The organism is Cellulomonas sp. ACRRI, assembly GCF_022346185.1.
Lineage (GTDB): Bacteria > Actinomycetota > Actinomycetes > Actinomycetales > Cellulomonadaceae > Cellulomonas.
Window position 1 is genome coordinate 1 of record NZ_JAKRMS010000018.1, and the last position, 46855, is coordinate 46855.

Genomic DNA, 46855 nt, shown 5'->3' on the forward strand with positions numbered 1-46855 from the left:
CGTGCGGAGAACCGCGCGGTGGGGGCGCGCCCCGCGCGGGCCGCCCCGGGGAACCGGGGGGCCCGGCCCGTGCTGGTGGGGGGGTGGGGGGGTGCTCAGGCGACGACCATCGCCCCCCGCACCCGCTCGACCAGCTCGGCCGGGACCTCCGTGAGCCCGTGGTCGGCCTGCGCGTGCCGCGCCACCTCGGCGAGGATCTCGTCCTCGGTGCCGGTGAACGCGCGGGCGCAGCCCGGGACGACGTCGCCGCAGCGGAAGGCCTTCATGGTGGTGTCCTCTTCCTGGGTTCTGGGGACCCCGGCGGGGCCCCTCGTCCACCGGCGCCGGTCAGGCGCCGGGTGAGTCGCAGACCGCGAGCACGAGCGCGTCGAGCGGCACGGTCCCGACGACCGCGCCGTTGACGTCGGTGCAGACCAGCGGGTGCCAGCGCCGCGGCTCGGGCCGGAGCATGGCGCGGCGCGCGGCCTCCGCGAGGGACGCGCTCGGCGCGACCGTCATCGCCGGCGCCCACCGGCCGACGCCGTCCCGGACCTCCGCGACCCGGCCGTCGTCCCGCAGCAGCACCTCGGCCCCGTCGCGGTCCCGCCCGGCGCGGGCCGGTCGCACGACGCTCGCGACGTTCCCCGTGAGCGACGCGCGCGACGCCGTGGCGCGGATGTGCGCGGCCTCCTCGGGCGGCAGCGCGGGCAGCATCTGCAGCTGCGGGCGGCCCAGCGCCCAGCCCTGCGCGAGCGGGACGCGGAGCGCGATCAGGGCGTCGAGCTCGGCGCGCGTCTCGACGCCCTCGGCGAGGATCCAGCCGTCCATCCGTCCGACCAGGTCGCCGAACACCTCGACGAGGGCCCGCTTCACCGGGTCCGCGTCGATGCCGGTGATCAGCGCGCGGTCGAGCTTCACGACGTCCGGGCGGAGCGCGAGCAGCAGCTCCAGGCCCGCGTACCCGGTGCCCGCGTCGTCCATGGCGACGAGCGCGCCGGCGCCCCGCACCCGGTCGAGCGTCGCCAGCACGCGGCCGTCCTCGTCCAGCCGGGTGTGCTCCGTCAGCTCCAGGACGAGGCGGGACAGGTCGGTGTGCCGCAGGAGCGCGCCGGCGACGGCGTCGTCCGCGAGCAGGTGCGGGTCGACGTTGACGGTGAGGAACGTGTTCGGCGGCAGGTCGGCGCGCGCGGCGACGGCCTTCTCCAGCACGCGCGCCTGGAGCGCCGGGTTCGCGCCCCAGCGGTGCGCGGCCGCGAACCAGACGTCGGGCGTGGCGCGCCACGGCCCGTCGAACCGAGACAGCAGCTCGTACCCGGCGACGAGGCCCGTGGTGAGCTCGACCACGGGCTGGGCGTGCAGGACGTGCGCGGCGGGATCCGCGAGGACGTGCCGGAGGGCGTCCCGCCAGCGCGGGTCGTCGACCGGTGGGGCCGTCGGCTCGGCGTCGATGACGGCCCTCCTTCCGGGCAGCGGGGGGGTCGGCGGCGGCCGGCCCGGGGTGCCGACGGTACGTGCCGCGGACGGGCCGCGGGGTGCCCCGGTGCACGTGGGCAGGGGTTTCACCCGGTGCGCGGCGTGGTTCACCCGGGCCGCGCGGACGAGCCGCGTGGCGCCCGTGCTCGGTCTCAGGCCGGCTGCCAGAGCTCCACGCGGTTGCCCTCGGGGTCCGTCACCCAGCCGAACCGCCCGACGCCCGCCATGTCCTGCGTCTCCGCGGCGACGTCGGCGCCGCGCTCCCGCAGCTGCGCGAGCATCGCGTCGAGGTCGCGGACCCGGAAGTTCAGCATCGTGGCCTGCTCCGGCGACCCGAAGTAGTCGGTGTCCGGCTCGAACGCGGCGAACACGGTCGGGCCGGCCTCCTGCTGCCACAGGCCGTGCTCGTCGTCCTGGACCCCGAGCAGCTCTCGGTACCAGCGCGTGAGCGCCTCCGGGTCGCGCGCCCGCAGGAAGTAGCCCCCGATGCCGAGCACGCGCTCCACTCCGCTCACCGCCCGGCCAGGACGAGGACGACGACCGCGGCGAGCAGCAGGAACGGGGCGGCCTCGGCCAGCAGCGCCCGTGTCGGCCGGGGCGCGCGGGCGGGCGCGTCGCGCACGCTGGCGCCGAACGGCGCGCCGTTCGTGGCGGGCCGCTCGCCGAGCGGCCGGCGGTCGGTCGGGTCGGGCCGGTCGTCGTCGGGCATCGCTCCCCCGTCCGGGTCGGTCGTCTGCCCCCGAGCGTGCCAGCGGGGCGGTGGCGCTGTACAGAGCGTTCGCCCGTCCACGCCGCGGGGCCGGCCGGTCAGCCCGCCTCCGGCGCGAGGGCGGCGATCTTCCGCTGCAGCACCCGCCGCTCCGCCGGGTTGGGGCACAGCGCGGCGGCGCGCGCGAGGTCGTCGCGCGCCTCGGCGTCGCGGCCGAGCCGGCGCAGCAGCTCGCCCCGCACCGACGGCAGCAGGTGCGACCCGGCGAGCACCCGCTCGGAGACGAGCCCGTCCACCACGGCGAGGCCGGCGGCGGGGCCGCGCGCCATCGCCACGGCGACGGCGCGGTTGAGGTCGACGACCGGCGACGGTGCGAGCCGGCCGAGCGCCTCGTACAGCACGAGCACCCGCTCCCAGTCGGTGGCGTCGACGGACGCCGCGACCGCGTGGCACTCGGCGATGGCGGCCTGGAGCCCGTACGCGCCGAGGCCGCGCCCCACCCGCCCCGCGGCCGCGAGCGCCGCGCGACCCCGGCGGATGGCGTCCCGGTCCCAGCGGCGGCGGTCCTGGTCCTCGAGCAGGACCGCCGACCCGTCCGCGGCGACCCGGGCCGGGAACCGCGCGGCGGTGAGCTCGAGCAGCGCGAGGAGCCCGAGCACCTCGGGCTCGTCCGGCGCCACGTGCGCCAGCACGCGGGCGAGCCGCACCGCCTCGCGCGCCAGGTCCGGGCGCAGCCAGTCCTCCCCGGAGGTCGCGGTCGACCCCTCGGTGAACACCAGGTACACGACCGCCAGCACCGAGCCCAGGCGCTCGCGGCGCTCGGCACCCTCGGGGACGGCGAACGGGACCCGGGCGGCGGTCAGGGTCTTCTTGGCCCGGGTGATCCGCGCCTGCACGGTGGCCGTGGGGACCAGGAACGCACGGGCGATCTCGTCGCTCGTCAGCCCGCCGACGACCCTCAGCGTCAGCGCGACCTGCGCCTCCCGCGAGAGCACCGGGTGGCACGCGACGAACATGAGCGCGAGCACGTCGTCGCCGATGGCGTCGGGGTCCCGGAGCAGGTCCGCGTCGGGCGACGCCCCGGGCCCGTCCGCGGCGCGGGCCAGGGCCGCGTACCGGTCGTCGAGGGCGCTCCGCCGCCGGAACGCGTCGACGGCGCGCCGGCGGGCGGTCGTGACCAGCCACCCCGCGGGGTTCGCCGGCACGCCCGTGCGCGGCCACGCGACGAGCGCCTCGGCGAGCGCCTCCTGAGCGGCGTCCTCCGCGAGGGCGAGGTCGCCGGTGGACCGCGCCAGGGTCGCGACGATCCGGGCGGCGTCCGCGCGCCAGACCGCCTCGACCGCGGCGCGGCCCTCCCCCGGCGTCGGCGTCAGAGCTGGCCCGTCGCCTCGCGCCACGCCCGCTCCCGCTGGATCCACGGGTTGTCCTGGGGGAACTCGTCGATGCTCGCGACCCGCCGCACCTCGACCTTCACCCCGGGGCCCTCGAGCGGCGCGCGCCGGGCCCACTCCACCGCCTCCGGCCGGGACGCGACGTCGAGGATCCAGTAGCCGCCGAACAGCTCCTTCGCCTCGCTGTAGGGGCCGTCGGTGACGACCGGCGGGGTCTGCGCGTAGTCGACGACGACGCTCTCGGCCGGGTCGTCGGACAGGCCCTCCATCGCGACGAGCACCCCGGCGGCGATGAGCTCCTCGTTGAACCGGCTCATCTTCTCGATCATGTCCTCGTCCTCGACGCCGGTGGCGCCCGGCGCCCACTCGTCGGTGCTCCGCATGATCAGCATGTACTTCACGGCACTGCCCCTCCCTGGTCGCGGGTCCCTCGTCCGGACCCTCTCACCCGGGTGTCGAACGGGGAACCCGCGGATCGACACGGGCGGCGGGGCGAGCGGTGCGTCACCCGCGCGCGTGCTCCGCCACGAACCGCGCCACGTCCGCCGTCTCCCGGTCGTCCATCGTGTGCCCGAGCCCCGGGTACCGCCGGGTCGTCGCGGCCGCGTGCCGCGCGGCCCACGACGCCAGGCGGGCCGCCCAGGCGTCGGGGACGACGTCGTCGCGGTCGCCGTGGCAGCACAGCACCGGGGGGCGCGCCCGGGTCACGGCGAGGTCGCGCCGGTCCCGTGCGACGGCGAGGAACGCCGACAGGGTGACCGCGTACCGGTACCGGTCGGGGGCGGCGCGCAGCAGCTGCACCGCGACGGCGCCGCCCTGCGAGAAGCCGACGAGCCCCGCCGACGACCAGCCCGGCTGCGCGTCCAGCCAGCGGGCCACCCCGGCGGCCGACTCCTCGAACCCGGTGGGATCCGCCCTGCTGACGTCCGCCCAGGCCCACCGGTCGCGCACGGGGAGCCGCCCGGCGAGGGCCACCCCCACCGCGCCGGTCGGCAGGGCGGCGAAGAACCGCGCCATGTCCTCGGGGACGCCCCCGGCGCCGTGCAGCAGCACGACCAGGTGCCGATCGCGCCCGTCCGCGGCCGACGACGCGTCGGACCACAGTGCGCCGGCGTCGACCGCCCGCGGCTCGCCGCCGCCCGTCGTCAGTCCCCCCGTCGGGCGAGCACCACGTGCTCGAGCCCGGGACGGTCCGGCGCGTCCCGCACGTCGACCACCGTCAGCCCCGCCGCGGCCAGCGACGCCCGCACCTCGGCCAGCGTCCGGAACCGCAGCGTCGACGCCGACGGCACCTCGGTGCCGTCCGGGAACCGGAACACCGACCGGAACGACACCAGCGGCAGGGTGACGGCGGTGACCGCGAACTCCTCCACGACCCGCCCGGTGCCGGGCACGTCGCGCTCGCTCCCGGCTTCGCCCTCGGCCCAGGCCTCCCACGCGCGGGCCTCCGGGCGGCGCGTCTCGAGCACCAGGTGGCCGCCCGGCGCGAGCGCGGCGCGGATGCCGCGGAGCGTGGCGGACCAGTCGGCGTCCTCCAGGAACACCTGCGCGACGTTGCCCGTCATGGTGACGAGGTCGACCGCCAGGGGCGGCAGCGTCGTGGCGTCGCCGTGCAGCCAGGTGACGCGGTCGGCACCGGGCTTGGCGCGCGCGACGTCGAGCGAGGCGGCCGCCGGGTCCACGCCCGTGACCGCCAGCCCGTCGCCCGCCAGCAGCAGGGCGAGCGTGCCGGTGCCGCAGCCGACGTCGAGCACCCGGCGCGCGCCGACCTCCCGGGCGACCGCGCGGTAGAGCTCGAGGTCCGCGCGGTCGTCGTCGAACACGTCGTAGAGCGGGGCGAGCCGCGGGTCGGCGAAGATCGGGTCCGGCACGTCGGCCACGCTACGGACCCGCGGCCGGGGCGCGCGACAGGTTTCCCCCGCCGGTACCCGGCGGTCCGGCCCGCCGGGTACCGGTGGTGGTCCCGGTCAGCCGTGCGAGGGCTGGCCGGTCCCGGTCACCGTGGTCAGCAGGATCGCCGCGTCGCTGAGCGCCTCCACGCCGTGCCGGTCGTGCGTCAGCGTGGCCAGGAAGCCCGCCGGCAGCGTGTCGACGCGGCCGGCGCTGGAGACGGCGACCGTGCCGCGCAGCACGAGGATGCTGCCCGCCGGGGGGGAGTTGTGCTCGGCGAGCGCCGTGCCCGTGCGCAGCGCGATGACGGTCTGCCGCAGCGGCCCGTCGTGCACGACGATCTGCGCGCTGCGACCGTGCGGGTCCTGGTGGGCGAGGTCGATCTGCTCCTGCGCGAGCTGGTGCACGTCCATGCGGGGTTCCTCCCGGCGTCGTCGGCGGTTGCGCGTCCTACTCAACACGGCCCGGCGCCCGGCCGCTATCACCTGGCCGGCACGTCGCCCGCGGTGGCACCCTCGTGGCCGTGACGGACGAGGACATCTGGACCGAGCGGGTCGCCGCGCGCTACGACGCCGACAGCGCCGCGATGTTCGCCCCCGGGGTGCTCGGCCCGGCCGTCGGCTTCCTGGCGGCCAGGGCGCAGGGCGGCCGGGCGCTGGAGCTGGCCGTCGGCACGGGGCGGGTCGCCCTGGCGCTGGCGGACCGCGGCGTGCCGGTCGCGGGGATCGAGCGGTCGGTCCCGATGGCGGCCAGGCTGGCCGCGAAGCCGGGCGCGGACCGGGTGCCCGTGACGATCGGCGACATGGCGACGGCGACCGCCCCGGGCCGGTTCCGCCTCGTGTACCTGGTGTTCAACGGCATCACGAACCTGCTGACGCAGGAGGCGCAGGTGGCGTGCTTCGTGAACGCCGCCCGGCACCTCGAGCCCGGCGGGGCGTTCGTGTGCGAGGTGTTCGTCCCGCAGCTGCGCCGGCTGCCCCCGGGCGAGGTGGCGCTGCCGTTCGACGTGAGCGACGCGCACCTCGGCTTCGACCGGTACGACGTGGTGGAGCAGCGCCTGGTGTCGCACCACTACACCGTCGAGCCGGACGGCTCCGTGACCACCGGTCGCTCGCCGCACCGGTACGTGTGGCCCGCGGAGCTCGACCTGATGGCGCGGATCGCCGGGATGCGGCTCACCGAGCGCTGGGCGGACTTCGCGGAGGCGCCGTTCACCGCGGAGAGCACCGCGCACGTCTCGGTGTGGCGGACCGCGGGCCGAGACCGGGTCAGCGCCCCTCGGTGACCTCGCGGCGCTTCTGCTGGGCGGGGCGGGCCGGCTCGTGCGGCCCGTTCCACACCTGGATCGCGCCCCAGATCGACGCCGCGATCGGCACGGCCAGCACGGCGCCGGTGATCCCCGCGAGCACGGTGCCCACGGTCAGGGCGACCAGGATGACCAGGGGGTGCAGGGCCAGCGACCGCGCCATGACGACGGGCTGCAGGAAGTTGCCCTCGAGCTGGTTCACCAGGACGACGATGCCGACCACCACCAGCGCCTCGACCGGTCCGAGCGCCACGAGGGTGACCAGGGCCGCCAGGACGCCCGCCAGCGTCGCCCCGACCAGCGGGATGAACGCCAGCAGGAACACGAGCACGGACAGCGGGACCGCGAGCGGGACGCCCATGATCACCAGGCCGACGCCGATGCCGATCGCGTCGACGGCCGCGACGATCGCGGTGCCGCGGACGTAGCCGCCCATCGTCGTGACCACGCGGTGCCCGACCCGCTGCCCGCGCTCGTAGTGCTGGCCCTCGAACGGCCGGAGCAGGAACTCCCAGATGGCCGGGCCGTCCTTGAGGAAGAAGAACAGCACGACGACCATCAGCACGAACCCGGTGAGGAAGTTCGCGGTGGCGGACACGCCGGCGATCGCCCCGGCGCCGAAGCTGCTCGACGTGAGGAAGTCGGTCACGGCGGCCCGGGCGTCGGCGATCTGGTCGTCGCTGATCTGGAACGGCAGCCCGGACAGCGAGTCCTGCAGCTCCCCGACGCCGGCGACCGCCTGGTCCACCAGGTCGTCCCACTGGTGGATGACCGAGTACACGACCGCGGTGATCACCCCGCCGAGCACGCCGACGATCAGCACGAGCGCGATCCAGGTCGCCGCGATCGACGGCAGCCGGTGCCGGCGCAGCCAGGACACGAGCGGGTGGATGGCCGACGCGAGCACGAGCGCGATCAGCACGGGCACCACCACCAGGGTCAGCCGGGTGATCGCGAGCACCGCGACGGTCAGCAGCGCGAGCAGCGCCAGGGTCTGCACCGAGCGCGTGCCGACGCGGCCGAAGCCGTCCGCCCACAGCGCGCCGGCGCCCGGGCCGCGGGAGGCGTCGTCCCGCGCGACCTGCGCCGCGCGCACCGCGTCCCCGCCGGTCGGAGCGGTCGCCCTCCGTCGTCCGAACCACATGTGCCCGCCCCACCCCTTCCCGGTGTCCGTCTGCCGGGGACGGTACGGGGCGGTGTGCCGCCCCGCGAGCGGGCGCGCCGCCCGGGCCGAGGACGAGGTCCGGGTCCACCGCTCGGCTCGCGACGGACCCCGCGGGGCACCTGACGCCGGACCTCGCCCGGCGGCGCTGAGGCGCGCGCCCTGCCGCGGGCCGCCTCCGGCCTGGCGGCGCCCCGCGCGCGGCTACGATCCCCGGCATGGGGCAGCGAGTGACCATCACCGACGTGGCGCGGGACGCGGGCGTCTCCGTCGCGACGGTGTCGAAGGTCATCAACGGCCGGTACGGGGTGGCGCAGGCGACCTCGAGCCGGGTCATGGAGGTCATCGACCGGCTCGGGTACGAGTCGAGCCTCGTCGCGCGCAGCCTGCGCTCGCACCGCACCCACGTGCTCGGCATCCTCGTCGCGGAGTTCGAGCCGTTCTCCGCGGAGATCCTCAAGGGCGCGGCGGCGGCGCTCGCGGACTCCGGCTCCGGCTACGAGCTGCTCGCCTACACCGGCGGCCTGCACGGCCGCGGCGCGGGCTGGGAGCGGCGGTACCTGTCCCGGCTGAGCGGCACGCTCATCGACGGCGCGGTGCTGGTGACGCCGACCGTGGTCGACGCCGACGCCGACATCCCGGTGGTCGCGATCGACCCGCACACCGGTCCGACCGGGCTCCCCACGGTCGACTCCGACAACCTCGCCGGGGCCGTGCTCGGCACGGAGCACCTGCTCGGCCTCGGGCACCGGCGGATCGCGTTCGTCGGCGGCCGCCCCGACCTGGAGTCGTCGCGGCTGCGCGAGCAGGGCTTCCGCCGGGCGATGGCCGCCGCGGGGGTCCGGGTCGACGAGGTGCTGGTCCGCGAGGGCGACTACCGCAAGGAGCAGACCCGGGAGCCGGTGCGCGGCCTGCTGACCCTGCCGGACCGGCCGACCGCGGTGTTCGCGGCCAACGACCTGTCGGCGATCGCGACCATCGAGGTCGCGCGGGAGCTGGGCCTGTCGGTGCCCCGCGACCTGTCGGTGATCGGCTTCGACGACATCCCGGAGTCCGCGCAGACCGAGCCGCCGCTGACGACGGTGCACCAGCCGATCCAGCGCATGGGCGCCGCGGCGATCGGCCTGCTGACGGCGCTGCTCGACGACGGCGGGGCTCCCGACCCGCACGTGCGGCTCCCGACGTCGCTGGTCCGGCGGGGCTCGACGGCCCCGCCCGCCTGATCCCCGCCACCCCCGCACGAAGGAGTGCAGCCCCGTGCCCGACGTCCGCGTCCCCCGCCCCGCCGACCTCGACCACCGCGGTGCGCGCGCCGTGGTCACGGTCCTCGACGCCGGGGGACGCCCGGTGCCGGACACGGAGGTCGAGGTCGCGCAGACCCGGCACGCGTTCGGGTTCGGCTGCACGGCGTTCGAGGCGATCCCGGTCGCGAACGGCGAGCAGCCCGGCCCCGGCGACCCGGCGGCGGACGTGCTGCCCGCCGTCCTCGACCGGTGGCTCGACGTGTTCGACACGGCGACGCTGCCGTTCTACTGGTCCCGGTTCGAGCCCGAGCGCGGGCGCCCGGACACCGACCGGCTGCTCGCCGCGGCGCGCTGGCTCGCCGGGCGCGGGGTCCGGGTCAAGGGCCACCCGCTCGCCTGGCACACGCTCGCCCCGGCCTGGCTGCGGGACGTCCCGGAGGACGAGGTCGCGGCCGCCGTCCGGGACCGGATCACCCGGGACGTGACCGCGTTCCGCGGTGTCGTGGACACCTGGGACGCGATCAACGAGGTCGTCATCATGCCGGTGTTCGACAAGGAGCCGAACGGGCTGACCCGGCTGTGCGCCCGCGACGGCCGGGTGGCGACGGCCCGGCTGGCGTTCGACGCCGCCCGCGCGGCGAACCCGGGGGCGACGCTGCTGCTCAACGACTTCGACCTGTCCGCCGACTACGAGCGGCTGATCGGGGACTGCCTGGACGCCGGGGTCGGGATCGACGCGATCGGGCTGCAGACCCACATGCACCAGGGGTACCGGGGCGAGGAGTGGACGCTCGGGGTGCTCGAGCGGTTCGCGCGGTTCGGGCTGCCGCTGCACCTCACCGAGACGACGCTGCTGTCCGGGGACCTGATGCCGCCGGAGATCGAGGACCTCAACGACTGGCAGGTGCCGTCCTGGCCGTCGACGCCGGAGGGCGAGGCGCGGCAGGCCGACGAGGTCGAGCGGCACTACCGCACCCTGTTCGGGCACCCGGCGGTGCAGGCGGCGACCTACTGGGGGCTGTGCGACGCGGGCGCGTGGCTCGGCGCCCCCGCCGGACTGCTGCGGGCGGACGGGACGCCCAAGCCGGCCTACGCGGCGCTGCGGGGGCTCGTGCGCGGGGCGTGGTGGCTCGGCCCGACGCCGGTCCGCACGGACGCCGGGGGCCGCTTCGTCCTCGACGCCTACCTCGGCGACTACCGCGTGACCGCGGGCGGTCGCGCGGCGGCGCTGACGCTGGCCCCCTCGACGCCCCGCACGGAGGCCCGCCTGGCCTGACGCCCGGCCGCCCGCCCGGCGCGGCCCGCCCCCGCGTCCCCGCGTCCCGGTCCGCCCGACGTGCAGACGGTGCGCGGCCCCGGAGTCAGGCGCCCGGGGTCCAGGTGTACGGGCTGCCCGCGGCGATGCGCACGTAAGCGCCCGCGCCGCCCATGCCGCCCACCAGCCGGTCCGCCAGGGCCCGGCCCGGGTCGGACAGGATCGCGTCGTGGATCGGCGCCGCCACCCGCGGCCGCACGGCCCGGACGTAGTCGATCGCCTCGGCGAGCTTCATCCACGGGCCGGCGACGGGCACGAGCAGCACGTCGACGTCGGTGCCGGCCGGCGGCGGGGTGAACGAGTCGCCGGGGTGCAGCAGCGCCCCGTCGACCAGGTAGCCGACGTTGTGCACGCGGGGGACGTCGGGGTGGATGACCGCGTGCCACTCCCCCACGGCGCGGACCGCGAACCCCGCCGCCTCGAACGTCTCGCCCCCGGCCACGGCGTGCACCCGGTCCGCCGGCGCCCCGGCCTCCGTGAGCAGTGCCGCGACGCCTGCCGGGGCCCACGCGGCGAGCCCGTCCCGCCCGCGCAGGGCGGCGGCGAGGCGGTCGACGTCGAGGTGGTCGACGTGCTCGTGCGTGACCAGGACCGCGTCGGCGTCGTCCAGGACGGCGAGGTCGCTGAACGACCCCGGGTCGAGGACGAGGCGCCGCCCGTCGCGCTCCAGGCGGACGCAGGCGTGGCCCCAGTGGGTGATCTCGGCGGTGCCGCCGGTGGTGCTCTCGGACATGGGGCCAGCATCTCCCCAGGTGGGCGCGACGTCGAGCCGTCCGCGTAGGGGGCGCGCGATTCCGCGAACCCCGGCCCGCCCGTTACCGTGTGCCCGTGCTGGTGCTGGGAGTGTGCTCGCTCAAGGGCGGCGTGGGGAAGACATCCGTGACCCTCGGGCTGGCGTCCGCCGCGCTGGAGCGCGGGCTGCGCACGCTCGTGGTCGACCTGGACCCGCAGGGCGACAGCACGCTGGCGCTGGCCACGTCGGGCGCCGCGGGGGACGTCGCCGGGGTGCTCGACCAGCCCACCGCGGAGAGCATCGCCGCCGCCACCGCGCCCAGCGCCTGGGCCGAGGCGGGCCTGGACGTGCTCGTCGGGTCGGCGGCGTCCTCGCGGCACGACGCCTACGACGGCGCGGACGCCGACGTCGACCGGCTGCGCTTCGCCCTGGCCTGGGTGCACGACTACGACCTGGTGCTGGTGGACTGCCCGCCGTCGCTGGGCGGGCTGACCCGCACCGGGCTGACGGCGTGCGACCGCGCGGTCGTCGTCACGGAGCCGGGGTTGTTCTCGGTCACCGCGGTGGGCCGGGCGATGCGGACGATCGACGACCTGCGCCGCGGGCCGGCCGGGCAGCTGCAGCCGCTGGGCGTGGTGGTGAACCGGGTCAAGGCGCGGTCGGTCGAGCAGGCGTTCCGGCTGGACGAGCTCCGCGGCCTGTACGGGCCGCTGGTGCTGACCCCGTTCGTCCCCGAGCGCGCGGCGCTGCAGCAGGCGCAGGGCGCGGCGCAGCCGGTGCACGCGTGGCCGGGCCAGGGTGCGCGCGAGGTGGCCGGGGCGTTCGACGACCTGCTCGACCGGGCCCTGCGCGCCCCGCGCACCTGACGGTCAGCCGGCCGGCGGCTCCGCGGCGACGCAGCCGCAGCTCGCGCGCGGGATGAGCCGGGTCGGCAGCGTCCGGAACTGCGACGCCGCCGCCGGGTCCGCGACCCGGTCCTGCAGCAGCCGCACGGCGGTCCGGCCCATGTGCTCGAACGGCTGCCGGACCGTGGTCAGCGCCGGGGTCGACATCCGGCCCGCGAGGATGCCGTCGAACCCGGTCACCCGCACCTGCCCCGGCACGTCGACGCCGTGCCCCGCGAGGACGTCCAGGACCACGAGCGCGGCCTGGTCGCTCTGGCAGACCAGCGCCCCGGGCAGCCGGTCCGCCGCGGCCAGGTCGGTCAGGGCGGCGAGCCACTCCGTCGACGCGAGGCCCTCGTGCCCCGGCCCCGGCCGCGGCGCGTCCGGCAGCAGCGCCGCGACCGCGTCCCGGAACCCGGCGAGCCGCTCGGCGAAGTCGTACATCGAGCCCTCGCCCACGAACGCCAGGTCCCGCACCCCGTGCACGCCCACCAGGTGCCCGACGAGCCCGGTCATCGCCGCCCGGTTGTCCACCGCGACGTGGCTGAACGACGCGTCCGACCCGGGGGTGCTGAACGCGACGAGCGGCACGGACTGCGCGATGGCGTGCACCGCGTCGAGGCTGTGCGTGCCCGGGAAGATCGCGAGCCCGTCGACCCGCCCGGCGATGTCGTACATCGCCGCCCCGCTCGGCGCCCCGGAGGCGAGCAGCAGGGCGCGCCCGTTCTCCCGGCACTCCAGCGCGAACCCGCGCTCGACCTCGTCGACGTAGAGCGGGAACACGCGGGGGTCGCCCTCCGGGACCGCCGCCGCCTCGAGCGGGACGGGCGCGGACCCGCCGTCGGCGTCCGCGAGCATCATGTCGAACGAGTACAGCCCGAACGCCCCGGTGTCCCCGCGGGCCAGGCCGCGGGCGCTGGCGGACGGCACGTAGCCCAGCTCGTGCGCGGCGTCCATGACCGCCCGGCGGGTGGCGGCGGCGACGCGGGCGGGCTGCCGGAACGCGAACGACACGGTCGTGATCGACACCCCGGCGCGCTCGGCGACGTCGTAGACGGTGGGGCGGCGTGCCACGCGGAACTCCTCGACATCGAGTGGCGGCCGACGCTCGGCCACGCCCCGGGACCGGGTTGACAGCGGCAGTCTACACGCTTAGATTCCCCATCTTGTAAAGCGCATTACACGCTTTCCGACCCGTGCTGGGGCAGGTCGGCCCGCGCACCGTGGCGCGGGCGCAGACCCCCGTTCAAGGAGGAACACATGACCCGTCGTACCGTCCGGCGTGCCCTCGTCGCCGCCACCGTCACCACCCTGGCGCTCGCGCCGCTCACGGCCTGCGGCCGGTCCGACGACACCGGCGGGGGCGGCGGCGCCGCCGAGGCCGGCACCGTCGCCGACGAGGCCACCGGCGAGATCGAGATCTGGGCCGCGGCCGGCAACGGCGACGCGCTGCGGACCCTCGGCGAGCAGTTCACCGAGGACAACCCCGAGGCGTCCATCAAGGTCACCGAGGTCCCGTGGGGCGAGATCATCACGATGAACCAGACCGCCGTCGCCTCCGGCACCGGCCCGGACATCGTGATGACCGGCGCGGACCAGACCGCCTCGGTGATCGCCATGGGCGGGCTCGCGCCCGTGCCCGACGGCGTGTTCACCGAGGACGACTTCTACCCCGCCGCGGTCGCCTCGGTGACCGGCGAGGACGGCCTGTACTCGGTGCCGTGGTACGTCGAGACCCGGTTCCTGTTCTACCGCGCCGACCTGGCCGCCGAGCTCGGGTACGACGCCCCGACCACCTGGGCCGAGCTCGAGGAGCTCAGCGGCGCGCTCGCCTCGCGCCCCGGGGGCGAGTACGGCCTGAGCCTGCCGCGTCCGATCGAGAACCCCGCGCAGGTCATCGTGCCGTTCCTGTCGCAGGCCGGCGGCTCGGTCACCGACGGCGACGCCTGGACCTTCGACACCCCGGAGTTCGTCGAGGCGCTCGACTTCTACAAGGGCTTCTTCGACCGCGGCGAGGCGCCGCTGTCCGAGACCGAGGCCACCTTCGAGAACGGCGGCTCCCCGCTGCTGATCTCGGGACCGTGGATGGTCGGCACGTACCAGGACCTGATCGACACCGGCGCGGCGCCCGAGGGCTTCACCGAGGACTCCATCGGGTACGTCCCGCTGCCGTCCGGCCCCGCCAACAACGACTCCTACATCGGCGGCGGCAACCTCGGCGTGTTCGCGTCCTCGGACAACCAGGACTCCTCCTGGGCCTTCCTGCAGTGGCTGCTCGAGGACGAGCAGCAGAAGACGCTGTTCGACCTCGCGGGCTCGTTCCCGTCGCGCGTCGAGTCGGCCGAGTACGCGCCGATCGACGACAGCCCGGTGATGTCGGTGCTCAAGGAGCAGATGCCGAACACCGTCGAGACCCCGAGCTACCCGTCGTGGTCGCAGATCGCCGAGCAGATCGGCATCTACGCCGAGCGGGTTGCCCACGGCGAGATCACGTCCGAGGACGCGGCGAAGGCGATCCAGGACCAGGCCGACCAGATCGGCTTCGGCTGGTGACCAGCACCACCACGCAGCGGCGCACGCCGCCCGCGACGTCGCGGCGGCCGGGGAAGTCCGTGTCCCTGGCCGCCCGGCGGCGCCGGACCGCCCTGATCGCCTGGCTGTTCGCGGCGCCGTTCGTGCTGTCGTTCGGCGTGTTCGGGCTCGTCCCGCTGGTGAGCTCGTTCGGGATGGCTTTCACCGACCTCCGGGTCAACGACATCCGCACCCCGTTCGCCGTCGACTTCGTCGGACTGTCGAACTTCGCGGAGGTGCTGTCCGACACGACGTTCCTGCGGGCCCTGCGCAACACGCTGGGCTTCGTGGTGGTCGGCGTGCCGCTCTCGCTGTTCTCGGCGCTGGTCCTCGCGGTCATGCTGAACGCGCTCGGCCGCCGGGCGGCGACGTTCTTCCGGGTCGGCTACTACACCCCGGTGGTGACGACCATCGTCGCCGTGGCGGTGGTGTGGCGGATCATGTACCAGCCGAACGGCCTGATCAACTCGCTGCTCGCGGACATCGGCATCGACGGGCCCAACTGGCTCGGCGACACCCGCACCGCGCTGCCCGCGCTGACCCTCATGGCGGTGTGGCGCAGCATCGGGTCGAGCATGGTCATCTTCCTCGCCGGCCTGCAGGCCATCCCCTCCGACGTCAAGGAGGCGGCGATGATGGACGGCGCGTCGACCGTCCAGCGGTTCTTCCGCATCACCATCCCGATGATGATGCCGACGATCCTGCTCAACGCGATCCTCACGACCACGGGCTTCATGCAGTTCTTCGACGAGCCGTTCGTCATGACCAACGGCGGTCCGCTGCAGTCGACGACGTCCATCGCGCTCTACGTGTTCAACCAGTTCCAGTGGGGCAACTACTCCGTGGGCGCGGCCGGCGCGTACGTGCTGTTCGCGATCATCAGCATCTTCGCCATCATCCAGTTCCGGTTCTTCCGGCAGAGGACATGACCATGAGCACCTCGACCCCCCTCGCGCCGGCGACGACCGCCGTGCCGATCGCGCCGGTCGTCCGGCGCCGCCGCCGGCGGCTCACGCCCGGCCGGATCGCCCTGTTCGCCGTCCTGACGGTCGGCCTCGCCGGGACGCTGCTGCCGTTCGTCTGGATGATCCTCGGCGCGTTCAAGACCAACGCCGAGATCATGCGCCGGCCCATCACCTGGTGGCCGCAGGCGCCGACGCTCGACAACTTCCGCGCGTGGTTCTTCGAGTTCGACATGACGCGGTACTTCCTCAACTCCGTGTTCCTGGCCGTCGTGTCGGTGGCCACCACGCTGCTGTTCTGCTCGATGGTGGGCTGGGCCCTGGCCAAGCTGGAGTTCCCGGGCAAGAAGGTGCTGATCACCGTCGTCCTCGGGACCATGTTCGTGCCGGGCATCGTGACGCTGATCCCGCAGTTCGTGCTGGTCGCCAACCTCAACATGGTCGGCACCTACTGGGGCATGATCCTGCCCGGCATGGTGGGCGCGTTCGGCGTCTTCCTCATGCGGCAGTTCATGCTCGAGATCCCCGACTCGCTGCTCGACGCGGCCCGCATCGACGGCGCCGGCGAGTTCCGGATCTTCGCCCGGATCGTCATGCCGCTGTGCCGCGCGCCGCTCGCGACGCTCGCGATCTTCACGTTCATGGGCTCGTGGAACGGCTTCCTGTGGCCGCTCATCGTGTCCCAGCGGGACTCGCTGTACACCCTGCCCGTGGCGCTGGCGCTGTACACCAGCCCGACCGGCGACAAGGGCGCCGAGTTCGGCCTCCAGATGGCCGGCTCGGTCCTCATCATCGTGCCCGTCCTCGCGGTGTTCATCGCCATGCAGAAGCACTTCGTGCAGGGCATCGCCATGACCGGCATCAAGTAGGAGCACCGTGGACTACCTGGACCCCGCCCTGCCCGTCGCCGACCGCGTCGCCGACCTGCTCGCGCGCATGACGCTCGCGGAGAAGGTCGGGCAGATGATGCAGCTGTCGGCCCCGGACGGCCTGAAGGAGCAGGTGCTGGACAAGCACGTCGGCTCGGTCCTGCACGCCTCGCCGGAGCTGATCCTCGAGGCGCACGACCTGACCGAGCAGACCCGGCTGCGCATCCCGCTGCTGATCGGCGAGGACGCCATCCACGGGCACTCGTTCTGCGACGGCGCGACCATCTTCCCGACCCAGCTCGGCATGGCGGCCACCTGGTCGCCCGACCTGGTGGAGCGGATGGCCCGGGCCACCGCGGTCGAGGCCGCGGCGACCGGCCTGCACTGGACCTTCTCCCCCGTGCTCTGCGTCGCCCGCGACCTGCGCTGGGGGCGCGTGAACGAGACGTTCGGCGAGGACCCGTTCCTCATCGGCGAGCTCGCCAGCGCGGCCGTCCGCGGGTATCAGGGGAACGGCCTGGCCGACCCCACGGCGGTGCTCGCGACCGCGAAGCACTTCGCGGGGTACTCGGAGACCCAGGGCGGCCGGGACGCGTCCGAGGCGGACCTGTCGCCGCGGAAGCTGCGGTCGTGGTTCCTCCCGCCGTTCGAGCGGGTGGCGCGCGAGGGCTGCGGCACGTTCATGCTCGGGTACCAGACCATCGACGGCGTCCCGATCACCGTCAACGACTGGCTGCTCACCGACGTGCTGCGCGGCGAGTGGGGCTACACGGGCATGCTCGTCACCGACTGGGACAACGTCGGGCGCATGGTGTGGGAGCAGCAGGTGCAGCCCGACCACGTGCACGCGTCCGCCGCGGCGGTCCGGGCCGGCAACGACATGATCATGACGACCGCCGGGTTCTTCGAGGGCGCGCAGGAGGCGGTGGCCCGCGGGCTGATCGCCGAGTCCGACCTCGACGCCGCGGTGTCCCGGATCCTGACGCTGAAGTTCCAGCTCGGGCTGTTCGAGGACCGCCGCCGGCCCGACCTCGCGACCATGGGCGCCGTCATCGGCTCGCACCAGGACCTCAACCTGGAGCTCACCCGGCGGTCGCTGGTGCTGCTGCGGAACACCGGCGTGCTGCCGCTCGACGGCGACCGCCCCCGGACGGTCGCCGTGGTGGGCCCGCTGGCCGACGACCCGCAGACCCAGCTCGGCGACTGGGCCGGCTCCTCCGGCCAGGTCGGCCACATGGCGCACGGGCAGCCGCGGGCCATGATCACCACGGTGCTGGACGGGCTCCGCGACGGGGTGCCGGACGGCTGGACCGTCACGTACTCCCCCGGTGCCGAGATCCTCACGCACGAGGACGACCCCGAGGGACCCTTCTTCCCCGACGGCCAGCCCCGTCCGCAGGTCGTCGCCGCCGCACCGGTGGACCCGGCGCAGCTCGAGGCGGCCGTCGCCGCGGCGCGGGACGCGGACGTCGTGGTGGCCGTGGTCGGCGACCGGATCGAGCTCGTGGGCGAGGGCACCTCGACCGCGACGCTCGAGCTGCTCGGCGGGCAGATCGCGCTGCTGGACGCCGTCGCGGCGACCGGCACGCCGCTGGTCGTCGTGCTCCAGGCGTCGAAGCCGATGGTGCTGCCGCCGTCCGCCCTGGGCGCCGACGCGCTCGTGTGGGCCGCCCACCCGGGGATGACCGGGGGGCGGGCGCTGGCGGACCTGCTGCTCGGGCGCGTCGAGCCGAGCGGCCGGCTGCCGATCTCGTTCGCCCGGCACGTCGGCCAGCAGCCCACCTACTACAACCAGGTGCGCGGGCAGCACGGGGTCCGGTACGCCGACCTCACGCAGGACCCGGCGTTCGCGTTCGGCGAGGGCCTGTCCTACACCACGGTCGAGTACGCCGACCTCGCCGTCGACACCCCGGAGGTCACCGCGGGCGACGTGGTGCGCGCCCACGTGACGGTCACGAACACCGGTGCGCGGCCCGTGCTGGAGACCGTGCAGGTGTACGTCCGGGACCTGGTCACGTCCGCGTCCTGGGCCGACCGGGAGCTGAAGGCCTTCACGCAGGTCGAGCTCGCGCCGGGCGGGAGCGCGCGGGTGCCGCTCGCCGTGCCGGCCGCGGACTGCACGATCGTCGACGCCGCCGGGCGGCGCGTGGTGGAGCCGGGCGGCTTCGAGCTCCTCGTGGGACCGAGCAGCCGGCCCCGGGACCTGCTGCGCGCGGGGTTCGCGGTGGTCGCCGGGGCCGGGTCGTGACCGCCGACCCGACGACGTTCCCCGTCACACCCGCCGACCGCGACCCCGCCCAGCCGGGCCGGCGCCGCGGGGACGAGGTGGGCGACGGGCCGTTCGGCCGCGCGGTCACCGCGTTCGCCTGGGGCGCGGGCCTCGCGGCGCTGCTCGCCGCGGCGAACCTGCCGCTGGTCGCGCTCGGCCTCCTGCTGCGCCCGGACCCGTCGCTCGCCTGGCTCGTCGCCCTGGCCACGATCCCCGCCGGGCCGGCGCTGTCCGCCGGTCTGTACGCGGTCCGTGAGCACTACGTCGACGTGCGGGTGCCGCTGGTCCGCGCCTTCAGGCGGGGCTACCGGCTCGGCTGGCGCGACGCGACCGCCGTCGCGGTGCCGGTGTGCCTGCTGGGTGCGCTCGTCGCGACCGTCGGCGCGGGCGCGCGCGACTCCGGCGTGCCGGCCCTCGTCGCGGGCCTCGCGCCCGGGGCCGGTGTGCTGCTGCTCGTCGTGGCGCTGCACTCCCTCGCGCTGCGCACCTTCTTCCGCCTGCCGCTCACCGCGGCTGTGCAGGCCGGCGCCTACTACCTGGTCGCGCGGTGGCGCGCCTCGCTCGGGACCCTCGCGCTCCTGGCCGGGGCGGTCGCCGTGGCGGCCGCGGCGTCCGACCTGCTGCTCGTCCTGCTCGGCGGGGTGTGGGTGTGGCTCTGGTACCGCACCACCGCCGGGATGCTGCGCGACGCGGTCGCGCGGTTCCTGACCGCCGACGCCCGTCCGACGACGACCACCCGACCGCTCGACCCCCGGGGACCCCGACATGCCTGACACCCTGACCCGTCTGCACCGCGACCGGACCGACCGCACCCGCACGGTGGACGCGGGCGGCGGCCTCGCCGTGCGGATCACCCCCGCCGGCGACGTCGCCGAGATCGCCGCGCCCGGCGACCGCCTCGTGAACCAGTACCGGATCGGCGTGCACGACGCCGGCATCGCCGGGCTGTTCCTGCGCCGCACGGCGGCCGACGGGGCGGTGACGCACGTCCCGCTGACCGGCGGCCGCTCCGGCGCGGCCTGGCGGGCCGGGTCCGGGTCGGTGCGCTGGACCGGCACCGGCCTGGGCGTCGCCTGGACCGTCGACCTGGTGCTCGACCCCGACCGGACGGCGCTGGTGTGGCGGGTGGCGCTCGCCCGGGCGCAGGGCTCTGCCGGCGTGCCCGACCCGCTCGCGGGCGCGACCTGGGACGTCGCCGCGCTCCAGGACCTGTCCCTCGCCCCGGCGCAGGCGGCGTCCTCCTCGGAGCCGTACGTCGCGCAGTACGTCGCGCACCGCCTCGCGGACCAGGCCGGGCTGGGGACGGTCGTCCTGTCCCGGCAGACGATGACGTCCGCGCCGGTGCTCCCGCTGTTCGCGCTGGCGGTCGCGGAGGGGTCCGCCGCGGCGGGGACGGACGGGTTCGACCTGTACGGCCCGGCGGCGCGCGCCGGCCGCACGCCCGCGTTCCTGTCCGGCGAGCCGTGGCCCGACCGGGTGCGGCAGCACGAGATGGCGATGGCCGGGCTCCTGTCGCGGCCGTCGGCGCTCGCCGAGCCGCTGGTGCTGCACGTCGTCGGCCGGTACTGGGACGACCGGCGCGGGGCGATGCTGGACGCGCTGCCGGAGCTGGCCGCGGAGGTGCCCGCCCTGGTCGCGCTCGCGGACGCGCGCGCGGAGACCGCCTCTGGCGCGGGCGATCCCGCCGCGCCGGGCGACGGCGCGGCCGAGCCGGTCGCCGCGCGCTCGCTCCTGGCGACCGCTCCCCTGCTCGGCGGGGCACCGCTGAGCGACGACGCCCTGCTCGCCCTCGGCGACGGTGCCCGGCACGTCGAGCGCGATGCCGCGGGGCGCCTGCTGTCCTACTTCACGCCGGACGGCGCGCACGTCGTCCGCGGCGAGAAGGACCTCGACCTGGTGCGCCCGCACGGCCACGTGCTGCTCGCGGGGGACGCGCTGAGCCCGGACCGGCCGGTGCTGTCGACGACCGTCTTCGCGCACGGCGTGTTCGGCTCGCACACCGTCCTCGGCAACACCACCTTCGACACGCTCACGACCGTGCACCGCAACCACCTCAACCTGCTGCGCGCCAACGGCGTCCGGGTGCTGGTCCGGGTCGACGGCGCGTGGCGGATGCTCGGCGCGCCGTCGGCGTTCGTGCTCGACGTCGGCGAGGCCCGCTGGGTGTACGCCCTCGACGCGGCGCGCGTCGAGGTGCGCACGGTCGCCGCCTCGGACCGGGACGCGCTGCTGCTGGAGGTCGCCGCGACCGCCCCGGTGGACGTCCTGGTCAGCACCGAGGTCGAGCTCGGCGGCGGCGCGTGGCACGCCGGTGTGCAGGACGGGGCGGTCGTCCTGGCCGCCGACGAGGGCACGCCGACCCGCGACCACCACCCGGCCCTGCGCTACGTGCTCGCCGCGACCCCGGGCGCGGACGTCGCCGGCGACGACCCGCTGTTCGCGGACGGCCGGGCGCGCGGCACCTCCGTGGTGACCGTGCGCGGCACCGCGGGCCCCGGCGCCCCGCTGCGGGTCGCGACCACGGCGGACCGCGACGGCGGGGCGAGCGCCGTGCTCGCGGCCGAGGTCGTCGCCGACGGGCTGCACGCGGCGCGCGAGGCCGCCGGTCACCGCGCCACCCTGGCCCGGCTGACCCGCGGGCTGACCGTGGCGGCGGGCTCCCGGCTCGCCGAGCTCGAGACGCTGCTGCCCTGGTGGGCCAACGACGCCCGCGTGCACTACCTGGTGCCGCACGGGCTCGAGCAGTACCAGGGCGCGGCCTGGGGCACCCGCGACGTGTGCCAGGGGCCGTTCGAGCTGCTGCTGGCGGCCGGGCGCCTCGACGCCTGCCGTGACGTGGTGCTGCGGGTGCTCGGCGCCCAGGCGGCGGACGGCACGTTCCCGCAGTGGTTCATGTTCGACGAGTACGCCGAGATCTATCAGGAGCACGCGCACGGCGACGTCGTGCACTGGCCGCTGTTCGCCCTGGGCCAGTACCTGCGGGCGTCGGGCGACGTCGGGGTGCTGGACGCGGCCGTGCCGTTCCGCACCGGCGAGCCCGCGACGGTCGCCGACCACCTCGACGCGCTGCTCAGGCACCTGGAGACGGACCTCGTGCCCGGGACCTGCCTGCCCGCGTACGGCGACGGCGACTGGGACGACACCCTGCAGCCCGCCCGGTCGGAGATGCGCGCCTCGATGGCGTCGACCTGGACCACCGCCCTCGCGGTGCAGGCGCTCGGGCTCGCAGCCGAGCAGCTGCGGGCCGCGCCCGGTGCCGCCGACCTGGTCGGGCGGATGGACGCCCTGGGTGCCGCGGTCGCCGCCGACCTGCGCCGGCACATGCTCCCGGACGGTGTCGCCGCCGGGTTCGTCACCGTCGCCGACGGCGTGGCCACGCCCGTGATCCACCCGCGCGACACCTCCACCGGCCTGACCTACCGGCTGATCCCGATGACCCAGCTGGTGCTGGCGGGGGTGCTCGACCAGGACGGCGCCGACCGGCACGAGACGATCATCCGCGAGCACCTGCTGTTCCCCGACGGCGTGCGGCTGACCGACCGCCCCACGCGGTTCGCCGACGGAGAGACGGAGTCGTTCCGCCGCGCCGAGCAGGCCGCGTTCTTCGGCCGCGAGGTCGGCCTGATGTACGCGCACGCGCACATCCGGTGGGCCGAGGCGCTGGCGGCGCTCGGGCGCGCCGACGTCGGCGACGAGCTGCTGCGGCTATCGCCCATCGGCATGCGCGAGCGCGTCCCGAGCGCCCTGCCCCGCCAGCGCACCTGCTACACGTCGTCCTCGGACGCGGCGTTCCCCGACCGGTACGCCGCCGCGCGGGACTTCGAGCTGCTGCGCACCGGAGAGGTGCCCACCGCCGACGGGTGGCGGGTGTACTCCTCGGGGCCGGGCATCTACCTGCGGCAGGTGCTGCACGGTCTGCTCGGCCTGGAGGAGCGGCACGACGTGCTGGTCGTCGGCCCGACGCTCGCGCCGGAGGACGACGGGCTGTCCGTCGAGCTCGACCTGGCCGGCGCGCGCCGGACCGTGCGCTACCGGGTCGACCCGGCCGCCGACGCGGTCGAGGTGCGGGTCGACGGCCGGGTCGCCCCGGCGACGCCGGTCCCGCACCCGTACCGGTGGGCGAGCGCCGCGGTGGACCTGGCCGCGCTCGACGGCGCCCGGGTCCTCGAGGTGACGACGCCCGCGGGCACGCGGCTGTGACCGCGGCGCTGCGGGTCGGCACGTACAACCTCTGGGTCGCCCACTGGCCGGCCACGGCGACGTACGACCGGCTGCCGCTGGTCCGGGCCGCGCTGGACCGGGTCGACGTCCTGGGCACGCAGGAGGGCACGAGCGCGCACCTCGCGGCGCTGACCGAGGGCACCGGGTTCGCCGCCGTGGGCCGGTCCCGGGACGGCGACGGCGCCGGCGAGCACTCGGCGATCCTGTACCGGACCGCGCGGGTCGCGGTGGAGGCGACGGGGGACTTCTGGCTCTCCCCCACCCCGGACGTGCCCAGCACGGGCTGGGACGCCACCCGGTACCGCCGGCTGTGCACCTGGGCGCGCCTGCGGGACCGCACCACCGGGTCGACGTTCGCGCTCCTGAACGCGCACCTGGACCACGAGGGAGCACGGGCGCGGGTGGAGTCGGCGCGGCTGCTGCTGGCCCGGGCGGCGGAGGTCGCGGGCGACGGGCCGGTCGTGCTCACCGGGGACCTCAACGCCGAGCCGGGGTCGGAGCCGCTGCGGGTGCTGCTGGCCGGGCCGGCCGCCGGGGCCGGCGGCGCGGCGACGCGCGGCCGGCTGGTGGACGCCCGTGCGGCGAGCGCCACCCCGCCGTCCGGGCCGTCGACGACGTTCACCGAGCTGGTCGACCCGGACGGACCCGCACCGGGGCCCGGCGCACCGCGGCGGCGCATCGACCACGTCCTGGTGAGCCCGGACGTCGCGGTCGAGGCGTACGCCGTCCTGGACGCCCGCCCGGGCGGCCGGCACCCCTCCGACCACGACCCGGTGGTGGCGACGCTGCGCCTCCCGGCACCGGTCGCCGCCTGACCCCGCCGCGCCACCGGGGCCGCTCCGGACCGCTCGACGGGCCCGCGCGCACGACAGGACGGCCCGGACCCCGTGCGGGGTCCGGGCCGTCCCGGTGTCGTGGGGGCGTCAGCCTGCGGTGCGCGCCCGCCGCCGCTCCGCGAGCTCGTCGTGCGCGTGGGCGGCGACGCCCTCGTCCTCGGCGCGCTCGGTCGGCAGCTCCGCGAGTGTGCCCTCGACCTCGCGCCACACCCGGCCGACCGCGATGCCGAACACGCCCTGGCCGCCCTGCACCAGGTCGATGACCTCGTCCGCGGAGGTGCACTCGTAGACGCTCGCGCCGTCGGACATCAGCGTGATCTGCGCGAGGTCGTCGACGCCGCGCTCGCGCAGGTGGCCGACCGCCGCGCGGATCTGCTGCAGCGAGACGCCGGTGTCGAGCAGCCGCTTGACCACCTTGAGCACCAGGATGTCCCGGAACGAGTACAGCCGCTGCGTCCCCGAGCCGGTGGCCGGGCGGACGGACGGCTCGACCAGGCCGGTGCGGGCCCAGTAGTCGAGCTGGCGGTACGTGATGCCGGCGGCGCGGCACGCGGTCGGGCCGCGGTAGCCGGTCGTGACGTCGAGGTCCGGGAGCTCGTCGCCGAACAGGAGGCCCTGCGCCCGCTGCGGGACGGCGCCTGCCGCCTCCGCTGTCTGCTCGGTGCCGGTCACGGGGTCCTCCACTCGTCGCGCCCGCGCGCCGGGGCGGCGTGTCGGGAGATGCAGTGCTGTGCTGTTCTGGGTGCCACGCTAGGGCCGCCGCGGAAGGCGGTCAACGACCGCCACGCCCACGGCGCTCGGCGTGTCGCACACGGCGTGTCTCACCCTCCACCTGAGGTTGAACCTCTGTCCTTCCCCCCGGGCTCGCCGCGCTCGAAGTCGTCCGGCGAGACGTTGTCCAGGAACTGGCGGAACTGCGCGACCTGCTCGTCCGGGCTGCTGCTCGCGGCGGCCTCGTCGGCCTCCTCCGGGGAGACCGGCGCCGCCTCGACGCCGACCTCCGCCAGCACGTCCGTCGCGCACAGCACCGGGCAGCCCACGCGCACCGCCAGCGCGATCGCGTCCGAGGCGCGGGCGTCCACCCGGGTCCGCCGCTCCCCCAGCACCAGCGCCGCGTGGAACACCCCGCCGACCAGCTCGGTGATCTCGACCTGCACCACCCGCACGTCCAGGGAGATCAGCACGTCCCGGAGCAGGTCGTGCGTCATCGGCCGCGGCGGGACCACCCCCGCCTGGGCGGTGGCGATCGCACCCGCCTCCGTGGGGCCGATCGCGATCGGCACGATCAGCTCGCCCACGGGCTCGAGCAGCAGCACGACGAGCTCGTCGTCGCCCGGGTGGCGGCGCACGCCGAGCACCTCGAGCTGGACCAGGTCGTCCTCGTGCATGCGTCCACGCTACGTCGCGCGGGCGCACCGTGCACCGGGCGCCACGCGCGGGACCCGCGCCCCCGCGCGGCCCGCCGGCCGCCTCAGGGCGCCAGGTCCGCCACGCCCGCGCGCACCAGCGCGGTGTGCAGGCGGGTGCACAGCTCGCCGACCTCCGCCGCGACGGTGCTCGCCCGGCCGCGCGCCGACGGCGACGACTGCCCGCGCCACGGCGCCACGACCGTCTCCACCATGTCGACCTGCCGGTCGGCCGCGCTGCGGAACGCGCGCAGGTGCCGGGCCTCGAGCCCGTGCTCGGCCAGGGCCGCCGCGGCCTGCACCACGTCCTTCGCCCACGCGTCCAGGTGCCCGGACGCCGACGGGCGCAGCACGCCGGCCTGGACCAGGTCGGCGACGAGCTGCTCCTCGACCCCGGCCTCCCGGGCCAGCGCGGCGGTGGTGTAGCGCGCGTCGGTCGCCCCCGAGCGCGGCACGCCGTCCTCGGTCACGACGAGCGAGACCGGCTCGGACTCCTCGCCGGCGTCCAGCGCGGCCAGCCGCTCGCCGATCACCTTGAGCGGCACGTACCGGTCCCGCTGCTCGCGGAGCACGTACCGCAGCCGCTCGAGGTCCGCGGGGCTGTACTGCCGGTACCCCGCGGGCGTGCGCACCGGCTCGACCAGGCCCTGCTCCTCGAGGAACCGCAGCTTGGAGTTGGTCACCGCCGGGAACTCGATCCGCAGCGCCGCGAGCACGTCGGAGATGCGCATGCTCGCCTGCCGCGACAGCCCGCGCGGCCAGGGACCCGGCGCGTCCTCCCCGGACGGTGCCGCCGCGCCGGGCGCGGGGTGCGCGACGCCGCCGGCGACGTCCGGGCCCGCGTCCGCGCGCCGGGCGGACCGGGCCGCGCTCACTGCGCGGGACCGGCGGGCTGGCCGCCCGGCCGCGCGGCGGGGCTGGGGTGGAACGTCATCCGGAACTTGCCGATCTGGACCTCGTCGCCGGCGCGCAGCACCGCGGAGTCGATCCGCTCCCGGTTCACGTACGTCCCGTTGAGGGAGCCCACGTCGCGCACCACGAAGTCGTCGAGCTCGCGGACGAACTCGGCGTGCTTGCGGGAGACGGTCACGTCGTCCAGGAAGATGTCCGCGCTCGGGCTGCGACCGGCGACCGTCCGGTCGGCGTCGAGCAGGAACCGGGCGCCGGAGCTCGGGCCGCGCTGCATCACGAGCAGGGCGGAGGTGCGCGGCAGCGCCTGCACGGCCGCGGCCTGCTCGGCGGTGAGGCCGACGGGACCCGCCGGCTCCGCGTCCAGCGCGCCCAGCGAGCCGAAGCTGATGGTGGTGTCGGGAGCCGCCGAGATGGGCGCCCCGTCGGGCGCGGCCGGGCGCGGCTCGCCGCCCGGCACCTGCTGCTCGTCGCTCATGACACCCTCCCAGACCTGCTCATCCGCGCCCCCGACCTGCACCGGGGTCCCGGACAGCCTATGCGCCCGGAGGACCTGCGCACACCCCGCCGACCGGGTGTCGGCACCCGGGCGGGTGGCGCTCAGCCGTCGCCGGACGTCTCCGGCTCGGCGTACTGCGGGTCCGGCACGTCGCGGGTGGCCGTGACCTCGACGTGGTCCTCGGTCGACACCGTCGCCGTCCCGCCGTCGATCTGCACCTTGGCGACCGCCCCACCCGGGATCGCGAGCGCGGTCGACATGGTGCCGGGCTCCCCGATCGCGACCCACCGGTACGGCGGCGACACCGGCGCCCCGTCCACCTCGATGCCGTCGTCCGTGCCGAGCACGTAGGACGACGCGGTCAGCCGCTGGTCGTTGAGCTGGATCGCCTCGGCGCCCGAGTTGCGCAGCTCCTCCAGCAGGTTGAGCAGGGTCAGGGCGGACACCGACCGGGACGGGTCCGACACGGTCACCGTGATCCCCGGGCCCTCCGCGGGCAGCCGGCCGGACAGGATGCCCTGCGCGGCCGCGCTGCGGGTCGCCGCCTCGAGCGCCGCCTCGCGGCTGGACCCGGCGGACTGCAGCTCGGTGCGGGTGCGCTCCAGCTCGGTCACCTGCTCCTGCAGGTCGTCGGCCTGGCGGGTCGTCTGGTCCAGGAGCGACACGAGCTCGGACTCGCGCATGACCGTCAGGCTCTCGGTGTCCGTCTGCCGCACCTGGACGGCGATCGCGAAGCCGAGCGCGACGCACAGCACGCCGGTCAGGGCCTGGGCGCGGGTGGCGCGCGGGCGCAGCGCGGGCCCCAGGGCGCGCCAGCCGCGGACCGGACCGGGCGCCGCCGGGGCGGCGGGGCCGGGCGCGGCGGGGCCGGGCGCCGTCCGGTCCTCGGGGCCGGTGCCGCTCACGTCCGTCACGCCTTGAACAGGTGCCGGCGGATCGCGGCCACGTTGGAGAAGATCCGGATGCCGAGCACGACCACCACGCCGGTCGACAGCTGGGAGCCGACGCCGAGCTGGTCCCCCAGGAACACGATCAGCGCGGCCACCACGACGTTCGACAGGAACGACACCAGGAAGACCCGGTCGTCGAACAGGCCGTCGAGCACCGCCCGGAAGCCGCCGAACAGCGCGTCCAGCGCCGCGACCACCGCGATCGGGAGGTAGGGCTGCAGCGCCGCCGGCACCGTGGGCTCGAGCACCAGGCCCGCCACCACGCCGACGATCAGGCCGATCACCGCGATCAACTCAGTCCCCCTCGTTCTCGTCCGTGGACAGTGTGCCCGACGGCGACGCCGAACCCGTCGCCGGCGGCGGCGCGCCGGGCAGGACCGGCACGCCCTCCGGGAGCCGCGCCGACCGGAGCGTCACCGTGCCGGCGGCGGGCAGGTGCAGGTCCCGCTGCGACGACACCCGGGTCGGGATGCCGTAGGTGGACTGCAGCACCGCGAGCAGCTGCCCGCCGGACGTGCGCGCGAGCGCGGTCTGCATGCCCTGCGGGTCGCCGATCGCCTCGACCGTGTACGGCCCGACCAGCGGCACGACGTCCACCAGGATCGCGTCCCCGGCGGTGCGGATGGCCGTGGTCGGCCCGAGCCGCTCGCCGTTGACGGCGATCGCCTCGGCGCCCGAGGCCCACAGCCCGTTGACCACGAGCTGCAGGTCCGAGTCGCGGACCCGGCCGTTCGGGTCGTCGTCGTCCGTGCCGGCGTCCTGCAGGGTGATCCGCAGGCCGTCGCCGGTCACCGCCGTCGTCCCGGACGCCACCGAGTCGACCGCGAGCTGGTCGAGCAGCGGCGCGTCGACCCCGGACAGCGCCTGCTCCTGCAGCACCGCGATCTCGTCGGACAGCGCCCCGCTGCGCTCCCGCAGCCGGTCGACCTCGGCGCTCCGCTCGGTGATCTGCCCGGCCAGCACCTCGCGCGCGGCGATCGCCGACGGCTGCGGGGCGCGCAGCGCGAGCACCGACCACGTGGTGGCCGCCCCGAGGGCCACCGCCAGGGCGGCCACCGCCGCGGTGCCGAACCCGCCCCGGCGCCGCGTCCGGCCGGCGGCGGCGCGGCGCTCGGCGGCCTCGCGGTACTCGGGGTCGAGCGGGTGCTGGGTCACCTCGGTCAGCAGCGACATCGAGGCGTCCGGACGGCGCCGCACCGGGCTCCCCGCGGGGCCTCGGCCGGGTCGGTCCCCCGCGCGGGGATCCGTCACGCGGCCACCGTGCGGGGCTCACCCGCGTCCGCGCCGCCGCGCCGCCCGACGAGCACCCACGCCTGGCGCACGTACAGCACGCCGGCGAACCAGTACAGGGCGACACCCCACCACGCGCACGCCCAGCCGAGCACCGAGGCCAGGTCGCCGACGATGCCGCCCCAGTGCGCGAGCAGCAGCAGCGGGAACGCGTACAGCAGCGCGAACGTCCCGGCCTTGCCGGCCAGGTGCACCTGCAGCGGGCCGTAGCCGTGCCGCGCCAGGACGACGAGCATCACGAGGAGCATCGCCTCGCGGGCGAGCAGCACGACGACGAGCCACCACGGGACGACGCCGCGGGCCGCGAGCCCGAGCAGCGTCACGAGGATGAACAGCCGGTCCGCCGCGGGGTCGAGCACCTGCCCGAGCCGCGACACCTGCCCGAGGCGGCGCGCGAGCACCCCGTCGAGCCAGTCGCTGGCGCCGGACACCGCGAGGACCCCGAGGGCCCAGCCGTCGTGCCCCGCCGCGATCAGCACCGCGAACACCGGCACCATCAGCAGCCGCACGAGGCTGATCACGTTCGGCACGGTGAGGACGCGGTCGCTCACCACGTCCCGCTCTGCCACAGCTCTCCCGCCTCGCACACCCGATCGACCGGCCACATCCTACGCAGGTGGGGACCGCTGCCCGGGTCACCGCGCGCGCCCGGCCGCGTCGGGTCCCGCGCGGCGGCGGTCCGGCCGTGGTTCGCTGACGGCATGGCCCACGTGAACGACCCCGCCGTGATCGACCGCCTGCTCCGCACGCCCGGCACCTGGGCCGTCGTCGGCCTGTCCACCAACCGGGCGCGCGCGGCGTACGGCGTCGCCGCCTACCTGCGGGACCTCGGGCAGACGGTCGTGCCGGTGCACCCCCGGGCCGAGACGGTGCACGGGGCGGCCGGCGTGCGGACCCTGGCGGAGGTCGCCGGGCCGGTCGACGTCGTCGACGTGTTCGTGAACTCGACCCTCGCCGGCGGCGTCGTCGACCAGGCGATCGCGATCGGGGCGCGGGCGGTGTGGCTGCAGCTCGGGGTGGTCGACGAGGCGGCCGCGGAGCGCGCGGCGGCCGCGGGGCTCGACGTCGTGATGGACACCTGCCCCGCGATCGAGGGGCCGCGGCTCGGGCTGGGGTGAGCCGGCCCGGCCCGAGCCGCCGGGGCCGTGTGCCGGAGGTCACCGCACCCCGTCCGCCCGGCCGGGCGCGGTCGACGGTAGACTGGTGCCACTCGGAGTCAGTCGCAGTGTCCCGTGATGTGCGTGCCGAGGCCCCACCCCTGTTCCTGACGTGGCGGCCTCGTGATGTGTGGGTGTGGGAGTGCGACCGCGTGGCCGACCGGAACCCGGGCGGCCCACAGCTCCCCCCAGCGACACGAAACGGTGCTGTCCTCCATGACGTCTGTGCTCGACCCTGCCCTGCCCGAGACCGCCCCCGCCGTCACCTTCGCCGACCTCGACCTGCCCGCGCCGCTGCGTGAGGCCGTCCTGGGGCTCGGCTTCACCACCCCCACCGCCATCCAGGCCGAGGCCATCCCCGCCCTGCTGGCCGGCCGCGACATCACCGGCGTCGCCCAGACCGGCACCGGCAAGACGGCCGCGTTCGGCCTGCCGCTGCTCGCCGCCGTCGACCCGGAGCTCCGCGAGGTGCAGGCGATCGTCCTGGCCCCGACGCGCGAGCTCGCGATGCAGGTCGCCGAGGCGCTCGAGTCCTTCGCGTCGAAGATGCCCGGCCTCGAGGTCGTCCCGGTCTACGGCGGCTCGCCGTACCTGCCGCAGCAGCGCGCGCTGCGCGGCGGCGCCCAGGTCGTCGTCGGCACCCCGGGCCGCGTGATCGACCACCTCGACCGCGGCTCGCTGAAGCTCGACGCCGTGCGGTTCCTCGCGCTGGACGAGGCCGACGAGATGCTCCGCATGGGCTTCGTCGACGACGTGGACCGGATCGCGTCCGCCACGCCGGCCTCCAAGCAGGTCGCGCTGTTCTCCGCGACCATGCCGCCGGCCATCCGCCGCGTCGCCGCGCAGCACCTGACCGACCCGGTCGAGATCACCGTGGCCCGGCAGTCGTCCACGGTGTCGAGCGTCCGGCAGACCTACGCCGTGGTGCCGTTCCGGCACAAGGCCGGCGCCCTGGCCCGCGTGCTCGCGGTCTCCGACGCCGACGCGGCGATCGTCTTCGTCCGCACCCGCAGCGCGGCCGAGGACGTCGCGGTGTCGCTGGTCGAGCGGGGCGTCGCCGCCGCCTACATCTCCGGTGACGTCGCCCAGGGCGACCGGGAGAAGATCGTCGAGCGCGTCCGCTCCGGCGCGATCAACGTCCTCGTGGCGACCGACGTCGCCGCCCGCGGCCTCGACATCGACCGCATCGGGCTCGTCGTGAACTTCGACGTCCCGGGCGAGCCCGAGGCGTACGTGCACCGCATCGGCCGCACCGGCCGCGCGGGCCGCACCGGCGAGGCGCTGACCTTCGTCACCCCGAACGAGAACGGCAAGCTCCGGGCGATCGAGCGGACCACCCGCCAGCAGCTCGAGCAGATCCAGATCCCGTCGCCGGCGGACGTGTCGGCGCACCGTGTCGCCGCCCTGCTCGCCCGGGTGCCGGCGCGCCGCGAGCTCGGCCGCCTGGACCTGTACCGCACCGCCGCCGCGGAGTTCCTCGCCGCGCACCCGGACGTCGACGCGAGCGACCTGGTCGCGGTGCTCGCCGCCCTGGCCGTCGGTGACGAGGGCCCCGCGCCCCGCCCGACCGAGGGCGACGACCTGGACGACGCGCTGTCCCGCGCGCACCTCGCGCCGGAGCGCGGCGGCCCCCGCCGGGACGGCGCCGAGGGCGGCCGCCCGCGCAGCGCCGCCCGCCCCAGCAGCGGCGGCCCGCGCTACCGCCTCGCGGTCGGCTCGAAGGACGGCGTGCAGCCCGGCGGCATCGTCGGCGCGCTGACGAACGAGGGCGGCCTCACCGGCAAGGACCTCGGCAAGATCGACATCTTCTCGACGTTCTCGCTGGTCGAGATCCCCGCGGGCCTGTCCCCCGAGGCCTTCGACCGCATCGGCCGCGCCCGCGTCGCCGGCCGCCCGCTGCGCATCCGCGTGGACGAGGGGCCGCGCGCCGCGAGCCGTCCGGACCGCGGCGCCTCCCGCGGCCCGGCCCACCACGGCCCGCGCACCGGCCGCGACGGCGCCCGCGAGGGCGGCTACGGCACGCGCGAGGGCGGCTACGGCTCCCGCGAGGGCGGCCGGGACTTCGGCGGCCGGGACTCGCGCCCGCGCCGCTCGACCACCCCGCGCTGACCCGCGACGAAGGGCCCCGGCACCGACCACGGTGCCGGGCCCCTTCGCGTCCCGGACGTCGCACGTCGGGACCGGCCACGGCGTGCGGCGTCGCACGTGCGCCGAGATAGGACCGTTCCGTCGAGATAGGGCCGTCCGCGGTCCTATCTCGACGCGCAGGTCCTATCTCGGCGGTTCTGGCGGCCCGAGACGCGCGGGTCAGGCCGCCGCGGACGCCGCGCCGGCGACCGCCGCCACGAAGGCGTCGACGTCCGCCTCGGTGGTGTCGAACGCGCACATCCAGCGGACCTCGCCCGTGGCGCGGTTCCAGTCGTAGAACCGCCGCACCTCGCGCAGCGCGTCCGCGACCCCCGCCGGCAGCGCCGCGAACACCGCGTTCGCGTCCGTCGCCTGGGTGATCCGCACGCCCGGCACGGCCTCCACGCCCGCCCGGAGCCGCTGCGCCATCGCGTTGGCGTGCCGTGCGGACCGCAGCCACAGGTCGCCCTCGTACAGCGCGACCAGCTGCGCCGAGACGAACCGCATCTTGGACGCGAGCTGCATGTCGACCTTGCGCTGGAACGCGATGCCGGGCGTCGACCCCGGGGTCAGCTCGAGGACCGCCTCGCCGAACAGGATGCCGTTCTTGGTGCCACCGAGGGACACGACGTCGACGCCGACGTCGGTGGTGAGCGCGCGCAGGGGCAGGTCGAGCGCCGCCGCCGCGTTGCCGAGCCGCGAGCCGTCCAGATGCACCCGCAGGCCGAGGGCGTGCGCGTGGGCGGTGATCGCGAGGATCTCGTCCGGGCTGTAGACGGTGCCGAGCTCGGTGGCCTGGGTGATCGAGACGACGCCGGGCTGGGCGCGGTGCTGGTCGTCGAAGCCGTGCGCGTGCCGGTCCACGAGCTCCGGGGTCAGCTTGCCGTCGGGCGTCGGCACCGTCAGCAGCTTGATCCCCCCGACCCGCTCGGGGGCCGCGTTCTCGTCGGTGTTGATGTGCGCGGTCTCCGCGCAGATCACGGCGCCCCACCGCGGGAGCATCGTCTGCAGGGCGACGACGTTCGCGCCGGTGCCGTTGAACACCGGGTACGCCGTCGCGTCGGCGCCGAAGTGGCCGCGGAGCACGTCCTGCAGGTGCTCGGTGTACGGGTCGGCGCCGTAGCCCGGGACGTGCCCGTCGTTGGCGGTCGCGAGGGCCGCGAGGATCTCCGGGTGCACCCCGGCGTAGTTGTCGGAGGCGAAGTCGTGCCGGGCGGGGTCGTGCAGTCTGTCCACCCGCCCATCCTCCCCCACGGGGGCGGGTGCCCCGGTCAGCGGGCCGCGGCGGCCTCGGCGGCCCGGCGGGCGCGGCACTCGGCGCAGGTGCCGAGCAGCTCGATGGTGTGCTCGACGTCGGAGAAGTCGTGCGCGGCGCCCACCTGCTCGGCCCACGCCTCGGCACCCGGCCCGTCGATCTCGACCGCCTTGCCGCACGACCGGCAGACCAGGTGGTGGTGGTGGCTGCGCCGGACGCAGCGCCGGTACACGGCCTCCCCGTCGGGCGAGCGCAGCACGTCGACGTCGCCCGCGTCGGCGAGCGCCTGGACCGCGCGGTACACGGTCGCCAGGCCGGTGGTCGACCCCTGGGAGCGCAGCAGGTCGTGCAGCTGCTGGGCGGAGCGGAACTCGTCGAGGTCGTCGAGCAGCCCGAGGATCTCGGTGCGCTGCTTCGTGGTGCGCTGCGTGACGGCCATCGTGCGTGCTCCCTCCTCCGCGCGCCCCTCGGCGGGACGGCGGACCATGCTACTCAACGCGCGCGGGGACCCGATCCGTTCCCGGGCGCGCCGCGAGCCGGGGACCCGTCGGGTCCCCGGCTCGCGTGCGGTGCTGCGGGGTCGCTCAGTTGGCGACGGCGCGCTTGAGGGCGCTGCCGGCGGTCAGCTTCACGCGGTAGCCGGCGGGGATGTCCAGCTTCTCGCCGGTCTGCGGGTTGATGCCGGTGCGCGCGGCACGGTCGGCACGGGACACCGCGAGCAGGCCCGGGATGGTCACGCTCTCGCCGGCGCTGAGCTGCTCGACCAGGACCTCCTGGAAGGCCTTGAGGGCCGCGTCGGCGGCGGTGTTGGTGAGCCCGGCCTTGGCGGCGATGGCCTGGACGAGCTCGGTGCGGTTCACGCTCACGGATGTGCTCCTATGTGTTCGAACTGGGTGCGCGGGCCGCTCGGCGCCTGCGTGGGGCGTCAGCTTCCGGCGGACCGACGCGGACGACCATAACGGCAGGCAGGGCGCTTCTCCGCATCGCCACGCGGTCGGTGTGTCGCTCAGGCAGCGACTCTGCGGCCCCCGAGGTGCGCCAGGAGGGTGTCGAGCGGCCACGCGTCGAGCACCCGGTCGGGCCCGATGCCGTGCGCGGCGGCCCGGTCGCACCCCACCGGCTGCCACGACAGCTGCCCCGGCGCGTGCGCGTCGGTGTCGATCGTGAACAGGCAGCCGGCGTCGACCGCGACGTCGAGGAGCGCGTGCGGCGGGTCGAGCCGGTCGGGGCGGCAGTTCACCTCGACGGCGACGCCGTGCTCCGCGCAGTCGGCGAACACGGCTGCCGCGTCGAACTCGCTCTGCGGCCGCTGCCGCTTGCCGGTGAGCTGCCGCCCGGTGCAGTGGCCCAGCACGTCGACCCGCGGGTTCGCGACGGCCGCGCGCATCCGCCGGGTCATCGCCGCGGCGTCCATCCGCAGCTTCGAGTGCACCGAGGCCACGACGACGTCGAGCCGGTCCAGCAGGTCCGGCTCCTGGTCGATCGAGCCGTCGTCCAGGATGTCGACCTCGATGCCGGTGAGCACGCGGAACGGCGCGATCGCCCGGTTCAGCGCCTCGATCTGCTCGATCTGGGCGCGCAGCCGCGCGGGCGACAGGCCGTTGGCCACGGTGAGCCGGGGCGAGTGGTCGGTGATCGCCAGGTACTCGTGCCCGAGCTCCATCGCGGCCAGCACCATCTCCTGCGCGGTGGTCGAGCCGTCGCTGGCCTCGGTGTGGGCGTGCAGGTCGCCGCGCAGGGCCGCCCGGAGGGCGGCTCCGTCCCCGGTCGGCTCGGCCGCGGGGTACTTCTGCTCCAGGTCGAGCAGGTACGGCACCGGGCCGCCCGCCGCGGCGTCCGCGGCCACCTCGGCGGTGCGGGCGCCCACGCCCGGCAGATCCGTCAGCGTGCCCGCGGCGAGCCGCGCCCGGACCTCGTCGGGGCCCGTGCGCTCCAGCGACCGGACGGCGGCCCGGAACGCGTCGGCGCGGTACGACGTCGCGCCGCCGCGCTCGAGCAGGAACGCCGCGCGCCGCAGCGCGGCCACGACGGCCTCGTGCACGGACGCGGCGTCCCCGGGTGCGCTCGCCACGCGTCAGGACGCCCGCTTGCGCCGGGTGCGCGCGGGCTTCTCGTCGGCCGCCTTGTCCCCGGCCGGCTTCTCGTCGTCGGCCTTCTTCGCCCGGGACCGGGTCGAGGTCGACTTCCGGGCGGGCTCCTCCTCGGCGTCGGCGTCGGCGGCCTTCGACCGGGACGACTTCCGGGCCGGCGCCTTCTTCTCGGCCTTCTCCCCGTCGCCGGGCGCCTCGGCGGCCGCGCCGGACGACGCACCACCCCCGCCGCGCGCCTTCTCGACGCTGCGCTGCAGCGCGGCGAGCAGGTCGACGACCTCGCCCGCGGGCTGGCCGCCCTCGCCGACCTCCTCGGCCTGCGGCACGGCCTGCGTGCGACCCGAGGACACCTTCGCCTCGATGACCTGCTCGAGCGCCGCGCGGTACCGGTCCTCGAACCCGGAGGGGTCGAAGTCGCCGGCCAGGGACTCGACCAGCGAGGACGCCATCGCGAGCTCCTGGGGCTTGACGGTGACGTCCTGGTCGAGGATCGGGAAGTCGGCCTCGCGCACCTCGTCCGGCCACAGCAGCGTCTGCAGGCAGATCACGTCGTCCCGGACCCGCAGCACGGCCATCGACTCCCGCTGCCGGAGGGCGACCTTGACGACCGCCATCCGGTCGGTGCTGGTCAGCGCCTCGCGCAGCAGCGCGTACGGCTTCGCGGCGGTGCGGTCCGGCTCCAGGTAGTAGGTCTTGGCGAGCAGGATCGGGTCGACCTGGTCGGCGGGGACGAACTCGATGACCTCGATCTCCCGCTCGGTGGCGAGCGGGAGCTGCTCGAGGTCCTCGTCGGTGAGGACGACGAGCTGGCCGTCGTCGGTCTCGTAGCCCTTGGCGATCTCGCTGTACTCGACGGGCTCGTCCTCGATGGAGCAGACCTTGCGGTACCGGATCCGCCCGCCGTCCTTCTTGTGCACCTGGTGCAGCGGCACCTCGTGCTCGCCCGTGGCCGCGTACAGCTTCACGGGCACGTTGACCAGCCCGAACGCGACGGCGCCCTTCCAGATCGCGCGCACAGTGACCACCCTCCCCGGCGGGGCGGCTCCCCCGCGACGACTTCGCGTGCTGTGGGCAGGATGGACCCGTGCAGCCCATGCTCGCCACCCCTGTGGCCGTTCCCGGTCGCCTGCCCGACGGCCCCGGCTGGCGGTTCGAGGTGAAGTGGGACGGCGTCCGCATCCTCGCCGACACCACGGGCGACCGCCTCCGGCTGCTCGGCCGCAACGGCCGGGACGCCGCGCTCGCGTACCCCGAGCTGGACGCACTGGCGGCGCTCCCCGCCGGGACCGTGATCGACGGCGAGGTGGTGGCGCTGCGCGACGGCGTGCCGTCGTTCCCGGCCCTCGCCGAGCGGATGCACGTCCGGGACCGCGCCCGGGCCGCCGCGCTCGCCCGCCGGGTCCCCGTGAGCTACCTGGTCTTCGACGTGCCGGTCCTCGCCGGCGAGGACCTGACCCGCCGGCCGTTCACCGAGCGCCGCGACGCGCTGGAGGCGGTCGCGCTCCCGGAGCACGTGCAGCTCTCCCCGGTGTACGACGACGGGGACGTGATCTGGTCCGCCACCCGGGCCCAGGGTCTGGAGGGCGTCGTCGCCAAGCGCGCCGCCTCGACGTACCAGCCGGGCCGCCGGTCGGCGGACTGGCTCAAGGCGGTGCACCACAGCACGCGGACCGCGGTGATCGGCGGGTGGCGCCCGGAGACCACCGGCAGCGGCCGGATGGGGGCGGTGCTGCTCGGCGCGCCGGACGCGGCGGGCGACCTGCACTTCCTGTGCCGCGCGGGCAGCGGGCTCGCCGGCGCCCTGGCCCGGGACCTGACGGCGGCGCTGCGGCCCCTCGAGCGGGCGACCTCGCCGTTCGCGGAGCGGCTGGAGCCGGTCGACGCCCGGGGCACGGTCTGGGTCGAGCCGCGGGTGCTGCTGGACGTCCGGTACCTCACCCGGACGCCGTCGGGGCGGCTCCGCCAGCCGGTGCTCCGCGGTCGCCGCGAGGACACCGCGGCGGACCCCTGGGAGGTCTGACCCGGTCCGGCCGCGGTCCCGCCGCGGGACCCCGCGCCCCGTCCGACCTGCGATTGCGCGACCCTCGGGGTTGGGGCAGCGTGGGTCCCAGCCGGCGCCGTCGGGCGCCGAGGACGCAAGGAGGAGACGAATGGTCCGCCGCACGGAGCTCCCGAAGTACACGGTCCCGTCGCTGACGGTCGAGGACGGCCGGACGGTCGCCGCGATCCTGCAGCAGCGCCTCAACGCGCTCAACGACCTCGCGCTCACGCTCAAGCACATCCACTGGAACGTGACCGGCCCGCACTTCATCGCGGTGCACGAGATGATCGACCCGCAGGTCGACGCCGTGCGCGCCATGGTCGACCAGATCGCCGAGCGGATCGCCACCCTGGGCGTCGCCCCGGTGGGCACCCCCGGCGCCCTGGTCCAGGACCGGAGCTGGGACGACTACTCGATCGGCCGGGCGGGTGCGATCGAGCACCTCGGCGCGCTGAACGAGGTCTACGTCGGCGTCGTCACCGACCACCGCGAGGCCGCCGCCGCGACGGAGGACCTCGACACCGTCACCAACGACCTGCTGGTCGGCCACCTGCACGAGCTGGAGCTGTTCCACTGGTTCGTGCGGGCGCACCTGGAGAACGCGGGTGGCGAGCTCAGCACCGCCGGCGCCGAGGGCGAGCAGGAGTCGGCGCGCGAGGCCGGCGCCGCCGCCAAGGACCCGTCGACGGTCTGACGCGCCGCGCCGTCGCGCCGGGCACCGACCCGGCGCGGCCCACGGACCGCCGAGGCCCCGGTCACCGTCTGGTGGCCGGGGCCTCGTGCTGCGGGCGGCGTCGCCGGGGCCGCGCCGGTCAGAGCCGCTCGGGGTCGTCCCAGTCGTCCGACGCCGCGATCGCCTCGTCGTCCGGCAGCAGCTCGCTGTCCCGCAGGGTGCGCGGCGCCCGGGACGCGTCGCCGCCGGAGCGCACGTCGGTGGCGCGCAGCTCGGCCTCGGAGGGCAGCGCCTCGGCGCGGTGGTCGGCGGCGGTGTCGGAGGTGAGGTCACGCGGGCGGGTCGTCATGCCTCGGTTGTACCGCGTCGGCCCGGCCGCCACCACCCCGGGGGGCGGGCGCCGGCCCGGCGCGAGGTGCGCGCCCGTCAGCCCAGGACCGCCCGCGTCCAGTCCCCGAGGGTCCCGCCCGAGGTCAGCACCACCAGCCAGCCGATCGCGAGCTGCGCGAGGGCCGCGACCACGATCAGCGCACGCCGGCGCGGACTCGGTGCGCGGGGCACCAGCAGCAGCACGTAGAGCGCGGTCAGCACGACCCACGTCTGGCCCGCGGCCTCGCGCAGCCCGAGCCACAGCGACAGGTACAGCCCCACGACCGCGATGCCCGGCGCGATCAACGACCACGGGTCGCGGACCGCGCGCACCGTGGACGCCACGAGCACGAGCGGCGCGGCCAGCAGCGCCAGGGCGATCTGCCGCAGCGCCGCGACGGCCGACGCCCCGGCGCCACCGGGGACCCAGCCGGCCGGCGTCGCCGCCTCCATCCCGCCCAGCGGGTCGGCCGAGAACCACCACGACGCGTAGAGCCAGAACCCGACCGCGGCGACGGCCGGGAACAGCAGCACCGCGACCGTGGCCTCGTTCGCCCGCCAGCCGGACCGGCCCGCGCGGCGGGCGAAGAACGGGGCCACCGCCGCCAGCGTCAGCGCGTACAGCCAGGCGCCCGGGTCGAGCATCACGGCGACGCCCAGCGCGATCCCCGCGCGGAAGCCGGCCTCGGTGGACCGCTGCTCGACGAACGCGGCGATGCCGTCCAGGGCCAGCACGAGCAGCGCCAGCCCGAGCAGGGACACCAGGTCGTTCGACGCCAGGTAGGACAGCGGCGGGGTCAGCACGAGGGTGCCGAGCACGGCCGCGGTCGCCCAGCCGCCCAGCCCCTCCCGCACGAGCACCGCGGCGAGCCGCTGCAGCGTGAACCCCAGCACCCCGGCGGCCAGCAGGCTCATCGCGAGCGTGCTGCCGCCGAGCACCGAGGCCAGCGCGGCCGACAGCGGCGGGAACACCTCGGCGATCCAGGCGAGCCCGCTGTCGCCCCACTGCACCAGGGCGCCGCGCTCGGCGAGCGCCTCGTTGGCCGACGGCACCCAGCCGGCGGCGCGGGAGAGCAGCGCGACGGCGACGAACGGCAGCGCGAGCGCGACCCGCAGGCCCCAGCGGGCGGCGGGCCGGGCCGGCCAGGTGTCAGCCGCGTACCGCCGCGGGGACGTGCGCGGCAGCGGTGACGCCGGTGAGGCCATGTGCGGTCTTCTCCCAGTAGTGCGGCTTCGTGACGAGCTGCCACAGCGCCTTGTACGCGGCGACGGAGTGCAGCAGCCAGTACGCCGGGTTCGCCAGGCCCCACAGGACCAGCCCGTACCGCCGGCGCTTGAACGCGCCCATCATCGAGACGTAGATCATGAGCGCGCTGCCGACGCCGAGGTTGAACAGCGACAGCCAGAGAACCCAGCCGGGGAACAGGAACGACAGCTGGTGCGGGTCGAGGAACAACGACGCGAGGAACACGGCGTACAGCAGCGGCACCGCGAGGAACGTCGCGGGCGTGCCCCCGACCAGGAACAGGAACGACAGCGTCTGCCGCAGCCCCGCGACCTGCACGAGCCGGAACGGCTGGCGCAGGTGCACGAGCGTCGTCTGCATGTAGCCCTTGATCCACCGGGACCGCTGCCGGACGAAGTTCGGGTACGAGGTGTTCGCCTCCTCGTAGGTCGTCGAGTCGATGACGCCGACCCGCATCCCCTCCGCCGACGCCCGGATGCCCAGGTCCGCGTCCTCGGTCACGTTGTACGGGTCCCAGCCGCCGAGCCGGCGCAGCCCGCTGACCCGGAAGTGGTTCGACGTGCCGCCGAGCGGGATGGCGAGCCGCCCGTACTCCAGGCCGGGCAGCATGTAGTCGAACCAGAAGGAGTACTCGAGCGTGAACATGCGGGTCAGCGCGTTCTCGTCGGCGTTGAAGTAGTTGAGCGCGGCCTGCACGCAGACCAGCTCCTCCCCGGCCTGCCGGAACGCGAGCACCGCCTTCTTGAGCTGGTCGGGCTCGGGCTTGTCCTCCGCGTCGTAGATCACCAGGTACTCGCCGGTCGCGAACTCCAGGCCGACGTTGCACGCCTTGGGCTTGGTCTGCGGCGCGCCCGCGGGAACCGTGATGAACCGGAAGTGGGCGGGCGGGTTCGCCGCCTCCGCGGCGGCGCGGGTCTCGGTGTCGTCCTCCTCGACCAGGATCAGCACCTCGAGCAGGTGCGCGGGGTAGTCGAGCGCGCCGAGGTTGCCGATGAGGTTCGCGACGATGTTCGCCTCCTTGTACACCGGCACCAGGACCGTGTACCGGGGCAGCTCGTGGTCCGGCAGCGCGGCCAGCGCCGCGGCGTCGGTGCGGGTCACGTGCTCCATGCGCGCGCCGCGCAGCGAGGCCCAGAACTTGAACCCGGTCCCGACCAGGAACGCCAGGCCGACGACCACGGACAGCGTGACGACGACGGCGCGCAGGTCGGCCACCGCGGCGAGCACCACGAGCACGAGCGCGACCACGAGCGCGACCTTCTGCCAGGTGACGAGCACCGTGCGGGCCGACTGCGCCGGCGAGCGGCCCCACAGCCCCAGGCTCGCCCGGTCGCGCAGGTCGGCGCCGTACCGGTCGAGGACGGCCTGCTGGAAGTCCCACCGGTCGGCGAGCACCAGGTACGGCTCCTCGCCCAGCGCGGCGGCGATCGCGGCGCGCCGCCCGGGCGTCGGCTCGTCGACCACCGCCACGACCAGGGTCCCGTCGCCGCGGCGCTCCAGCGGCAGCCACTGCTCCGCGAGCACCCGGCCGACGTCGGCGCCCTCCGCGTCCAGCGCCTCGGTGATCCGGGTCGGCACCACGTAGGGCAGGCCCCACAGGTCGGCGAGCGCGCGGGTCAGGGACTCCGAGTCGAGGGCGCCGATCGCGATCAGCACCTGGCCGATGTAGGCACCGGAGTCCGCCGCGACCCGCTCCGCGGCGTCCAGCGTGGCCTTGCTGACCAGGCCCCGGTCGACCAGGTGGTCCCCCACCCGCCGGTCCTGCTGATGTCGCGCCACGCCGCTCCCCCTGTCCTGATCCGCGGCCACGCTAGCCCGCGCGGGCGCCGGGCGCCGCTCCGCACACGCCGACGACCAGGACCTTCAACATCCGCCCGCACCGGCCGATGAGGACGTGGTGACCGTCCTGTCCGCGCCGGAGCACCCCGGTCGGCTGCCCGTGCCGGAGCTGCTCCGCACCGGCGGCGTGCACTGCGCCTACCAGCCCGTGGTCGAGCTCGCGACGGGCGACGTGCTCGGTCGCGAGGCCCTGCTGCGGACCCCGGCGGACTCGGGCTGGCGCTCGCCGCTGGAGGTGCTCGACGCGGCCGAGCAGGCCGGGCTGCTCGGCGAGCTGGAGCGGGCCGCCATGTCGCGCGCCCTGGCGGACGCCGCGGCCGCCGCGGACGGTGCCTCGCACACGCTGTTCCTCAACATCGAGCCGCGGACCCTGTCCCGGCACCTGCCGCTGGTGCTCGAGACGCTCGCGCAGCGCGGCCCGCAGGTGCGCGTCGTCGTGGAGATCACCGAGCGCGCACTGGCCCTCGACCCGGCGGGGATGCTCGACGCGGCCGCCCGGCTGCGCGCGGCCGGGTGCGCCATCGCGCTCGACGACGTCGGTGCGGTCCCGGAGTCGCTGGCGTTCATCCCCCTGCTGGCGCCCGAGATCATCAAGCTCGACCTGCAGCTGCTCCGCACGCTGGAGGACCCCGAGACCATCACGGTCGCGGGGGCCGTCCGGGCGCGCGCGGAGGCCACCGGCGCCCGCGTCGTCGCCGAGGGCATCGAGACCCAGGACGACCTGACCCGGGCGCTGGTGCTCGGCGCCGACCTCGGGCAGGGCTGGTTCCTCGGGCGGCCGCACCGGACCCTGCCCGCGGGCGAGCGCCACACGGGACGCCTGCCGCGCCCGCACGCCCCCGCCGGGGGCGCGGCCACGCCGTTCGAGGTCATCGGCACCCGGCGGGCGGTCCGGCTCGCGCCGAAGCGCCTGCTGCTGCCGCTGTCCCGGACCCTCGAGGCGGCCGCCGTCGCGCACCGGGTGCCCCCGGTCGTGCTCGGCGCGTTCCAGGACGAGCGGTTCTTCACCGGGCGGTCGGCCCGCCGCTACGAGCGGCTGGCGCAGGCGCTGCCGTTCGTCGGCGCGCTCGGCACGGGGCTGCCGGCCGTGCTGCCCCCCGCGGTGCGCTGGGCGTCGATCGACCCGGCCGAGCCGCTCGCGCGGGAGTGGGCGGTGGTCGTGCTGGGCGCGCACGAGTCCGTGGCGCTCGTCGGGCGGGAGATCGACGGCCCGCGGTCCCGGCACTCGGCGGCGGTGGGCGCGCCCGTCGGGTCGCCCGAGGACGACGAACGCGAGTTCGCGTTCGCGGTCACGCACGACCACGGGCTGGTGGCCGAGGCGGCGCAGAGCCTCCTGCGGCGGTTCCGGGCGGACCCGGCGGCCTGACCCGCCGGCGGGCGGGTCCGGGCCGGCACGCCTACCGTCGGGGCATGAGGGGCGACGCCGCGGCCCTGGCCGGGCTCGACGAGGCGGCCCGGCGCCGGCTGCCCGCGGACGCCGGGCGCCTGGAGCGGTACGTGCGCCAGGAGACCCCCACCGGGGCCGTCGACGCGCTCGACGCGCTGGCGGACCTCGTGGTGGCGGACGCCCGGGCGGCCGGATTCCGCGGCGGGCGGGTGCCGACCACCGACCCGGCGTCCGGGGACGCCGTCGCGCTCGACCTGCCCGGGCGCGGCCCCCGCGCCGGGGACGCGCCCGCGCTGCTGCTGGCCCACCACGACACCGTGCACGCCGTCGGCGCCGTCCCGGTCCGCCGGGAGGACGGGGTCCTGCACGGGCCGGGCACCTACGACATGAAGGGCGGGATCGTCGTCGCCCTCGCGGCCGCGGAGCTGCTGCAGGACGCCGGACTCGGCCACCGCCCCGTCCGGCTGCTGGTCACGCCCGACGAGGAGGTGGGCTCCCCGGCCACCAGCGGGCTGATCCGGGACGCCGCCGCCGGCGCCGCGTACGCGCTCGGCCTGGAGGCGCCCGGCGCGCACGGGGGGCTGAAGACGGCGCGGCGCGGGTCCACGCGGCTGCGGCTGCACGTCACCGGCCAGGCCGCGCACGCGGCGGTCGACCCCGGCGCGGGCGTGTCCGCGACCGAGGAGCTGGTCGACCAGCTGCTCGCGGCCCGGCGGTTCCTCGCCGGCCACCCGTCGGTGCTCGCCAACGTGGGCGTCCTGGCCGACGGCACCCGCACGAACGTCGTCGCCGAGCACGCCCGCGCCGACCTGGGCCTCCGGTTCGTCACCGGGGCGAGCGAGCGGGCCGTGCTGCGGCACCTGACCGACCCGGAGCCGGTGCGCAGCGGCGCCGAGGTGCGCGCCGAGGTGCTGTCCCGCAGGCCCGCCTGGGAGCCCGGAGCGGCGTCGGCGGGGCTGCTCGCCGCGGTGACCGCGGCCGCGGCGCGGGTGGGGCAGGAGGTCACGGGGGCGCCCGCGCCCGGGGCGGCCGACACGAACCTCACGGGCGCGGCCGGGCTGCCCACGCTCGACGGGTTCGGCCCGGGCGGCGGCGGGGCCCACGCGGCGACGGAGCACGTGCGGCTGCCCACGGTGGCGGCGCGGGCGGTGCTGCTCGCCGCCACCCTGCACGGGGTCTGAGTCCGCCGGACGGGATCAGGGGTCGACGAGCTCGCGCTGGCGCGCGGCGAACACCCCGGCGACCTCGCGCGTCACCCGGCCCGGTGCTCCCCCGCCGACCGGCACCCCGTCGACGGCCACCACCGCCTGCACGTCCCGGGCGGTCGAGGTCAGGAACACCTCGTCCGACGTGGTCAGCGCGTCGTACGGCAGGTCCACCTCGCGCGCGCCGTGCCACTCGAGCACCAGCGCGCGGGTCACGCCCGCGAGGCACCCGGAGGACAGCGGCGGGGTGAGCAGCTCGCCGTCGCGCACGACGAACACGTTGGTGCCCGTGCCCTCGCACAGCTGCCCCCGGGTGTTCGCGAACACGGCCTCGCTCGCCCCGGCGGCGTGCGCCCGGGCGAGCGCGAGCACGTTCTCGCCGTACGAGGTCGTCTTCAGGCCGGTGAGCGCCCCGACGTCGTTGCGGCGGAACGGCACCGTGATGACGCCGGTCGCCGGCTCCGGGTCGTGGCCGGGAGTGACGCCGAGCACCAGCGTCGGCGGGCCGTCGACGCGTCCGCTGCCCAGGATGCCGGGGCCGCCGGTGAAGGTGATCCGCAGCAGGTCGAAGCCCGTGGTCAGGACGTCGGCGTTCGCCGCCACCACCTCCTGCACCGCGCGCCGGACGACCGTCGGGTCGAAGCCTGGCAGGCCGATGCCGGCCGCGGACCGCGCCATCCGCGCGACGTGCCGGGACAGCGCGAACGGCCGGCCGTGGTCGATCTTGACCGCCTCGAAGACCCCGTCGCCGACCACGAAGCCGTGGTCCCGGGCCGAGGTCGTCGCCTCCGCCTCGGGCACCAGGCGCCCGTTGACCCAGAACACCGTCGACGTCACGTCCGCCACCGCTGCGCTCCCGCGTCCCTCGCGCGCCCGCGCGCTCCGCGGGCCGTCCCGGGCAGCCTAGCCGCGCCCCGTCAGGCGGGGTGGGCGGCCCCGGTCAGGCCGGCCGCCCGGGCGACCTCGCGCCCCCAGGCCGACGCCCGGTCCAGCTCCCCGTCGACCAGCGGCCCGTGCATCCCGGCGACGTGGAAGCCCGCGGGCGGCAGCACGACCCGGCAGCCCGCCCGGCGCAACCGCTTCGCCATCCCCGCCGAGGCGCGCTTCGGAACGGGCCGGTCCACCCGGGTGTCGAAGGCCGCGGCCGGGGTGCCGTCCGCGGCGTCCAGCCCCTCGAGCCACTCCCGCACGCCGCGCCCGCTGTCGGCGTCCGGCTCGGCCTCCGCTCGGCGGCGGGCCTCGGGGTCCTCGAGGTGGTCCGCCCGGCTCCGGCGCGTCTCGGGGCGGCTGAGCGAGAACGCGTGGGTCGGGCCGCCGACGACGACCAGGTCGGTGCGCAGCGCGTCCGGTGCGGCGAGCACGCTGACCACCTCGACGTCCGCGCCCGGCGCCGCGTCCCGCAGACCGGCGGCCACCGCCTCGGCGACGGCGTGGCTGTTCCCGAACATGCTCTCGTACACGACGTGCGCACGCATGGCTGCCTCCCCTGGCTCCCGCGGCGGGCGACGCGACGCCGCGCCGCTCGTGCGGACCACGCTAGGCGCGCCGTCGGGTGCGCGGGTGGGCCCACGGTCCCGGGTCGGGCCCGCAGACGACGCCGCCGGGCCCGCCGGGACGACGCCGGCCGGGCCCGCCGGACCGGCCGGCTCAGGAGCGCCGCGCCGCCTTGGCCGCCCCGCCGCCGAGCCCCCCGCGCCCGCCGGGCCGGACGGCGTGCCGCACGACCGACGCCGCGACGGCCTCCAGGGTCCGGCCCTGCGAGGCGCGCAGCACGTCGAGCACGTGCCGCGCCTCGTCCTCGTCGCAGCCGCGCACCTCCATCAGCACGCCGACCGCGTGGTCGACGGACGCCCGGGTGAGCCGCGCGGCCTCCGCCTCCGGGAGCACCGGGTCGCGGGCGGGGATGGTGCTGTGCAGCTCGATGAGCGAGGCCATCTCGCCGGCGAAGCCCGACGCCCGGCGCACGACCTCGGGGTCGCAGGACCCGGGCTCGTCCAGGTACAGGGTCAGCGCGGCCGTGCCGCCCCGGCTCAGCGGCGCCGGGATCGCCAGCACGCCGCGGAAGCCGGCGCGGAGCGCGGCCGCCCGCCAGGGCCCGACCCCGGGCCCGGCGTCGTCGCGCAGGTCGGCCAGGACCAGCGGGGCTCCGGCGCCCACCGCGTCGCGCCACGGGCCGGCGCCGTCGGCGGCGGCCCCGGTGCGGGTCAGCCGGTCCCCGGCCGACGCGATCAGCCAGTCCGCGCCGCGCCGGCGCGCGTGCACCGCACCCTCGACGGCGCTCCCCGTCCGGCCCGCCACCAGGCGCGCCAGGTCCTCCAGGAGCGCCAGCACGCTGCGCGCGGGCTCCGCGCCCGGCCACACCGCACACACCTCAGCCATCGTCCGTCCGTCCCCCTGGGCAGCACGTGCGGGACTCCTCGCCGAGACCCTGCACCGGTCGCGCGCTGCCGGCGCGCACGCACATCGTGGCACGCCCGGTCGGGCCGAGATGCCCGATTCGTCCCGAGATCGTGCCCGTCGGGCACCGATTAGCCCTGCCGGGTGACCCGCGGGGCGCCGGAACCGGGCGGAGCCGGGCACGCCCGGGCGGGGCGGGCG

Annotated in this window: 48 protein-coding genes; 17 read left to right on the forward strand and 31 right to left on the reverse strand. The window is 76.3% G+C overall.

The annotated features are described in order from the left end of the window. Nucleotides 1–95: 95 nt before the first annotated feature. The 9 genes from MHY85_RS05740 to MHY85_RS05780 form a co-directional block, all read right to left on the reverse strand. Nucleotides 96–266 carry a DUF1059 domain-containing protein gene (locus tag MHY85_RS05740; RefSeq protein WP_239194051.1) on the reverse strand — a complete coding sequence of 57 codons (171 nt, stop codon included), beginning with the start codon at nucleotides 264–266 and terminating at the stop codon, nucleotides 96–98. 61 nt (nucleotides 267–327) lie between these two features. Next, the gene (locus MHY85_RS05745; protein WP_308191319.1) at nucleotides 328–1563 is read right to left on the reverse strand and encodes an EAL domain-containing protein; all 1236 of its coding nucleotides are present in this window, start codon (nucleotides 1561–1563) and stop codon (nucleotides 328–330) included. Nucleotides 1564–1604: 41 nt separating this feature from the next. Next, on the reverse strand, nucleotides 1605–1967 hold the full coding sequence (locus MHY85_RS05750; protein WP_239194055.1) for a VOC family protein: 363 nt from the start codon (nucleotides 1965–1967) through the stop codon (nucleotides 1605–1607). Continuing rightward, entirely contained in the window at nucleotides 1964–2161 is a 198-nt protein-coding gene (locus tag MHY85_RS05755) for a hypothetical protein (RefSeq protein ID WP_239194057.1), read from the reverse strand. The genes MHY85_RS05750 and MHY85_RS05755 overlap by 4 nt, the downstream gene beginning before the upstream one ends. Nucleotides 2162–2259: 98 nt before the next feature. Further along, nucleotides 2260–3558 carry an RNA polymerase sigma factor gene (locus MHY85_RS05760; RefSeq protein WP_239194059.1) on the reverse strand — a complete coding sequence of 433 codons (1299 nt, stop codon included), beginning with the start codon at nucleotides 3556–3558 and terminating at the stop codon, nucleotides 2260–2262. Continuing rightward, on the reverse strand, nucleotides 3531–3953 hold the full coding sequence (locus tag MHY85_RS05765) for a YciI family protein (protein WP_154728682.1): 423 nt from the start codon (nucleotides 3951–3953) through the stop codon (nucleotides 3531–3533). Before MHY85_RS05765 ends, MHY85_RS05760 begins: the two co-directional genes overlap by 28 nt. 103 nt (nucleotides 3954–4056) lie before the next feature. Further along, nucleotides 4057–4701: a dienelactone hydrolase family protein gene (locus tag MHY85_RS05770; RefSeq protein WP_308191323.1), complete on the reverse strand. Its 645-nt coding sequence runs from the start codon at nucleotides 4699–4701 to the stop codon at nucleotides 4057–4059. After that, on the reverse strand, nucleotides 4698–5423 hold the full coding sequence (locus tag MHY85_RS05775) for a bifunctional 2-polyprenyl-6-hydroxyphenol methylase/3-demethylubiquinol 3-O-methyltransferase UbiG (protein ID WP_239194063.1): 726 nt from the start codon (nucleotides 5421–5423) through the stop codon (nucleotides 4698–4700). Before MHY85_RS05775 ends, MHY85_RS05770 begins: the two co-directional genes overlap by 4 nt. Nucleotides 5424–5519: 96 nt before the next feature. Then, the gene (locus tag MHY85_RS05780) at nucleotides 5520–5855 is read right to left on the reverse strand and encodes a cupin (RefSeq protein WP_239194065.1); all 336 of its coding nucleotides are present in this window, start codon (nucleotides 5853–5855) and stop codon (nucleotides 5520–5522) included. Between the two features lie 110 nt (nucleotides 5856–5965). On the opposite strand from MHY85_RS05780, the gene MHY85_RS05785 reads away from it, so the two are divergent. Continuing rightward, nucleotides 5966–6727, forward strand: coding sequence for a class I SAM-dependent methyltransferase (locus MHY85_RS05785; protein WP_239194067.1), 762 nt, complete (start codon nucleotides 5966–5968; stop codon nucleotides 6725–6727). Here the strand turns inward: MHY85_RS05785 and MHY85_RS05790 are convergent. Further along, complete coding sequence (locus MHY85_RS05790; RefSeq protein WP_239194069.1) at nucleotides 6711–7844, reverse strand: AI-2E family transporter; 1134 nt, start codon at nucleotides 7842–7844, stop codon at nucleotides 6711–6713. The two genes, MHY85_RS05785 and MHY85_RS05790, sit on opposite strands and share 17 nt — an antisense overlap. A gap of 284 nt (nucleotides 7845–8128) precedes the next feature. On the opposite strand from MHY85_RS05790, the gene MHY85_RS05795 reads away from it, so the two are divergent. Beyond that, the gene (locus tag MHY85_RS05795) at nucleotides 8129–9133 is read left to right on the forward strand and encodes a LacI family DNA-binding transcriptional regulator (protein ID WP_239194071.1); all 1005 of its coding nucleotides are present in this window, start codon (nucleotides 8129–8131) and stop codon (nucleotides 9131–9133) included. 34 nt (nucleotides 9134–9167) lie between these two features. Then, complete coding sequence (locus MHY85_RS05800) at nucleotides 9168–10430, forward strand: endo-1,4-beta-xylanase (RefSeq protein ID WP_239194073.1); 1263 nt, start codon at nucleotides 9168–9170, stop codon at nucleotides 10428–10430. 85 nt (nucleotides 10431–10515) lie between these two features. Here MHY85_RS05800 and MHY85_RS05805 read toward each other — a convergent pair whose 3' ends face one another. Then, a complete protein-coding gene (locus MHY85_RS05805; protein WP_239194075.1) occupies nucleotides 10516–11202 on the reverse strand; it encodes an MBL fold metallo-hydrolase in 687 nt (228 codons plus the stop codon). 95 nt (nucleotides 11203–11297) lie between these two features. Here MHY85_RS05805 and MHY85_RS05810 point away from each other — a divergent pair, with 95 nt between their 5' ends. Next, nucleotides 11298–12068: a ParA family protein gene (locus MHY85_RS05810; RefSeq protein WP_239194077.1), complete on the forward strand. Its 771-nt coding sequence runs from the start codon at nucleotides 11298–11300 to the stop codon at nucleotides 12066–12068. Nucleotides 12069–12071: 3 nt separating this feature from the next. Here MHY85_RS05810 and MHY85_RS05815 read toward each other — a convergent pair whose 3' ends face one another. Further along, nucleotides 12072–13160 (reverse strand): LacI family DNA-binding transcriptional regulator, encoded by a 1089-nt coding sequence (locus MHY85_RS05815; protein WP_239194079.1) that lies wholly within the window; start codon nucleotides 13158–13160, stop codon nucleotides 12072–12074. 186 nt (nucleotides 13161–13346) lie between these two features. Here MHY85_RS05815 and MHY85_RS05820 point away from each other — a divergent pair, with 186 nt between their 5' ends. The 7 genes from MHY85_RS05820 (at nucleotide 13347) to MHY85_RS05850 (ending at nucleotide 23793) form a co-directional block, all read left to right on the forward strand. Further along, nucleotides 13347–14639 carry an extracellular solute-binding protein gene (locus MHY85_RS05820; protein WP_239194081.1) on the forward strand — a complete coding sequence of 431 codons (1293 nt, stop codon included), beginning with the start codon at nucleotides 13347–13349 and terminating at the stop codon, nucleotides 14637–14639. After that, on the forward strand, nucleotides 14636–15586 hold the full coding sequence (locus MHY85_RS05825) for a carbohydrate ABC transporter permease (protein WP_239194092.1): 951 nt from the start codon (nucleotides 14636–14638) through the stop codon (nucleotides 15584–15586). The genes MHY85_RS05820 and MHY85_RS05825 overlap by 4 nt, the downstream gene beginning before the upstream one ends. A gap of 2 nt (nucleotides 15587–15588) precedes the next feature. Further along, the gene (locus tag MHY85_RS05830) at nucleotides 15589–16488 is read left to right on the forward strand and encodes a carbohydrate ABC transporter permease (protein WP_239194094.1); all 900 of its coding nucleotides are present in this window, start codon (nucleotides 15589–15591) and stop codon (nucleotides 16486–16488) included. A 67-nt stretch (nucleotides 16489–16555) separates the two neighbouring features. Then, the gene (locus MHY85_RS05835; protein WP_239194148.1) at nucleotides 16556–18736 is read left to right on the forward strand and encodes a glycoside hydrolase family 3 N-terminal domain-containing protein; all 2181 of its coding nucleotides are present in this window, start codon (nucleotides 16556–16558) and stop codon (nucleotides 18734–18736) included. After that, the gene (locus tag MHY85_RS05840; protein WP_239194096.1) at nucleotides 18733–19530 is read left to right on the forward strand and encodes a hypothetical protein; all 798 of its coding nucleotides are present in this window, start codon (nucleotides 18733–18735) and stop codon (nucleotides 19528–19530) included. The genes MHY85_RS05835 and MHY85_RS05840 overlap by 4 nt, the downstream gene beginning before the upstream one ends. Beyond that, entirely contained in the window at nucleotides 19523–22957 is a 3435-nt protein-coding gene (locus MHY85_RS05845; protein ID WP_239194098.1) for a hypothetical protein, read from the forward strand. Before MHY85_RS05840 ends, MHY85_RS05845 begins: the two co-directional genes overlap by 8 nt. Next, nucleotides 22954–23793: an endonuclease/exonuclease/phosphatase family protein gene (locus MHY85_RS05850; RefSeq protein WP_239194100.1), complete on the forward strand. Its 840-nt coding sequence runs from the start codon at nucleotides 22954–22956 to the stop codon at nucleotides 23791–23793. The genes MHY85_RS05845 and MHY85_RS05850 overlap by 4 nt, the downstream gene beginning before the upstream one ends. Nucleotides 23794–23901: 108 nt before the next feature. Here MHY85_RS05850 and MHY85_RS05855 read toward each other — a convergent pair whose 3' ends face one another. The 8 genes from MHY85_RS05855 to MHY85_RS05890 all read right to left on the reverse strand — a co-directional run bounded on the left by MHY85_RS05855 (nucleotide 23902) and on the right by MHY85_RS05890 (nucleotide 29437). Continuing rightward, nucleotides 23902–24486 carry a MerR family transcriptional regulator gene (locus MHY85_RS05855; protein WP_308191320.1) on the reverse strand — a complete coding sequence of 195 codons (585 nt, stop codon included), beginning with the start codon at nucleotides 24484–24486 and terminating at the stop codon, nucleotides 23902–23904. Nucleotides 24487–24635: 149 nt separating this feature from the next. Then, complete coding sequence (locus MHY85_RS05860; protein ID WP_239194102.1) at nucleotides 24636–25202, reverse strand: bifunctional nuclease family protein; 567 nt, start codon at nucleotides 25200–25202, stop codon at nucleotides 24636–24638. Nucleotides 25203–25285: 83 nt separating this feature from the next. Continuing rightward, entirely contained in the window at nucleotides 25286–25951 is a 666-nt protein-coding gene (locus MHY85_RS05865; RefSeq protein WP_308191321.1) for a MerR family transcriptional regulator, read from the reverse strand. Between the two features lie 140 nt (nucleotides 25952–26091). Then, nucleotides 26092–26607: an FHA domain-containing protein gene (locus MHY85_RS05870; RefSeq protein WP_239194104.1), complete on the reverse strand. Its 516-nt coding sequence runs from the start codon at nucleotides 26605–26607 to the stop codon at nucleotides 26092–26094. Between the two features lie 122 nt (nucleotides 26608–26729). After that, on the reverse strand, nucleotides 26730–27533 hold the full coding sequence (locus MHY85_RS05875) for a DUF881 domain-containing protein (protein ID WP_239194106.1): 804 nt from the start codon (nucleotides 27531–27533) through the stop codon (nucleotides 26730–26732). A gap of 5 nt (nucleotides 27534–27538) precedes the next feature. Next, nucleotides 27539–27871 carry a small basic family protein gene (locus MHY85_RS05880; RefSeq protein WP_147796766.1) on the reverse strand — a complete coding sequence of 111 codons (333 nt, stop codon included), beginning with the start codon at nucleotides 27869–27871 and terminating at the stop codon, nucleotides 27539–27541. A gap of 1 nt (nucleotide 27872) precedes the next feature. After that, nucleotides 27873–28751, reverse strand: a complete 879-nt coding sequence (locus tag MHY85_RS05885) for a DUF881 domain-containing protein (RefSeq protein WP_239194108.1) — start codon at nucleotides 28749–28751, stop codon at nucleotides 27873–27875. A 74-nt stretch (nucleotides 28752–28825) separates the two neighbouring features. Continuing rightward, the gene (locus MHY85_RS05890; RefSeq protein WP_239194110.1) at nucleotides 28826–29437 is read right to left on the reverse strand and encodes a CDP-alcohol phosphatidyltransferase family protein; all 612 of its coding nucleotides are present in this window, start codon (nucleotides 29435–29437) and stop codon (nucleotides 28826–28828) included. A gap of 132 nt (nucleotides 29438–29569) precedes the next feature. On the opposite strand from MHY85_RS05890, the gene MHY85_RS05895 reads away from it, so the two are divergent. Together MHY85_RS05895 and MHY85_RS05900 are read left to right on the forward strand one after the other, a co-directional pair. Next, on the forward strand, nucleotides 29570–29986 hold the full coding sequence (locus MHY85_RS05895; protein ID WP_239194112.1) for a CoA-binding protein: 417 nt from the start codon (nucleotides 29570–29572) through the stop codon (nucleotides 29984–29986). A gap of 255 nt (nucleotides 29987–30241) precedes the next feature. Then, nucleotides 30242–32134: a DEAD/DEAH box helicase gene (locus tag MHY85_RS05900; protein ID WP_239194114.1), complete on the forward strand. Its 1893-nt coding sequence runs from the start codon at nucleotides 30242–30244 to the stop codon at nucleotides 32132–32134. A gap of 198 nt (nucleotides 32135–32332) precedes the next feature. Here the strand turns inward: MHY85_RS05900 and MHY85_RS05905 are convergent, their stop codons facing one another. The 5 genes from MHY85_RS05905 to MHY85_RS05925 form a co-directional block, all read right to left on the reverse strand. Continuing rightward, nucleotides 32333–33388 carry a low specificity L-threonine aldolase gene (locus tag MHY85_RS05905; RefSeq protein WP_239194116.1) on the reverse strand — a complete coding sequence of 352 codons (1056 nt, stop codon included), beginning with the start codon at nucleotides 33386–33388 and terminating at the stop codon, nucleotides 32333–32335. A 35-nt stretch (nucleotides 33389–33423) separates the two neighbouring features. Beyond that, nucleotides 33424–33846: a Fur family transcriptional regulator gene (locus MHY85_RS05910; protein ID WP_239194118.1), complete on the reverse strand. Its 423-nt coding sequence runs from the start codon at nucleotides 33844–33846 to the stop codon at nucleotides 33424–33426. 145 nt (nucleotides 33847–33991) lie between these two features. Further along, a complete protein-coding gene (locus MHY85_RS05915; protein WP_146840281.1) occupies nucleotides 33992–34273 on the reverse strand; it encodes an HU family DNA-binding protein in 282 nt (93 codons plus the stop codon). A 140-nt stretch (nucleotides 34274–34413) separates the two neighbouring features. Further along, nucleotides 34414–35478 carry a PHP domain-containing protein gene (locus MHY85_RS05920; RefSeq protein WP_239194120.1) on the reverse strand — a complete coding sequence of 355 codons (1065 nt, stop codon included), beginning with the start codon at nucleotides 35476–35478 and terminating at the stop codon, nucleotides 34414–34416. 3 nt (nucleotides 35479–35481) lie between these two features. Next, nucleotides 35482–36513 (reverse strand): Ku protein, encoded by a 1032-nt coding sequence (locus MHY85_RS05925; RefSeq protein ID WP_239194122.1) that lies wholly within the window; start codon nucleotides 36511–36513, stop codon nucleotides 35482–35484. A gap of 77 nt (nucleotides 36514–36590) precedes the next feature. On the opposite strand from MHY85_RS05925, the gene MHY85_RS05930 reads away from it, so the two are divergent. Both MHY85_RS05930 and MHY85_RS05935 read left to right on the forward strand, forming a co-directional pair. Next, nucleotides 36591–37517, forward strand: a complete 927-nt coding sequence (locus tag MHY85_RS05930; protein ID WP_239194154.1) for a DNA ligase — start codon at nucleotides 36591–36593, stop codon at nucleotides 37515–37517. Nucleotides 37518–37647: 130 nt separating this feature from the next. Then, the gene (locus MHY85_RS05935) at nucleotides 37648–38232 is read left to right on the forward strand and encodes a Dps family protein (RefSeq protein ID WP_239194124.1); all 585 of its coding nucleotides are present in this window, start codon (nucleotides 37648–37650) and stop codon (nucleotides 38230–38232) included. Between the two features lie 118 nt (nucleotides 38233–38350). Here the strand turns inward: MHY85_RS05935 and MHY85_RS05940 are convergent, their stop codons facing one another. The 3 genes from MHY85_RS05940 to MHY85_RS05950 form a co-directional block, all read right to left on the reverse strand. Then, on the reverse strand, nucleotides 38351–38560 hold the full coding sequence (locus MHY85_RS05940; protein WP_154730199.1) for a hypothetical protein: 210 nt from the start codon (nucleotides 38558–38560) through the stop codon (nucleotides 38351–38353). A 77-nt stretch (nucleotides 38561–38637) separates the two neighbouring features. Then, a complete protein-coding gene (locus MHY85_RS05945) occupies nucleotides 38638–39786 on the reverse strand; it encodes a hypothetical protein (protein ID WP_239194134.1) in 1149 nt (382 codons plus the stop codon). Beyond that, entirely contained in the window at nucleotides 39731–41605 is a 1875-nt protein-coding gene (locus MHY85_RS05950; RefSeq protein WP_239194136.1) for a glycosyltransferase, read from the reverse strand. The genes MHY85_RS05945 and MHY85_RS05950 overlap by 56 nt, the downstream gene beginning before the upstream one ends. 118 nt (nucleotides 41606–41723) lie before the next feature. Between MHY85_RS05950 and MHY85_RS05955 the strand changes: the two genes are divergently transcribed. Both MHY85_RS05955 and MHY85_RS05960 read left to right on the forward strand, forming a co-directional pair. Then, on the forward strand, nucleotides 41724–43031 hold the full coding sequence (locus MHY85_RS05955; RefSeq protein WP_239194138.1) for an EAL domain-containing protein: 1308 nt from the start codon (nucleotides 41724–41726) through the stop codon (nucleotides 43029–43031). 44 nt (nucleotides 43032–43075) lie between these two features. Continuing rightward, nucleotides 43076–44233, forward strand: a complete 1158-nt coding sequence (locus MHY85_RS05960) for a M20/M25/M40 family metallo-hydrolase (RefSeq protein WP_239194140.1) — start codon at nucleotides 43076–43078, stop codon at nucleotides 44231–44233. A gap of 15 nt (nucleotides 44234–44248) precedes the next feature. Here the strand turns inward: MHY85_RS05960 and MHY85_RS05965 are convergent, their stop codons facing one another. The 3 genes from MHY85_RS05965 to MHY85_RS05975 all read right to left on the reverse strand — a co-directional run bounded on the left by MHY85_RS05965 (nucleotide 44249) and on the right by MHY85_RS05975 (nucleotide 46636). Beyond that, complete coding sequence (locus tag MHY85_RS05965; protein WP_239194142.1) at nucleotides 44249–45103, reverse strand: aminotransferase class IV; 855 nt, start codon at nucleotides 45101–45103, stop codon at nucleotides 44249–44251. Between the two features lie 71 nt (nucleotides 45104–45174). Next, nucleotides 45175–45732, reverse strand: coding sequence for a hypothetical protein (locus MHY85_RS05970; RefSeq protein WP_239194144.1), 558 nt, complete (start codon nucleotides 45730–45732; stop codon nucleotides 45175–45177). Between the two features lie 172 nt (nucleotides 45733–45904). Further along, entirely contained in the window at nucleotides 45905–46636 is a 732-nt protein-coding gene (locus MHY85_RS05975) for an ANTAR domain-containing protein (RefSeq protein ID WP_239194146.1), read from the reverse strand. Nucleotides 46637–46855: the final 219 nt, after the last annotated feature.

Bases quoted from the DNA above. Each gene is read 5' to 3' on its own strand.
- MHY85_RS05795 (WP_239194071.1), top strand. From the start codon at position 8,129: ATGGGGCAGCGAGTGACCATCACCGACGTGGCGCGGGACGCGGGCGTC.
- MHY85_RS05830 (WP_239194094.1), top strand. From the start codon at position 15,589: ATGAGCACCTCGACCCCCCTCGCGCCGGCGACGACCGCCGTGCCGATC.
- MHY85_RS05860 (WP_239194102.1), bottom strand. From the start codon at position 25,202: ATGCACGAGGACGACCTGGTCCAGCTCGAGGTGCTCGGCGTGCGCCGC.
- MHY85_RS05870 (WP_239194104.1), bottom strand. From the start codon at position 26,607: ATGAGCGACGAGCAGCAGGTGCCGGGCGGCGAGCCGCGCCCGGCCGCG.
- MHY85_RS05935 (WP_239194124.1), top strand. From the start codon at position 37,648: ATGGTCCGCCGCACGGAGCTCCCGAAGTACACGGTCCCGTCGCTGACG.
- MHY85_RS05755 (WP_239194057.1), bottom strand. From the start codon at position 2,161: ATGCCCGACGACGACCGGCCCGACCCGACCGACCGCCGGCCGCTCGGC.
- MHY85_RS05940 (WP_154730199.1), bottom strand. From the start codon at position 38,560: ATGACGACCCGCCCGCGTGACCTCACCTCCGACACCGCCGCCGACCAC.
- MHY85_RS05740 (WP_239194051.1), bottom strand. From the start codon at position 266: ATGAAGGCCTTCCGCTGCGGCGACGTCGTCCCGGGCTGCGCCCGCGCG.
- MHY85_RS05845 (WP_239194098.1), top strand. From the start codon at position 19,523: ATGCCTGACACCCTGACCCGTCTGCACCGCGACCGGACCGACCGCACC.
- MHY85_RS05780 (WP_239194065.1), bottom strand. From the start codon at position 5,855: ATGGACGTGCACCAGCTCGCGCAGGAGCAGATCGACCTCGCCCACCAG.
- MHY85_RS05895 (WP_239194112.1), top strand. From the start codon at position 29,570: ATGGCCCACGTGAACGACCCCGCCGTGATCGACCGCCTGCTCCGCACG.
- MHY85_RS05805 (WP_239194075.1), bottom strand. From the start codon at position 11,202: ATGTCCGAGAGCACCACCGGCGGCACCGCCGAGATCACCCACTGGGGC.
- MHY85_RS05930 (WP_239194154.1), top strand. From the start codon at position 36,591: ATGCTCGCCACCCCTGTGGCCGTTCCCGGTCGCCTGCCCGACGGCCCC.
- MHY85_RS05820 (WP_239194081.1), top strand. From the start codon at position 13,347: ATGACCCGTCGTACCGTCCGGCGTGCCCTCGTCGCCGCCACCGTCACC.
- MHY85_RS05885 (WP_239194108.1), bottom strand. From the start codon at position 28,751: ATGTCGCTGCTGACCGAGGTGACCCAGCACCCGCTCGACCCCGAGTAC.
- MHY85_RS05970 (WP_239194144.1), bottom strand. From the start codon at position 45,732: ATGCGTGCGCACGTCGTGTACGAGAGCATGTTCGGGAACAGCCACGCC.
- MHY85_RS05900 (WP_239194114.1), top strand. From the start codon at position 30,242: ATGACGTCTGTGCTCGACCCTGCCCTGCCCGAGACCGCCCCCGCCGTC.
- MHY85_RS05960 (WP_239194140.1), top strand. From the start codon at position 43,076: ATGAGGGGCGACGCCGCGGCCCTGGCCGGGCTCGACGAGGCGGCCCGG.
- MHY85_RS05835 (WP_239194148.1), top strand. From the start codon at position 16,556: ATGACGCTCGCGGAGAAGGTCGGGCAGATGATGCAGCTGTCGGCCCCG.
- MHY85_RS05865 (WP_308191321.1), bottom strand. From the start codon at position 25,951: ATGCGCATCTCCGACGTGCTCGCGGCGCTGCGGATCGAGTTCCCGGCG.
- MHY85_RS05945 (WP_239194134.1), bottom strand. From the start codon at position 39,786: ATGGCCTCACCGGCGTCACCGCTGCCGCGCACGTCCCCGCGGCGGTAC.
- MHY85_RS05975 (WP_239194146.1), bottom strand. From the start codon at position 46,636: ATGGCTGAGGTGTGTGCGGTGTGGCCGGGCGCGGAGCCCGCGCGCAGC.
- MHY85_RS05910 (WP_239194118.1), bottom strand. From the start codon at position 33,846: ATGGCCGTCACGCAGCGCACCACGAAGCAGCGCACCGAGATCCTCGGG.